Raw genomic sequence first — 57,671 nt, 5'->3', positions numbered from 1 at the left:
CCTTTTTGGTAAAATAGTATAAAGAGTTAAAGAATATGTTTTTTAGTTAACGGCATTTTTTTCTATGACAGCATATAAAATCATCTTACAAATAGTAATTAAAATTATATAACTATGACAAAATTATTAAAAAGAGTACTAATAGCCATGTTATTACTAGCTTTCATTGCACCTGTTCAAGCACAAAGAGGATTCATAAAACGTAAAATACGTAATGACATGAAAGAGAAGCACGCGGAACCACAAAGAGAAAAAGGACGTGAAGCTATAAAGGATATTACTTATGAAAATGACAAACGTTATCCTGTTCCGGAAAACCCGGTAAAAGCAACGATGGTTATAGAGACGCGTAGTTTTAAAAAAAATGGAAAGTTAAAAGAAACCATGAACACTAAAATAGTTTTTGGTGAAACTGGTGAATGTATGATAATGAATGAAGGGGATAAAAATGAAACCAGAATGCTTTTCGATTATAAAGGGGTTGCTACTTACATGATAAATCAAAAGGAAAAAACAGCAACTAAAATGCCGATGATAAACTTTAATAAAATGGCAGAAGGAATGGCCCGGAAATATGGGGATTTAGAAGAAGATCATGGCGAATGGGAAAGATCTACGGAAGAAAAAGAGATTAACGGTTTCCATTGTGTTAAATATATTTATTTTAATACAAAGGAAGAGACAAAGGCTCATGTTTGGGTCACCAAAGATATTTCAATAGATTTAAGCGGCAACCATCTTTTTGGAGGACAGGTTAAGGATTTTTCTAAAAAGTATGCGGCTATTAATCCGAAAGAAAAGGAAAATTATCCCGAAGGAATGATGGTGCGTAGTGTTCATTTTGAAAAAAACAAGGAAACACCAAGTATGCAAATGGACTTTACAACTTTAAAGAAAACATCCGACGCTAGCTATTTTGATTTAAGCTCTTATAAAGTTTATGATGTGCTGGATGGCCTGTAAATGGAGATTCCCTAATAATAATAATAATAATAATAATAATAATTTAGATTGGAAATTATGGTAAACCGATTTATAATTATTTAAATTCTTAATCAAGATTTTACTTAAAAAATAATAAACCCGTAACATTGCGCTTACGGGTTTATTTTGCAGAGAATACGGATTGTATTTTTTGTTTTGCACAAAATGCCAAAGTAAACTTCGCCTTTTTTATAAAACAAAAAAACCATGACTTTCGTTATGGTTTTCCTTTTGCGGAGAATGATGGACCAACCATAATTGCCGATTTATTAATGTTTATAGGTGTTTTGAGGACTTCCAAAATGTAGTGATCCCGAATTAGCCCCTTTTTAAGAATTATTTAACAACAATCAGCAGCTAAAGCAGGCCCTAATTTAAAACCAACATTAAGTATTGGGAAATTCCAAGCAAGGTATGCAACAGCAACACCTGCTGGTTTAGAAATCATTTTGTGAGTATGCGTATTCTCATAATCAGGAATTTGCTCTTATCGCAAGTTTTTTATAGCATTTGGATACCATTCTAAACCATTTACAATTCCTTCAATATCTTCTAGAACTCCTGAGTACGTTAACAAAAAGAGAAAACTATTTAATATAGATAAGGATAATAGCGAAAAAAATGATGTTAGTGCTACTCATCTTGAAGTTTTGAAAAAGCTAGTAGCTGCTGCTCAGGCTTGGAGCAAAACTCATATTCAACCAAAATGGTGGCACAATAAAAAAACAGGAGACATTTTAAAATGTGCATTCGATTTAGGAATAACACATTTCGATTTAGCCAATAATTACGGACCACCTTATGGTTCAGCAGAAAAGAATTTTGGCAAGATTTTTAAAAAAGATTTTAAAAGGTATAGAGATGAGTTGTTTATTTCTACAAAGGCAGGCTACGATATGTGGCTTGGGCCATACGGGAATTGTGGTTCTAGAAAATATTTAATATCAAGTTTAGACCAAAGTCTTAAACGTATGAAGTTGGATTATGTAGATGTGTTTTATCATCACAGACCAGATCCAAACACACCTTTAGAAGAAACAATGGGGGCTTTGGCAGATATTGTCAGGCAAGAGAAAGCGCTTTATGTAGGGATTTCTAATTATAAACCTGAAGAGACTAAAATAGCTTCAAAATTATTAAAAGATTTAAAAGTGCCTTTTATTGTAAATCAAGTACGTTCTTCTATTTTAGAAGGTTGGGTTGAAGACGGTTTATTAGAGACGTTAATACAAGAAGCATTAGGTTGTATTGCTTTTTCACCTTTGGCTCAAGGTATGCTTACAGATAAAAATATTAATGGTGTTCCTCCTAATTCTAGAGCAGCAAAAGAAAGCAGGCATTTAGACATTAATAAAGTAAATGCGACTATCGATAAAGTAAAAGCATTAAACACTATTGCAGAAGCAAGAGATCAAAAATTATCGCAAATGGCAATTTCATGGTTGTTAAATAAACCTGAGATTACCTCCGTTCTTATTAGAGCTAGCTCTACTAATCAGTTAAAAGAAAATGTAAAAGCATTAGATAATATTAATTTTTAGGTAGGAGAAATAAATAAGATTGAAGCTATTCGTAAAGGTTGATTTTTTTTGTTTTTATATTCTGAAATGAGCTCTTGTTATAAAAAAAACATGCAGTTATTGGTTGGTTTTATTAGTAGATTAGTTTTGTAATAGTTATTTTTAGCAATTAAGTTATTTTAATTATAAATAACTTTGTACTATTCTTGTAAATCTGGAAAAGTTATATGCTAAAAAAACATTGTTTATTATTTGTCTTGTTGATCTGCGTTGTTTTTGGTGTAACGTCTCAAAATCATGAGCTTAATTATCATCAAAAACTAACAATAACCGAAGGTTTGGCTCATAATGGAGTAACTTCAATGTTAGAAGATTCTAAAGGTTTTTTATGGTTTGGTACTTACGAGGGTATTAATAAGTATGATGGTTACGAGCTAAAAACAATTAAGAACACTGTAGATAATAATATTCTAACAAGTAATAGAGTAAGAGCATTAAATCAAGACGCACAAAATAATATTTGGATCGGAACAGATGAAGGCGTTACAATTTATGAATATGATCTAGATAATTATAGAAAACTTACATCTCACGCATTAAGTAAGGCTGGTTTTCAATCTTTAAAAATTAGAGATATAATCATTAATAAGACTAATGGTTTAAGTATTTGTGTAACAGAAAGTAATGGCTTGTTTGTTTTTAATAGCAAGGATTACACATTTATAGGTCATTATGTTCCAGAACAGAAAAGTGATTTTACTTTTTTTAAAGGCTTGCAAGTTGATAAATCTAATTATTTAATTAGTACTTCACAAGGTTTACTGGTTTTTGATTTTGAAGCCAAAACATTTAAAAATATTTTAGAGAAAGACATTACTTATAGTAATTCTATTACAAAACTTGATGATAATTCTTTTCTTATTACACTTTTTGATGGTGTCGCTATTATTGAAAAAAATAAGAATTCTAAAGATAAATCATTCCGTTTAAAACGTAAAGATTTAAGTGACTACCAGTTTAATAGTGCTGTTGTAGATACAAAAAACAACTTGTGGTTAGGTACTTTAAATAAAGGTTTAATTTCTATTGAAGATGTTGAGAATTTTAAATCTCAGGACAATTTTAATATAAAAACTTTTAATGACGGTTTACCTATTTTAAGAGCTAGTAGTCTAATGTCAACTTCAAATAATAATTGTTGGTTTTCAACTTTTAATGAAGGTGTATATAGGTTTGATACCAATAAAAATCCGTTTTGTAATTTTCGTACTAACTCTAGTTTTACTACTAGTTTAGGTTCAGCTAGCGTGACTCATATTACTTCAATCGATAAAAATAGAGTCTATTTAACTTCTTCTCTTGGAGGTTTAACGATATTAAACACCCAAAGTAATACGTTTGAAAGGCTCCCATTTCAAATTTCTAAAACCGATTTGTCTTTAATATCAGCAGTATATGTTGATTCTAAAGAAAATGTATGGTTAAGGTTTAGAGATGAAAATGGATTAAGACGAATTACTAATGGAAGCAAGACTATAGAAAAAGTAGAGGGTATTGTTTTTAGCAACAACACTAATTTTGCATTACGATCATTTACTGAAGATAAATTTGGAAATATATGGATTGCATCTAATACTAATGTCTATAAAATTGTTTTAAAGGCCAATAATGCATTAAAAACGTTTGAAAAATTAAGTGATAATAAATTTTTTAAAGGTGAAACAACTCTAATTACTAGACGTGTTTATGCAGATCCTGTTTATGATTTTGTTTGGGTAGGCTCACAGTCTAAAGGTTTAATTAAAATAGAAAATAATAAAGGCGTATCAGTAAAAGCGTCTAATATAGAGTCTTTTACACATAATAGATTAAATGAAAATTCTATTTCTAGTAACTTTGTAACTTCAATAATAAGATTACCTAATAACGACTTATGGATAGGTACAGAAGGCGGTGGGATTTGTAAAGTGTTAAATTCTAATACAACACCAACTTTTATTTCGTTTACAGAAAAAAATGGATTGTCTAATAATGTTGTAAAAAGCATACTTTACGACAATAATTATAACTTGTGGGTCGCTACAAATATTGGCTTAAACTTATTTAATACTCAAAAAAGAGAATTTAGAAAATTCAATAATTCTGACGGTTTAGCTTTCGAAGATTTTTGGTATGCTTCTAGTCGTCAAGAAAATAGTATGTTATTGTTGTCTGGTCTTGATGGGATTATTAGCTTTAATCCAAACGATGTTCCAAATGCAGAAGCACTTCCGAAGATAACATTCGAAAATTTTAAAATTTTCAATAAAAAAATTATACCGGGAGATACTATTAATAAAAGAGTGCTGCTCTCTAAAAGTATTTCTGAAGTTGATAAAATCACCCTAAAGCATAACGAAAATGTGTTTTCTGTAGATTTTACAAGTTTACATTTTTTAAATCCAAAAAACCATGGTATAAAGTACCGATTACTCCCTTTTAACGAGCAATGGATAGAGGTGCCATCAAACCAAAAAACAATCTCTTATAACGGTTTACAACCTGGTTCGTATAAATTAAGCGTCATGGCTTCTAATTCTTTAAACGATTGGACTGAACCCAAAACCTTAAATATTGAGATTAAACCATCAAAATGGAATACTAATTTAGCTTATTTGGTTTATGCTTTTTTAGGATTACTTGCGGCATATACTATTGTTCGCGTTATTGTTAAAATTCAAAGCTTAAATCATAAGGTAGAAATAGAACAATTTGAAAAAGATAAAGTAGAAGAAGTTAATGAAGCCAAATTAAGGTTTTTTGCAAATATTTCACACGAAATTAAAACACCATTAACGCTAATTTCAAGACCATTAGATGTACTTAAGAAATCTTTTAGAAATAATCCAGATGCAAATGAAAAGTTAGATTTAATAACAAGACAGTCTAAAAAAATACAACAATTAATAGAGCAGGTTCAAGATTTTAGAAAAGCAGATGCAAATATGCTTAAAATGCACTATTCGCGATTTAATTTTGATACTTTTATTAAAGATATAATTGTAGATTTTAAGTTTTTGGCAGATAATGATAGTAAACAAATAGAGTTTATTGGTGACGACTCTATAATTATCGTTTCGGCAGATAAAGAGAAGTTAGAGAAAGTGTTTAATAATCTACTTAATAATGCTTTCAAGTATACAAGTACAGACGATTTAATAAAAGTAGAGTACACTAAAGAAAACGACAAAGACTTAATTTTAAAAGTTACAGACACAGGTAAAGGAATAGATAGCGCAGATCTGGCACATATTTTCGAACGTTTTTATCAATCGCAAAATAAGGATAATACACATATTAGTGGTTCTGGAATTGGTTTAGCATTCTCAAAGCGATTAGTAGAAATGCATTACGGTTTTATTACTGCGGAGAGTATTAAAAACGAAGGAACAACTATCACTGTTCGATTACCAATTGTAAAAAAGCATTTACCTACAGATGTTCTAAATGAAATTGATTTACCAAAAGAAAAAGAGGTATCTGTAAGTTCTAAGCTTATTCAAAAAAATACAGCGTTAGATATTGTTACTTCTGGCGAATTTAAAAAGTCTGTTATTTTTTATGCTGAAGATAATTTAGAAATGAGAAACTTTGTTTCTAATTTACTCGCTAATTATTTTGAAGTAAAGTCTTTTAGAAACGGTAAAGAATGTTTTGAAGCCATGGAAGACGAGTGGCCAGATATTGTAATTAGCGATGTGCAAATGCCAGAAATGAACGGCTTAGACTTGTGTTTAAGAATTAAATCAGATTTAAAAACAAGTCATATTCCTGTTATTCTATTAACTGCGCTTACAAATATAGAAGACCATCTTCAAGGCATTAGAGATGGTGCAGATGCTTATATTAAAAAACCGTTTAATGTACAGCATTTAATTACTAATGTAGAAGCATTATTAACCATTAGAAAGCAACTTAGAGAGCGTTATCAAGTTGGTATTCCATTAACCAAAGAGAATAATAAGAACAACAGAAATGATAATGCGTTTTTAGAAAAACTCTATAGTTTAATTGAAGAAAACTTAGATAATCAAGAATTCGATTTAAATAATCTTGCTAGGGAATTATATCTTAATCGTACACACTTTTATCAAAAAGTAAAAGTGCTAACAAATCAAACACCTTTCGAGTTGTTAAAAATATATAGACTTAAAAAAGCCGCAGATCTTTTAGCTCAAAAAGGATTATCTGTAAACGAAGTATTTACAATGACGGGTTTTAAAAGCAGAACACATTTTACTAAAGTTTTTAAGGAGAAGTACGAAACATCTCCCGGAAAGTATGCCTCAGAGTCAAAGAAAAATTACTAATTAACTTTGCTTATAGTTGTATAAATTTACTCATAAAGACAAACAATTAACCATAAGGAACATGTTTTTTGTTATTCATAAATACATTTGATTTAATTAAAAACTATATTAAAACAAATATTATGAAAACAACTTTACTTAAAAAAACATTTATGGCATTAGCGCTTGTAGTTTGTACTACATCTTTTGCTCAAATTGATTACACATTCGATACTGACGATGAAGGTTTTTCAGTAAACGGTCCAGGTAGTTCATCAAGTCACTCGGCAACTACAGGTATTTTAACAGCAACAACAGGCAGTGGAGGAAGTAACTTGCAGCTTAGAAAAAGTGCTAATGATATTGGTAATCCAACTACTTTAACAACTGTTCTTCTTGATTTTAAAAACAACTCTAATGCTAACAGTTTAGTACTTCAAACGGTATCTGGAGGTGTAACTACTATAGAAACAATAGCTATTACTGCTGCAGACATAGCTGAACAATCTTACCAAATTGATGTTCCTGCAGGAAGCACAACATGGATTGGAAGTTTTCAATTAAGATTACGTTTTGTAAATACAGCTGGTAATCTAGATGGTGGATCAATAGAGGTTAACCGAATTCAGATTGTAGACCCTAGTACTTTAAGTATAGAAGAAAACACATTAAGTGCATTTAACTTGTACCCAAATCCAGTAAAAAACATATTAAACATTTCTACTAATAATACTATTAGCAATGTAGCTGTTTACGATTTACTTGGTAAAGAAGTAATATCTTCTAATACAGTTAAAAATACTTTAGATGTATCTACACTATCTAATGGTGTTTATGTTATTAAATTGACATCTAATAAAGGAGTTGCAACAAAGAGATTTGTTAAAGAGTAAATTTCTTTAAATATTATGTTTTATTAAAAAGACCGCTTATTAGCGGTCTTTTTGTTGTTTTTAGTCTAGAATTATTCACAAAGACATTATATTTATTTCAGCATACATTAATCGCAATTTGTAATAAGATATTTACAGTAATAAACCATATGTTCAATTCATAAATAATAACAACACGAATGATAAAATCCTGCAACATGAAAACATTAAAACATTTCTGTTTCATTGTAATTTCACTTACGCTAATTAATTGTTCTTCTGCACAAGATAGCAAGCAAATAGCAAAAAATCCAGAACAAGGTTTACTTAGCATTGAAACTGGTTTAACAATTACCAAAGTAAGAACTGCAGTAAACAAAAATCAAACCTATATAGCAGCAACTAGTTATGAAGGAACTATTGTAGCAGTAAGTTATAGTGGAAATATTTTATGGAAAAACAAACTATCTGGTTATATGAACCATGATATTTGGGCAGCAGATATTAATAATGATGGTAACGATGAAATTTTAGCAGCCAATGCAGATGGTTCTGTGTACTGCTTAGATAACAAAGGTGATTTACTTTGGCAATTTAAACAGAATGACGCACCAATGTATTCAGTATGTGTTGTTAATAAAGACAACAAAGCGTATGTGGTTTGTGGTGGTTTCGATAATAGTTTTTACTACGTATCTCCAAAAGGAGAATTGGTAAACGAAATAGCTTCAAAAACATATTCTATAGAAAAACCATTTGGTAATTCACATAAAGAATTACCTCCATCTGGTTTACATGTTGCCAATTTTTTAAGACCAGGAAAGCTTAATGGAAAAGACATTTTAATTGTTAATGGTGTTCAAAATAGTATGAATGGCGATGGATCAATCTATTTATTTAACCCTTTAGACAAGTTGCCTTTTGAAACTGTTAGTGTAAAAAAACGTGGACCTTATGGAGACTTAAGAGTTGTTGATGCTAATGCAGATGGTAGTAGTGAAATTTTATTAGGACGTACTGGAGCTAAAGCTAAAGGAATGACGTTCCGTATTATGGATATAAAAGCCCCTAATAATCAAAGCGTTCAAGATTTAAGTAAAGCTAAAGATAAAGAATCTTTGAAAAGAGGCATGTATCGTGTTATACAACCAGAAGTTATAGATAACAACGGTAAACCAGCTTATATGGCTTTATTTGGAAGTAATATAGTTCTCTCTAATATTGGAGAACCGCAAGGTAATGCGGAAGTAATACCAACACGATTTTCTTTTAATGATATGTTTAAAGATCCTAATGCTAACAAAGTAATATTGGCTAGTGCACAAAGTGGAGGTAGTGCTGTTCATATTATTGATTTTGATAATAACGATTGGAAAAGCGATTATAAAAAATTGAATCCACCAGGTAAAATACAGGAGATTCTATCTAATTCTGCAGATATCAAACAAAATTTAAAAAGCTTTAAAAAACCTTCATATCAAAAAGAATCTGCTCCAGTATATTTCATGTCAGAAAATAGAAAAAAGCAAGGTGTTGGAGCAAAAATTGATAAAATTGAGGCTAAATATAATAATCCAATTTTCTTAACGGGAGGAAACTTTGATAAAGAAAAATGGGATCGTTCTTCAATGACAAGTGAGAAATATAGAAATAAGCGTGACCGCAGAATGAAATATATTTTATCTCAAGATGAAGTGTTAGAGATTATTAAGAAAAAGCATCAAAAATCTAATGGTAAAGGTATTTCATATTGGGGAGGACACGGTAACGATCCATTTATGTATCAAGTAGAAACTACTAAAAAAGGTATGGATTTTGCCAATGGAAATAAAACAGTATTAATTTACCCAGAAGTTGTTGATGCTTCAGAGGAATTTAAATATGTTATGAATGAAATGTATTGGCCTTTAGCAAATCATGCTAAGACCAGAAATGGTAATTTGTACATGCGTAACAAGCATTTGTTTTGGCAAGCAGATGTTTACATGCCAATGTGGAAGCCTTTAGTTTCTGGTAAATATGCAAACGTATTTGTGCCAGCAATGGAGGAAACAACAGATAAGTCTATGGAGCTAAGTTTTACTTCAAGACTAGGACTTTGGGCTAGTGGATCTGTAGATAGTTGGGGTGTACGTGGAGCTAGAGATAATACTAGTTTTGATCGTTTACGTCAGCATTCTAACCAAACGTTGCCAAACCATTTTTTAAGAACCATGGTATATTCTATTGCCAGTGGTGCACAGTATATCGATAACTTTCCAGTAGATCAAGAGTATATGAGTTTACTTTGGGATTTAATAGCCGAAGGTGCATTATACGTTCCAGAACGTTCTGATATTTTAAGTTTTTCGCCTGTACATTTAAGTATTAATAATCCTAATGAAGAGTACGTAACAAGCTCAAGCAATGTAAAATGGTTAACGTTTTTTAAAAAGGAAGGAGATAATTTAGATGACTTTGCATTTAGTAGATTAAATGGGACTTGGCCAGGTGCACCTTTAACCGAATGGGATTTTTCAAGGTATGCTGCAGGAGCAAAGGAGAGACGCTTAAATTTTATTCCGAAGTATAATAATGGTATGGTATTAATAACACCACCTCAAAACGGCGTTTTTGCAGACAAAGAAGCAGTTAGAAAACCTTTAGTAGAAAATATACATCCTTGGTATAAAAATATTATGAAAGAATACCATACAGATGGTAAAAACTATATGTCACCAGATGGTAAAACCACTTACAAACCAAGTGAGTATTATAAGGTTATTGAAGAGGATATTATAAATAGCGCATCTAAACTACCATTATCAGTTTCTGGAAACGTAGGTTGGGTTGTAGCACAAACAGGACCTAAACATTTACGATTAACTATTGTAGAGAATGGATACATTAATCCTAATGCAGAGACAGCTACAGTTAAAATTAATAACATTAAAGTAGTAAAGATTAAAGATATTTTGAATAATGAAGAATTTAAAGTAAATACAGATTCTGAAATCAAAATTGAGATCCCTTTAGGTGGTTTTCGTTTTATTGATATTGAGCTTGAAAAGGAATTATAATGGATTCGTATGGATAGATACATTTTATGTATTAGTAAATACAAATGTCACCTAATGTTTTACTTAATTTATTGAACATTTTAAATACTAATGAATTAGTCTAAATAGATTCAGCATTAAAGCCGAAATAACATTACGCTATTCCGGCTTTTTATTTCATTAGAAATCTCTTAAAACAACCAAATGAAAACATATAGTTTCAAAATAATTCTACTTGCAATAATTATCAGTTTCAATAGCTGTGATACCAAGCAAAAGGAAGTAGCTGTAAATAACACGAACAATAGAGATCAACCAAACATTATCCTTTTTGTATCAGACGACCACGGGACGGATGCATTAGGAGCTTATGGAAATCCTATAATCAAAACACCAAACTTAGATAAGTTAGCTGCAGAAGGCACCAAATTTACAAACGCGTATTGCACCAGCGCAAGTTGTGCTGCTAGTCGTTCTGTTATTCTCTCTGGTCAGTTTGGTCATGCTACAGGTTCTTATGGGCATGTACACGATTATCATCATTTTAGTACTTATGATAGTATTAAATCACTTCCCGTATTACTTAGTAAAGCTGGTTATGAAACAGCTCGAATTGGAAAATATCATGTTGCACCAGAAAAAGTATATCATTTTAATCAAGTATTAGAGGCAGATCCAAGAAACACCGTTGAAATGGCAGAACAATGTGCAGATGTGCTAAACTCAGACAAACCATTCTTCCTATATTTCTGTACAGACGATCCACATAGAGGTCAGCCATTTACTCCCGATCCTTGGGATGCGCCAAACAGTTTTGGAAACAAAAAAGAAGGCTATAAAGATGTTGAAACTATTACTTATAAACCTGAAGATGTTTTAGTACCAGCATTTTTACCAGACACCAAACAAACACGAGAAGAAATTGCAGAATACTACCAAAGTGTATCGCGTATAGATCAAGGTTTTGGAAAATTAATGCAAATGTTAAAAGACACTGGTAAAGCAGAAAATACAATCGTATTTTATATTTCTGATAACGGAATGGCATTTCCTGGAGCAAAAACTACAGTGCACGAACCAGGAATTAAATTACCATGTATTATAAAAGACCCAACTAAAGATGCTAAGGGAATTACTAGTGACGCTATGATTTCTTGGGTAGATTTAACACCAACCATTCTAGATATGGCTAAGGTCGATTTTGAGCCAAATAAATTTCACGGAAATTCTTTTAACGATGTTATAGGAAAAGAAAAAGTTGAAGGTTGGGACGAAATTTATGCCTCACACACATTTCACGAAATTACCATGTATTATCCAATGCGTGCTGTAAGAAGTGATAATTATAAACTTATTTGGAACATAGCTTACCAACTAGAATACCCATTTGCATCAGATTTATGGGCATCGTCTACATGGCAAGCTATTTACAGAAATGACATCGAGTATTTTGGACCTAAAAAAGTAAAAGATTATTTATTCAGACCAGAGTTTGAGTTATACGATTTAAGTAAAGATCCAAACGAATCTAATAATCTAGCAACAAATGAAGCTTTTAAAGAGGTGTTAGAAACTATGCAAACCAAAATGAAAGCCTTTCAAACCAAAACTAAAGATCCTTGGATGATTATGTGGAGTCATGATGCATCCTTACAAGGAAGTGGAGTGAATTTATAAGTTTATTTTTCCTGACAGGTTTCCAAAACCTGTAAGGTATTTTAGAAAAAAAATAGTTTATCGTTAAAATATAATATGAAAAAAATTAAACATATCAGTCTACTTATCATTTTCAGTCTATTAATGTCATGTAATTCAAACGCTACGGAAATTATTGACATAGTTCATTCTGAAGGAGACATGACAATGACAATTCGAGAAGCTATTAAAAACGCCAAAGAAAAAGATATCAAACTTGTTTTCGAAAAAGGCACTTACACCTTCAAAACAGATTACGCTATTGGTAAGTACATGTATGTTACAAATCATAGTAATGGGTTCAAAAAAATAATTTTCAATTTTGATGGATTTAACTCTGTTGAAATTGAAGGAAATGGGTCAGAATTTATTTTTAATGGACAAGCCATGCCTTTCGATTTTGAGGAGTGTAATAAAATTAGAGTTAGCAATATTGTTATAGATTGGGATATTCCTTTCAGTTTTCAAGGTGATATTATTGAAATTAATAAAGCCGAAGAATGGTTCGATTTAAAACCATATACCGAAGGATTTTCTTGGGAACTAAAAAAAGGTAAAATTACATTTCCAAATATTAATGGTTTTAGCTATTCAGAATTAGGAAGCACATTATCACACAATAAAGAAACCAAAGCAGTCGATTATGGTGCTTGGGACATGTCTCTACATCCAGATTCTGTTGAAAAACAACCAAACGGATTATTGCGTTTTTACGTTAAAGGAATAAAACATTATCCTCGCGTAGGTTCTGTTTTACAATCTAAAGGTGATCATGATAATAATAGATACGCACCTGCATTTTTAACCAGAAATTCAAAAGACATTGTATTTGATAAAGTAATAATTCATCACGCTTTAGGAATGGGTTTTTTGTTTGAAAGATCGGAAAACATTAAAATCATAAACTCTGGAATTTATATAAGAGAAGGTTCAGACCGAATGATATCTGCAACTGCAGATGCTACACATTTTGCCAATTGTAAAGGTGATATTTTAATAGAAAATTGCCGAATAGAAGGTATGTACGACGATGGTACAAACGTCCATGGAACCTATGTAGCAGTAGATAAAATTATCGATAGTAAAACGGTGAGAGTTGCATTAAAGCACAAACAGCAAAAGGGATTTCAGTTTGCAGGAGTTAATGATGAGGTTTGGTTTATTAAACAACCAAATCCGCAACGAAGAGAAACCAATTCTGTAACAAAAGTTAAAGTTATTAATGATGATTATACAGATTTAACCTTTACTTCCAAAATCCCAACAGATTTGAAAGTAGGAGATATTTTAGAAAATAAAACATGGAATCCAAACTTTACAATGCGCGGAAATACCATTAGGGATCATAGGGCAAGAAATATTATTATTAAAACACCAAAGAAAATAATTATTGAAGACAATGATTTGTCATCAATGATGTCTTCAATTATGTTACGAGGAGAAACTTTTTTTTGGTACGAGTCTGGTAATGTCGAAGATGTGCTAATTAGAAATAATAGATTTATCCATTGCGCTTATGGTGGCGCAGAACATGCCATTTTAAAAGTGTCACCAAGACTAGGCAAAACCTTTGATGATTCTGTGCTTTACGATAGAAATATAATCTTTGAAAACAACACCATTGAAACTTTCGATAACCGAATTATTTGGGCAGATAGAGTAGATGGATTAATAGTGAGAAACAATACTATTAAACAAACCTTTACTGAAAAACAACAATATCCTGATGCGTTTATGTTCGATTTAATTAATTGTAATAATGTCGAAATTAGTAATAATACATACGAAGGTAATTCCAAAAATGTATTGAAAGCAGATGCGGTTTCACAAAAGACATTAAAGTTTAATAGCAATAAAGGATTAAAAAAATAAACGATGAAAAAATATATTTTCATTTTTGTAATGGTATTCATTTTTACAGGATGTAAAACAAAGAATGTTGAAACTAAAACTGAGGATAAAAAAGAGGTGCAAGTCGTTTTATTAGCAGGACAATCAAACATGCAAGGTGCAGGAGATTTTGATCAATTAGATCCTTCAGAAATTAAAAGAATTGAAAAGATTTCAAGTCGAGTTTCACTAAGTTTTAATGGTGGTAAGGCAAAACCATTATCTTATTATGATAATAAACCATCAGAAAAATATGAGTTTACAAAACGCTTTGGGCCAGAAATTTTTATAGGTTTAACCTTAGCTGAAAATAATCCTGACCAAGAATTCTTATTAATAAAATGTTCACAAGGCGGAACGGCTTTATATGGCGCTTGGAATCCTAATTGGACAGCCGAAAAAGCAAAAGCTGTTGAAAAACCAAAGAAACAAAATATTAAGCTTTATAATATGCATATTCAAGATGTTAGGGCCAATCTAAAAGCATTAGAAACTCAAAATAAAACCTATAAAATTATTGGTTTGGCTTGGATGCAAGGTGAAAACGATGCGGCTAAAGAGATTAGCGCAACAACCTATGAAGCAAATCTAAAACTATTAGCCCAAAGTTATAGAGATGAATTTGGTGTCGAAAATATGCCATTTGTTATCGGACAAATTAACTCTAGATATGGTAAGTTTAAAAAACTAGGGCCTGCAATGGTAAGAAAAGCAATGGAGGATGTTGTTAATTTAGATGCAAACGCAGACATTATTAAAACAACGACAGATGCTAATTGGAGCGATTATCCAAAACATACAGATAATGTGCATTACAATGCAGAAGGACAAAGACGCTTGGGAATCGCATTTGGAGAGAAATTAATTATTTTAAACAAATAGATAAAATGAAAAAGGGTTTACTACTTGTAATAATTATTGCTTTTTTCTCGTGTAAAACGGAAAAATCTTCTAATGTTGAAACTTTTAAAAAACCAAATATTGTTTTCGTTTTAGTAGACGATTTGGGTTATGCAGATGTCGGATTTAACGGTTCTAAATATTTTCAAACACCAAATTTGGATGCCCTTGCTAAAGAAAGTTTAGTTTTAGATAATGCCTACATGTATCCAACTTGTTCTCCATCTCGAACTGCAATTTTTACAGGAAAACAATCGTTTAGAACAGGCGTTTATACCGTTCCGGTTTTAGAAAAAGGAACAGCCGAAGAAAATATTTTTTCACGATGGACAGTCGGAAAAGAACATCCAATCTATGCAGAACCTTTAGCAGAAGCTGGTTATAAATCTATTCATATTGGAAAATATCATATCGTTGGCCCATATCCTGAAAAAGAATTAGCCATGCCGTTTCCGTTTCAACAAAAACTAACACAACCAGAACCAGGAGATTATTCTTGGGTAGAAACACATAAAAAACCGGAAATTGCTCAATATTATCCAGAAGGACGTGGTTTTATAAAAAATGTTGGAGGTACTTTTAGAGGTGATCCAGGTTTTGAGGAAGGTGGTTACAAAAGTGTTGCTGGTGGTTATTGGGCACCTTTTAGTAATCCATTTATAAGAGAAAAGGCAAATGATGATTGGTTAACAGACCGATTAACAGACGAGGCTATTGACTTTATGAAATCGCATAAAACCGAACCGTTTTTAATCAACTTAAATTATTACGCAGTCCACAGAGCCATTAGGTCTAGAAGTGACGCTTTGTACGAGAAATATAAAAACAAACCTGTCGATTCTGTTTTAGGTCAAGGTATTGGTAGAAATGCTAAACTAAGAGATTTAGCCATAAAATATGCTACAATGGTGGAGTCTGTTGATGATAATATAAAACGTGTATTAGATTTTTTAGATGAAAGTGGTCTAAGAGAAAATACTATTATCATTTTCACATCAGATAATGGTTACCACAGGATGGCAAGTGCAAACAAGCAATTAAGAGGTGCAAAAGGCGATATTTACGAAGGTGGAATAAAAGTACCTATGTTAGTGAACTGGCCTGAAAAAGTAACACCAAGACGAAGTGATGTTGCGGTAACTGCTTTAGATATTTTTCCAACGTTAATGGATTTATCTAAAACGGAAGATTACGATAGTTCTGAATTAGATGGAGCTTCAATAATACCATTATTTAAAAGTGATGATAAATCACTTAACGAAAGACCATTATTTTGGCATTTGGCAAGTCGTTATAAACACGGAACCTGTTCTGTAATACGAAAAGGAGATTATAAATTAATTCAATTTTTAACTGATGGAAAATTAGAATTATACAATTTGAAAAATGATGCTTCAGAAAGTAAAAACCTTTCAGAAATGGAGTTAGGAAAATCTAAAGTATTGCTGTCGGAATTAGTAGCATGGCGAAAAGCAAATAACGTGCCTTTACCACCAAATTCTGTTTTAGAGTTTTAAATTAAACCAATTTTAGAATTATAAGTCAAAAGAACATAATCTTGTGTAAAATTAGAATAATATGAATTCAAAGTTTTTAAAATTATCAGTTTTCGTTTGTTGTTTCATGGTATTGTCTTGTAATGCACAAAAAGGAAATAAAACAACCATAACAACAGAGAAAAATATTAAAAAGAAACCTAACATTATCATTATCCATACAGACGAGCATAATTTTAGAACCATAAGTGCGTATCAAAAATTATTATCAGAAGAGCAAGCTTTTGTTTGGGGAAAAGGGAATAATACCACGACACCAAATATTGATAAATTGGCAAGTCAAGGTGCTATAAGCACAAGCTATTATGCTGCTTCACCAGTATGTACACCTTCAAGAGCATCTTTGGTAACAGGTTTATATCCACAAGCAACTGGTGCTCCAAAAAACGGATTACATTTAAGTGAGGATGTTCCAACCTTTGCAACCATTTTAAGAGACCAAGGTTATGCCACTTCTTATGTTGGTAAATGGCATTTGGCAGGTCATGATAAATATAGTTTCGGAATAAAGTATAAAGCAGGATTTGAAGACAATCGTTTTATGATGCGTGGTGGTCATGCACCATATTTCAAACTTTCTAAAGACGGTTCCGTTATAACAGGAATTAATGAAAAAGTCGCGGCTAAATTACCTGAGGAAGAAATCATTCATGTAACGGACTTCTTTACAGATAAAACACTCGAAATTCTTGAGCGCGATAAAGACAAACCATTTGCTATCATGTTATCTATTCCAGATCCGCACACACCAGATGTTGCGCGTCCGCCTTACGATGTTATGTACAAGGATTTAAAGATTGAAGCACCAAAAACAATGTCGCCAGAATACACAGCCATTAAACCATCTTGGGCAACAGATAAAACCAAGAACGAAACTATTGGCAGTAAATCTTTTGAAAATAATAAAGAAAAAAATGCCTTAAAGCAATATTTTGGAATGGTGAGTCATATCGATGATAGTGTTGGACGTATTCTTAAATTTTTGGATGATAATAATTTAGTAGAGAACACCATAATTATTTTCACTTCCGATCATGGAGATATGTTTTTTGAACACAACCGAAGAAATAAAGGTGTGCCATATGAAGCGTCTTCTAGAATTCCATTTTTGATTCGTTATCCTAAAAAAATACCATCTGAAAAAGTGATTAACACCGCATATACAAATGTAGATTTTACACCAACAATATTAAGCCTGATGGATGTAAAAACAGATGTGGAATTTCATGGTTTAGATACTTCTAAAGATTTTACAAATTCAGAAAAAGTAGTAAATAGCGATAGAATTACATATTACGCCAAGTCAGGTGGTTGGTGGGTAACAGCTGTTAGTGATCGTTATAAATTGGTTATTGATAAAAATGAGAAACCGTATTTATTTGATTTAGAAAAAGATCCAGATGAGCTAATAAACTTTTACTACGATAAAGCGTATTCAGAAATAGCAAAAATGATGCAAACAGAATTGTTTAAACAATTAAACAAGTATGATGAGCCTGGATTAAAGGCGAAACAAGGGTACGTTACTGAATAAAAAACAAAATGTATTTATTCTAGGAGACATTGAATAAATCGAGAAGCACATTATTTATCTATTGTCATATTATCTTAGTTAAAAATTAGTTTTATTATGATTAAAAAGAAATTGAATTATCACGTTTTTGGTTTTAAAATATTATTTTTTTCTTTGTGTTTAAGTATATCATCTTGTTCTAAAGACGAAGTTGCTCCACAACAAGAAATTGTACAAGAAGAGGAAGAAGAGGTAGAACAAAACAATTTTCCCAGATTAACAGATAACGAAGATCGTTTCTATACAGATAACATTCCTAATAGCGAAACCACACTACAACTAAGTGGTATCCATAGCGCAGCAGATAGTAATTTGCTAAATCAAGAAATTTTAAATCTTTCAAATGCAGGTGGTGGAATAATTAAAATTACAGGAGGAACATATTACTTACTTGATGTAAAATTAAGATCGAATGTGCAACTTAAATTTGATGCAGATGTTATTATTCAACCAGATTTAAGCGGAAATACCTTAAATAAAAACTTAAATATTTTCGACATTGGAAACGAGTTTTTGGTTCAAAATTCAGCGATTACAAATAGCCAACAAAATAGCGTAGATTCAAGCACATGGTTTACAGTGGTTATTCCAACAGGAGATTATAGAGGTGTGCGAGTAGCTGAGTTTAGTTATGCTCATAATTTTCAAATGTCTGGTTTAAAAATTGAAGACACTAACTCTGTTTTTTCGAGTATTGTGTTAAATCTATCAGATAGTAATAGCAAAGATGAAATTTCTAACAATGGCATTATAAAAGATATTATAGCTACAGATAGTCATGTTGGATATGGGATTGTTCAAATTCAAGCAGGAATAACAATTTTGTTTAAAAATCTTGATGGTGAAGGTGGAAGTACATTAAGAGTAGAAACTGGTGTATCAACCATTAATATGGACAATCAATTAACTGTTGACGATGTTGTTGGTCGTAATATAATAGGTCGATTTGGTGATGGTGTGTTAACATTTTCTCCTCATAGAGTAGATCAAGGTCGTGTGGATGTAGAAAATATTGTGGCAATCAATTCAACTTATGCAGTACGTTTGGCTGCTGGTTTTTTAGATAATTCAGGAACATTAGATAATATTGGGACTTTTAACAATTTGTCTTACGTTGGGAATATTACGTGTACAGGTGGAAATGGAGCACAAATAAAATCTAAAGATTATCCGTTTTTTAACTGTGTGGATAGACAGATTATAATTGATAGTCCATGGAATGTAGATGAAGAAAGTAAATCAGGTAAATCCATTGGTGTTTTTAGAGACAATTCAAGCCAAGCAAGTGGATGTGAAGATGGGTGTTATGAGGTTAATATTGAAAATATTAATATAACTAACGATGATTTTGAAAATGGAGCAGATTACATAATTAACAGTATGAAAATAAATTGCTAGTACAACTGGATAAAAATAAAAAACGTAAATAATGAAAATTACATCATATAAATTAATTCTTTTTTTAGTTATTAATTCAATGCTTTTTTCGTGTAATACACAAAAAGAGAAAGTAAAGGAACAAAAGCAACCAAATATTCTTTGGATTTTTGCGGAAGATTTATCGCCTTTTATGGGATGTTATGGTGATTCAATTAATAAAAATGCAACACCTGCTATAGATAAACTAGCTTCAGAAGGTGTACTGTTTAATCGTGCGTACACAACAGCTCCTGTATGTTCTGCAGCACGTTCGGCATTAATTACTGGGGTTATGCAAACAACAACTGGAACACATAACCACAGGTCTAGTAGAGTGCCAGATGTGGTTGTGCCAGAAGCGTTACGTATAAATCTGCCTGATGGCATGAAAACAATACCTGAATTGATGCGAGAAGCAGGATATTTCACCTTTAATAATGGAAAAGACGATTATAATTTTCATTACAATAGAAGAGATTTATACACTGTAAGTACAAAAGACGATTATAAACCAGGAATGAATGGATGGCAAGGAAACTTTCCTAAGCATAAAATGTCTGCAACCCAAGATGCTTGGAGTTCAAGACCAGATAAAAACCAACCTTGGTTTGGACAAATTCAAATAGATGGAGGAAAAGCGCATGCTAAATACGTTAGAGAAGGAGAAGTTTTAGCTGATAATGCTGTTCCTGTTCCTCCATATTTTCCAAACATTCCATCACAGCAAAGTGCATGGACAGATCATTATAATGCCAATCGTGGTGCAGATGTTAATGTAGAAACCATTTTAAAACAATTAGAAGCAGATGGCGAATTAGAAAACACTATTATTTTCTTTTTCTCAGATCACGGAAGTCCAGTGTCATTGCGTCACAAGCAATTTTGTTACGAAGGTGGTATGTTAGTACCATTAATGATTAAAGGAAATCTTCCAACTTTAAAATCTGGAACAATTAGAAACGATTTAGTGTCGCTTTTAGATATTTCGGCAACTACTTTAGCTATGGGAAAAGCCAAAATGCCTGAGTATTTAGATGGTCAAGATTTATTTTCAGAAACGTTTAGCAACCAAGAATATGTAATTGGAGCAAGAGATCGTTGCGATTATACTATTGATAGAATTAGAACTGTAGTTTCTGAAGATTATCGATATATTAAAAACTTTTATCCTAACAGACCAATGATGCAAGCTGGTTACAGAGATAAAAAAGCAATTGTAAAAGATTTAAAAAAGGCTTTCAAAGAAGGAAAACTAACACCATATCAAGCAGAACATTGGTTTGGAGTAAGACCTATTGAAGAATTATACGATTTAAAAGCAGATCCACATCAAATAAACAATCTTGCTACTAATCTAGAATTTGCTACAATTCTTAAAGAACATAGAGATGTATTAGAAAACTGGATTAAAGAAACGGATGATAAAGGGCAATATCCTGAAGATGCAGCGCAATTAGAAGCAACTTATAATTTGTGGAAAGACAGACCTCGTTTTAAAAACGCGAAGGTTAACCCAGAGTATGATCAGTTTAAAAAATAAGTTAAGATTTTTTTACAGAGCCATTCAACTTGTAAGTATAGCTTAAAACAATATAGCGACCTAAACTTTGAGACGTAGTTTCTTCAAAGTAGTTTGTTGTACTGTTTCTGTATATATCCACATCTTTATTTAGTAAATCTATAAGTACTAATTTTACAATACTATTTCTTTGTTCTGAAAAGGAATAAGATATTGCTGCATTCCAAAGTGATAATTTTTGATTTGAAGAAAAGGCATCATCAGAAAACAGAATATAATCAAACTGTGAGTTAACATTCAACTGATTTGTGAAGTTGTAATCTATAGAAGTAAAATACTGTTGTTTGGAGTATTCTCTATTCAAATCTTGTTCTATAGAAAAAGAGGTGTTGTTAATACTATATTCGGTACCAACTTTAATATCTATTTTGTTTTTACGGGTATTTTCAATAAGTGTACTAAATCTATAATCTTGCGAGGTAACTTCATTAAGAGTTTGATTAATTAAAGAATTTGTCGTGCTATAACTCGTGTTGTTTTTAAGGGAGTAGCGCAACCCTAAAGTTTTAATTTTTTTACTAAATCTTATGTTGGCATTTAGCAATCTTCTATTACCTTCATTTTTGTAACCTCTTGTTCTTATAAAGTTATCATCTATAGATATGCTTTGTATAATAGCGTTTGTAGCATATTGATATTGAAATTTGGACCAAAAGCTAACACCAGATTTGTAATTATTTAGCACAGCAAGTAGTGCCAAATTATGCAGTTTTTCGGGTTTTAAATCTGGATTTCCAACTCTAATAAAATTAGGGTTTAAATCATTAATTACCGTAGAATTTTGCGAAGAATTAGGTGCTTTAACAGATTTACTATAATTTATCCTGTATTTATACCCTCTTTTTGGCTTGTATTGCGCAAATACAATAGGATTAAAATAATATTTGTTTTTTCGTATTGAGTTTTCCGTAACCACACCATAAGAGCGATTAAGATCTTGCATACCTAAAGCAGAATAAAAATTGAATTTTTTATTGTTATAACTATAGCCAAGCCTTGTTTGAGCACTTAACTCTTTAGTAGCATATTTAAAAGCAAGTGTATCTTCTGTACTAGTTGTGGTTTGAGTATGTCTTGTTTGATTAACGTCTTCTTTCTCAACTTTATTTGTAAAATACGTGTCTAATTTTAAGTAATGATTTTTGGCTATCGGTTCTGTATATTTAAAATTGAAATCTATAATAGAGGTATTAAAGGCTTCATTTCTTAAAGCAGAAATATTTCGTGTCGATTCATTAGTATTGCCAATGTTTCTAATGTTAAATGTATTCTGATTATTGTTCTTTGTTAAATCAGTTAATCTTGTATTTAAACCAACCTTAAAGCTTCGTCCTACTTTTGCTAAGCGTTGGTAATAGTCAATTTTTAAATTACCGTATGTTCTTTTAAAATCGTTATTAAATTTTTGATTATTTGTTGTTGCTAATGCTCCTAAATCGTTAATATAGGTTTCGTCTCTATTGGTGTCTGTAAATGTTTTGTCTGAAGTAATTCGACCTTTTATAGTTAGACTTTTTGTTTTAGACGCTTTATTAATGTAATTAAAATTAAGATTATGTTTGTTTATAGTTTTTACATTTTGATTAAGTGAGTTATAATCAAAATTATTATTATTATTATTGGAGAAAGAAATACGTTTAGAATTTGAAACACCATCATTGTCTGAAAAATTGAAGAAATAATCAGCATTAAAAGATTCTTTATCTTTAAATTCATGACCAATATGTATACCTGTAACTGCAGTAGTTAAGAAGCCATTTAAACTTTTACTTCGTTTAGCATTATTTTCATCCTCTCCAGAGTCGTCATCAATACCATCGGCATTTTCAAGAAAACTTTGAATATTAGAACCTGTAACGTTAATATTATTGAATTTGCCAATTATAGAAAATTGTGTTTTTGAAGAAAACTGATTGTAATTTAAATTACCAAAGTAGCGACTATCCAACCCTAGTCCTCCAGATAGCTTCCCGAAGCCACGATTCTTTTTAGATTTTTTTAAAGTGAAATTAATAACCACTTCCTTATTACCATCATCTACCCCAGTGAGTTCGGCTTCATCACTTTTCTTGTCAATAACTTCTACTTTAGAAATGGCATCTGCTGATAAATTTTTTAATACAATGGAAGGATCACCACCAAAAAACTCTTTTCCATCCACAAAAATTCTAGCTATAGGTTCTCCTTGCGCAAGTACTTTTCCGTCTGCATCTAACTCAATTCCGGGTAGTTTTTTTAATAATCCTTCAATATTATCACCGGGATTGACTTTAAAGGAATTAGCATTATAAGCTATAGTGTCGTTTTTAATTTGAATAGGAGCAGAAACAGTAATAACCACTTCGTCTAAATCATTATTATCTTCTTCTAGTGTAATAGTATTAAAATCTATAAGCTCATTATTATAAACGAAACTTTTAAAATAAGGCTTATAACTAATATAGTTTAGTTGAAGTAATAAGGAATCCTTAGGAAGGTCGTAAAGGCTAAAATCGCCATTAACATCTGTTGTTATAGAATTAACATAAGTAGAATCACTTTGTTGTAAAACAGCTACTGATACGTATTCTAATGGTTCTTGACCATAACCAAGAATTTTACCTTTTATAGCAATATTATCTTGAGCAAATGTAAATGTTATGCTTATTATAAAAGTAATAAGAGACAATAATATTTTAGATTTGGTTTGCTGCATTGGTTGGTTGAGTATACATGTAATTTACTTTGGACTAAGTCAAAGTAAAATGGTTTAAGCTAAACTGAAAAAGTCAAAACACAAACGGTTTTGACTTTTAGCAGACTAATTGTTTGAGGCTATTTTTTCTTCTTTCCTTTTTTCTTTCCTTTTGTAGCAAATTCAACTAAAGACAAAGCTCCATCTTCGTTAGCATCTTTTCTTTTCAAAATTTTTGCTGCATCAAATGCTTCACCTTTTTTATTTTCCTTTCCTTGATAAAAAGCAGTTAATTCTTCTAAACTAATAGACTTATCACTATTTGCGTCAGCCTTATTAAATTGCTTTTCTACTTTAGTGTCAATATCCTGTGCATAAGTTTGAGAAAAAGTAAATAATGCTGCTACTGCCAATGTTATTTTTAAGTATTTCATTTTTTTTAAGTGTATTAAAATTATAGTATAAATATATCTAAGATTGTACCAGAATATGTTTTTGTAGGTAAATAAAATGTACGCTTAGATAAATAAGAGCCATTTTTTAAGCCCATCAACAGTGGATTTATAAAATTTACTGCTAAAGACATTTTCTAAACCAATAACAACAATTTTTTAGTAGTTTCATTCGATATTTACATTAAACATTAATTGTTATAGCCACATGACCATCCAAAATGTATTTATAAAAAGTAGTATTGTGCTATTTACTATGATTTTGTTTTCTTGTAAAAGTCAGGAAGATAAACTAGTTGTAAGTCTTGATAAACCAAATATCATTTTGTTATTTATAGACGATTACGGTTGGTCGGATATTGGTTATCGTAATGATGTATTTCAAACACCAAATCTAGATCAGTTTAAAAAGGAGAGTTTAGATTTTAATCGTGCATATATACCAACACCAACTTGTAGTCCAAGCAGATTGTCTATTTTAACAGGAAAGGAAGCCATTAGGTTAGGTATGCCAAGACATATTGCAATTGATCCAGGAAATCCAGGTGCAGAATATAATTTATGGCCTAAAGATCCTGTGCAACGTCCATCTCGAAATTACTTACCATTAGAAGAGATTACGTATGCCGAACGTTTAAAAGAGCTTGGTTACTACAACATGTTTGTTGGTAAGTGGCACTTAGGCCATCAAGGTCGCTATCCGACAGACCAAGGTTTTGATGCAGATTTTGGCACAACGGATGCTGGGCATCCAAAAAGTTATTACTATCCGTTTTTTAAAGCTAAAGACGATCCAAAAGGATTTTTAAAATCTGGACTTAAAGAAGGTGACTACCTTACAGATATTTTGACGGATGGTGCAGTCAACTTTATAAAAGATTATGATAAAGACGAACCATTTATGTTGTCGTTTTGGTATTATTCTGTGCATGGACCATCTGTAGGTAGAAAAGATTTACTGAAAAAATATCAAGATGCAGGATTAAAAGGTAAATACGCACATCATGCTGCTATGGTAGAAGCGATGGATGAATCTGTTGGTCGTGTTAGAGAAGCAATAGAAGCTAAAGGAATAGCCGATAATACAGTAATTATAATAATGTCAGATCAAGGAGGTGCTTATACAAATGCGCCATTAAGTGGAGGTAAAAAAGGAGGGAACGCTTTAGGAGAAGGAGGCGCAAGAGTACCATTGTTAATAAACTATCCAGGTATAACAAAAGCAAACACAGAAACAAATATTCCTGTACAATCTATAGACTTATATCCAACGTTAATGGAAATAGCTTCAGGAGAAAAATATGATAATAAAGACATTCAAGGCGTGAGTCTAATGCCTATTTTAAAAGGTGAAACTATTAAAGACCGAAGTCTATACTTCTTCCGAAGTTATGAAGACCAATATGCAGCAGTTATTAATGGGAATTGGAAATTAATAAAATACCATAGCGGAAAGTTTCAACTTTTTAATGTTGCTGAAGATATTAGCGAACAAAACAATTTAATTGGAACAGGATTAAAAATTGAAGAAGAATTAAAAACGAATATTGCTGCATGGGAAGCTGAAGCAGTGCCGGAATACTAAATAATAACGAGATGAGATCATTTTTAAAAATCACTATAGGTCTATTGTTGGTTACAAATGTTTATTCGCAAACCTTACCTTTAGATAACACATTTTTTAATCCAACTATAGGAGCTGAAACACAAACTATTTCTGCATCTGGAGGAACGGGAGACGATTCGCAAACACTTCAAAACGCTATTAATACTGTAAATACTGCAGGTGGTGGAAAAGTAATTGTTAACGCAGGGATTTATAGAATTTTGGAAGTTAATTTACGGTCTAATGTGCATCTTGAAGTTAATTCGGGTGTTACGTTTTTACCATTTAATCCTTCAGCTTCGGCAAATAATGCTTTGTTTAATGCAGATTTAAATACCGGAATAAATAATTTTAGTCTTATTGGTATTGGAGGTAATTTTACTATAGATTTTACAGCATTAGCAGCTACCATCAGGATAAGAGCTATTTCTTTCAAATATTGTAGCAATTTTAAAGTCTCTAACTTTAATATAATAGATAATTATACTGAGTTTTCTTCATTAGCTTTTGGTAGTAATTACACGACCACATCTACAGCATCAGGCACAAGAATTAATAATATTAGAGGCATTCCTAATGGTGGGATTATCGAAAACATATCTATGACCAATGGACATTATGGCTTTGGATTAGTACAAACACAAGGTGGTAAAAATTTGTTGTTTAGAAATTTGTCAACGGTTGGTGGTGCTACACTCAGACTAGAAACAGGCTTCAACTTATTACAATACACAGAGCTTTATAATTTTAATGATATAAAATTAGATAATATTTGGGCTAGAAATATCGCATGTACCAATGGACAAAGTGCTTTGCAATTGTCTCCACACACCTTAAGTCAAGGATATTTTAATGCTGAAAATATTACTGCAACTAGCTGCGAAATGGCTGTGGTTTGGGCTGCTGGATTTGCTACAAATACACAAGAGACAGATGGTTTAATACCAGGTTCTTTTGATGAGACTTCTAAAATTAGAAATGTAACCGCAACTTTTGGACAAAATGCTCAAATGAGAGATTCTAGATTGCGTTATATTCCTTGTCAGTTAAGAGTGGAAAGATCTGGAAGTATTGGTGTAGCATCAGCCTTAAACACAGATGGAGAAAGCAGAACGGCGCCTTCTCCAGGTGCAGTACTTAGTGAAGAAGATAGATCAGGATACTACCCTTTAGATTTTCCAGATACAGAGGTCACTGCTATTGGTTATAATATTGCAGCACATTATTTGCCTCTAAATGCTATTTTTAAGAGTAGTATTGATGATTATGAGGTTTGTAATGAGTCTGTAAATGGAGTAAACTTTTTTATACCTAATGGCTATCAAAATACACCTAATCCTAGAAATCCATTAGAAAATGGAACACTATCAGTTACTAATCTTGCATTAGAAAGTATCGTTATTTATCCAAATCCAACAACTAATATTTTAAACATTATACTACTAAATAATATGGAAGGTGGAACTGTTCAGTTTTATAGTATTCATGGAAAACAGGTAGGTAATTACCAATTGCAAACACAAAATAAAATAGACGTTTCGCATTTAAGTAATGGAGTCTATATTTTAAAATTTGGTAAAACTGGTATGGTGAAGAAAGTTGTAATTAATTAATGCTTCAACCATAAAATTTAATTTTTGAACATAAGTTTTTAGTCTATGAAAATATATATAAAATACATCCTTTTTATTATAGTATTAAGTTTATTACTTACAGCGTGTGGAAAATCAAAATCCCAAACAGAAGACCCTATAGTAGAAAAAAAACAACCCAACATTATCTGGCTTATGGCAGAAGATATGAGCACAGATCTGGCATGCTACGGATTACCAAATGTAAAAACGCCTTACTTAGACAAGATGGCTGCGGAAGGTGTTAGGTTTGATAATGCATTTGTAACTAATCCTATTTGTTCGCCAAGTCGATCGGCAATGATAATTGGTACACACCAAGTTAAAACAAATACGCACCATCATCGTAGTAATAGAGATGTTCCTTTGGATTCTCAATTTACTCCGGTAACCCAAAAACTAAGAGAAGCGGGTTATACTACTATCTTAGGTAACCATGCAGTTATGAGTCAAGGACGAAAAATTGATGTCAATTTTAAACATAAAGCTATTGGTCAGTGGGACGGAAAAACGCAATTTGGTCTGTTTGATAAATACGATAATTTTGAGAAAGCTGATGAGCCATTTTTTGCTCAAATTCAGTTAAAAGTAACACATAGAGGAGATTGGTGGGATGATATTCGTAATAAATCAAAACATCCAGTAAATCCTGACACGGTTGAGATGCCACCATATATGGCAGATCATCCTGCTGTAAGATTAGATTGGGCTAAATACTTAGATCAAATCGAATATATGGATAATGAAGTCGGCATGATTTTTAAAGAACTTGAAGATAAAGGAATGGCAGAGAATACCATTGTTATTTTTATAGGCGATAATGGACGATGTAATATTCGTGGTAAAGGTTACTTACACGATCCAGGATTACGTATTCCTTTAATAGTCTATTATCCAAAACAATTTAATGGTGGTGAGGTTAGAAAAGATGTTGTGAGTGCTACGGATATAACAGCAAGTATTTTAGAATTTGCTAATATTGAAATTCCAGAATACATGACAGGTCAACCGATGTTTAATGAAAAATTTAATAGAGAATATGTCTATGGAGCACGAGATTTATGGGATGAAATTCCAGAAAAATCTCGAGGAATAACTTCTGGTAAGTGGAAATACATAAGAAATGATAAACCAGAAATTCCTTTTGATGCACATCAAGCGTATCTTGAGTTTTATAGACCTGCTGTTCATGTTATGCGTAAATTAAATAAAGAAGGAAAACTAACAAAAGCACAGGCTTTCTTCTTTCAAGATTCTAAACCAAAAGAAGAATTATATAATTTAATAACTGATCCTTTTGAATTAGTAAACTTAGCTAATAACCCTGGTAATAAAGATTTGTTAGTCGATTTAAGAATGAAAACCTTAGAATTTGACATCAAAATGAAACCTGTTAGTACTATTTATAATCCAAAAAATATGGACCAAACTATTGGTTTGGTTAAATGGATAAAAACAGAGCATCCAGAAATTCAGAAGCAAATGGAAGCAGGTAAAGAAGTAGGTTTTAAAAAATGGGGAGCTGCTTATAAAAACTATTTAAAGATTCAAAAATAAAAAAGCGGAGATGAAATATTTAAAAATAGTACTATTATTGGTAGTTGTTGTTATAACTTTTCAATTTTGTAAAGAAGTTAATGTTGTAGAAGAAGCAGCCATTAATGAAGATTGGAAATTTAGTAAAGTAGAGGAATCTAAAGATTTAGATAGTAAAATTCATACTGTAGATTTTAATGATTCAGCTTGGGAAACGGTTAGTTTACCACATACAGCTAATATAGAGCCTTTAACGGTAAACGACCAGTGGCAGGGTATATGTTGGTATCGTAAAACACTTTCAATTCCTGAAAGTAATATCGATAAAAAAATATTCTTAGAGCTGGAGGCTGCTATGAATTATTCTAAAATGTACATAAATGGTATTGAAGTAAATGAGCATCAAGGTGGTTATTTACCGGTTATTGTAGATATTTCAAAATACGTAAAAATTGGAGAAAAAAATGTAATTGCTATCCGTTTAGATAATACGGATAACCTTGTAACAGGACCAAAACCATTAAAACGTTTAGATTTTAATATGTATGGAGGTTTGTATAGAAAAGCTAATCTGTTTACAAAGGATAAAATCTATATTTCAAACCCTATTCTAGCAAATAAAGTTGCGGGAGGAGGCATTTTTATTACGTACCCAAAAGTATCAAAAAAGGAATCTGTAGTTAATATTAAAACACATTTAATTAATGAATATAAAGATTCAAAATCAATAGAATTGGTTCAAACCATTTTAAGAAATGGTAAAGTAGTTGAAGAGACTACATCTTCAGACTTAAATATTGAAGCAGAAAAAGATTTAGAATTATCAAAACAAATTACCATTGTTAATGCAGAGTTATGGTCGCCAAAACATCCTAATTTGTATAGTTTGGAAACTAAAGTAATGCATAACGGTAAAGTTATCGATCAACAAACTACACGATTTGGTATAAGAGAATTTACGTTTGATAACGAGCATAAACTTCACATTAATGGAGGGAAAACATTTTTAAGAGGTGTAAATCGTCACCAAGAATATCCATTTATAGGTTATGCTTTATCAGATAATGCACAGTATAGAGATGCAAAAAAAATAAAAGATGGTGGTTTTGATTATGTACGTTTATCACATTACCCACAATCGCCAGCATTTATGGATGCTTGTGATGAGTTAGGTTTGGTGGTTATGGATGCTATAATGGGATGGCAATTTTATAACGATACCGACGATTTTAGAAATTATTGTTATAAATCTGCAAGAAATTTAGTGCGTAGAGATAGAAATCATCCTTCTGTAATTGGTTGGGAAGTCTCATTAAACGAAACTAAAGAAATGCCTGTGTATTTTATGGAAGGTTTACATAACATTGCACATGAAGAATATCCTGGTAAAAACGTATATTCTTGTGGTTGGAAAGACGATGTTTATGATATTTATTTAGAAGCACGTCAACACAGAATCCTGAGACCACATCCTTATAAAGACATGCCAGTTACAGTGTCAGAGTACGGAGATTGGGAATACCACTCTAAAAATGCAGGTTTAAATCAAGATGAATTAGCAAACGATATGCGTGTGGAAATGAGTAGTCGTCAAGCTCGTGGTTTTGGTGAAGAACGAATGAATCGTCAAGCTTATAATGTACAAGAAGCTCACAATGATAATTTAAGTATAAACAGGCATTATTCAGATAGTTATTGGGTAATGTACGATTACAACCGTGGTTATCATGATGATATTGAACGTTCTGGGCTAATGGATTTATTTAGGTTACCAAAATTTGCATACTATTTTTATCAAAGTCAGCGTGATATTTCAGAAAATGGGGCCATGTTAGAATTGGCTACATATTGGAACGAGAAATCTTCAAATCAAATAAAAGTATATTCAAATGCAGAAGAAGTAGAATTGTATGTTAATGATAATTTGATTGCGACGCAAAAACCAGATACAGATATAAATTCAACAAACTTACAGCATCCACCATTTACATTTAATTTAAAACAATTTGTACCTGGCACTTTAAAAGCGATTGGTTTAGTTGATGGCAAAAAAGTAGTTGAGGATATTGTAAAAACTCCGAAAAAAGCTACAAAACTAAAAGTATGGTTAGACCAAAGTGGAAAAGCGCCAACTGCGGGTCAAAGCGATACTATGTTTCTATATGTTGCTGCTATTGATAATAACGATACGGTTAATCCAGAGTTTTCTGAAACGATTACTTTAAATATTGAAGGGAAAGCTAAAGTGATGAATTTAGGAAGTCTTAAAGCTGAAGCAGGTATTGCAACAGCAGTTTTAAAATTAGGAAATAAAAAGCAAAATATTAGTGTATCTGCAAGTTCAGGAGACTTAAAAGGACATTTAGAGTTTAGTATAGAATAGCCCGATAAAACCCTGGTATAGGATTTTTGAATGTTAATTTACTGTTAAGGACATATGATTTACCCATATAGACAAGGACTTTATATAATTAACTGAAATTTAACTATTGTTACAAACCAACTTTAAATATCCATGTCAAAAAATAGTATCATATTACTTTTTATAGCGGTTTCATTCCTAAATTTAGGATGTTTTAGTAAAGCAGTTCCGGTAGCTGAAGTTGTTGCATTTGGTTTAGGTATTAAAGAAGATGCAACACCAGCTTTGGTATCTAGAATTCTTCAGTATAAAAACAATCCTATTTCAGAAATTACATTCGAAAAAGGAACATATCACTTTTATCCAGATAAAGGTTTCGAGAAGTTTAGTTATATCTCTAACCATGGTGATTTGATGGTAAATACGCCTTTTCCATTATTAAATATAGAAAACTTGACAATAGATGGTCAAGGTTCAACTTTTATTTTTCATGGCGTTATGATTCCATTTTTAATTGAAGGAAGTAAAAATATAAGTATAAAAAATGTATCTATAGATTGGTTTCAGTCTTTTCATAGTGAAGGTTTAATTGTTGCAAATGATGCAGTAAATAAAACGTTTGATATGCAAATAGATGCTAAGTACCCTTATTATATAAAAAATGGTGAATTAGTATTTGTCAAAGAATACTACCAACATACTATTGGGCAATCTATTTTATACGATCCAGAAAGAAAGGCAATTGCTTTTAATACCGAAGCTTATACAAGTATTACCACAAAAAAGAAATCGGATGTAAAGCGAAATCTGGATAAGGTTAACTATAAGTATGAATACGATAGACGCGATGTTGGTTATAAAGATATAGGTATCGAAAATCGGGTAACTGCCGAAGAATTAAAACCGGGTTTAATAAGAATCCACGGTCATACTAAAAAAATGCCACCAATTGGTTTTATCTTATCTATGAAAGGAGAACAAGGTTTAAATAGAGTCTCTCCAGCATTTAGAGTAACGCAAACAGATGGTTTTAATGCTTTAAATGTAAACGTACACCATGCTGGAGGTATGGGGATTATAGCAGAAAACTCTTCAGATTTAATTCTTGATAATTTTAATGTTACACCTTCTCAAGGTCGTATGGTTTCAACAACTGCAGATGCTACTCACTTTGTTGGTTGCAGAGGTCAGGTAATCTTAAAAAATTGCACATTCGAAAATCAATTAGACGATGCTTCAAATATTCATGGCACGTATCAAAAAATTGTAGATGTTTTAGACGATTATAGAATAGGAGTAAGAATGGGGCATCATCAACAAAAGGCCTTTGTTATTGGTGAGCCAAACGATAATTTAGGATTTGTAAGGCTGAGTAAGTCCTTTTTCGCTTATAAAAAATCTACAATAAAAAGTATAGAATATATTAATAATAGATATCAAATTATTACGCTAAACGAAAAATTACCTGAAGATGTACAACCAGGAGATTTAGTAGAAAACTTAGATGGTTATCCAGATTTGCTAGTTCAGAATTGTAAAATTCAGAATAATAGAGCTAGAGGTTTATTAATTTCTAATCCTGTAAATACGGTTATTGAAAATAATTTTTTTAGTACTGAAATGGAAGCCCTTTTAATACCTGTAGAAAGTGGTCATTGGTACGAATCTGGTAACGGAGCCAATGTTGTAATAAGAGGAAATATATTTCAAGATTGCCAACATGGCGGAAAAGATAGAGGTGTTATTCGTTTTGATACAGATGATGATAATAAGAATATTGCTTTTAAGAATATTGAAATTGCAAACAATACTTTTAATCAATTTGATAATTTGATTTTGGAAGTTACAAATGCAGATGGATTGGTGTTTAAAGATAATACAATAAACAATTCTGGTACATTTTCTCAACTTCACCCTAAAAACCCAGCGATACGCATAGTAGCTTCAAAAAATATTAAACTAGAAAATAACACCTATAAAGGAAAAGCTACTGTTGTATTAAAAACAGATGAATCATTGCCAAATTTAATATTTAAATAAAAACTAATAAACTAAATAAAAACAACTAATAATAATCGTATGAAACACAAACTAACAATTAAAAAAGAGAGTTCCGCAATGCGCTTGGTTCTTTTAGTTTTACTAATTTTTTGTGTATCCAATAGTGGATTCGCTCAAAATGTTACAGAAGTAAAAGGAACAGTAACTAGTGCTGAAGACGGATTCCCAATACCTGGAGTATCTGTTATAATCAAAGGTACCTCTACTGGTGCTGCTACTGATTTTGATGGAAATTACTCCATTAAAGCTAAAACGGGCGATATCCTAGAATTTAGTTATATTGGATTAAAGTCTAAAACTATAAAAGTAACTAGTAGTACTTTAGATGTGTCTATGGAGGAAAGCGCAGAAAGCTTAGAAGAAGTTGTAGTAGTAGGATATGGAACGGTAAAAAAGAAAGAAGTAACAGGTGCTGTAAATAGAGTGAAAGCCGATGATATAGAAAAGTTTGTAGCTTCAGATATTGCATCTAGATTACAAGGGCAAATAGCCGGTGTGAGTGTTTCTGCAAGTTCTGGAGAACCCGGAGAAGCATCAAATATTCAAATACGTGGGATTACTTCTTTAAGTGGAAGTAATACACCATTGTTTGTTGTTAATGGAATTCCACAAATTGGAGATCCAGGATTGGCAGCTAACGAAATAGAGACAATAGATGTACTTAAAGATGCTGCATCTACTGCAGTATATGGTTCTAGAGGTGCAGCTGGTGTAATATTAATAACAACAAAGTCTGGTAGAGATGGCGTAATGAGTGTAGATTTCGACTATAATTATGGTCAACAATTTCTTGGCGCTGGTACACCATTAATGAATACAACAGATCAACTGTTTTATGAAATTAATACTGCCAACTATTTTGGAGGTATAGATCCAGCTACAGTTAATAACCCAGAGTGGTTAGGTAACGATAATAATTTTGAAGATTATGTTTTAGTCGATGCTGCCGAAGTAAAAACGTATAATTTAAATTTATCTGGAGGAACAGAGAAATTCTCTTATAATGCTTCGGGAAGTTTGTATGATCAAGATGGTTCATTAGTCAATTCAAATTTTAAACGCTATAATGGACGTATTTCAGCACAGTACAATACCGATAAATGGAAAATTAATGGAAGTATAGCTACTACCAACGAAAATAGAAGAAGAGCAAGTGAAGGATTGATAGTAACTGCTAGTAGATACAGGCCCTATTTTCCTGAAATTGATCCAGATTCTGATGTTGCAGTTGTAAATAGCTCTGGAGGAACTAGAACACCAGCAATAGCGTTAGGACAAGCGCTTAAAAGAAAAGATGATAGCAATAGAGATAGAACGAATGTTAGTTTAGGAATTAGACGTAAACTAGTGGAGAATTTAGATTTTATAACCAATGTTGGTTCCTCAATTACAAATGATAGTAGAAGTGTTTTTCGTCCAAAATTCGATTTATTTAATATTGACGATGGTACAACCGAATCTGATCCTACTTTAAATGGAGTAACAGAAACGGCAACAAGAACCACAAAGTTTAGTTGGGATGCTGGTCTAGATTTTAAGAAAGAATTTGGGAAGCACAGTGTTTCGGCTCAAGCCGTAGTTACATTAGAAGAAGATAATAATAAGACGTTTTTCGCCTCTATAAATGGTGTGTCAAATAACGCAATTACCGTTTTAAATGGCGGTACTTTGAATGAGAATGTAGGAAGTGGGTTTGATTATACAACTAAAAGAGTTGGTACTTTAGGAAGGATACAATACAATTACGATGGTAAATATATTATATCTGCATTAGCGAGACGTGATGGTTCATCAAGATTTGGTAGAGACTTTAGATGGGGAACATTCCCATCTGTAGCTGCTGCATGGAATGTGTCTAGCGAACCATTTTGGGAACCTTTAAAGAAAGTGGTTAATAAATTTAAACTACGATTAAGTCACGGTCAAGTAGGTAACGATAGTTTTAGTGATTATGAATTTGCAAGTACTATTGCACCATTTGCAGATTATATTTTTAGTGAAAATGATAGTTCTGTAGATTTTGGATCAGCAATACGTTCTTATGCTAATAGAGATGTTAAATGGGAAACTTCAATATCAAATAATATAGGAGTTGATATTTCATTCTTTAGAAATAAGGTGACCTTAACTGCAGATTACTATATAACTAAAAAAGAAGACATGTTATTTCCAGTAACACTACCAGGTTCTTCAGGAGCCATTTATGATCCAAGTCTAACATTAAATGTTGGTAATATGACTAACAAAGGTTTAGAGTTAGCAGCTAATTATAGAGCATCTATAGGAAAAAGTAAGTTTAGAATAGGTGCAACTTTTACTACTAACGATAATGAAATAACTAAAGTAGCTGGTGATGGTATAATTTATAATAGTAATTCATCATTAATTAGTGGTGATAGCGATTTATATGCAACAACTGTTATTGCGGAAGGTTATGAAGCAGGTGCATTTTTCTTACATGAAACATCTGGGACAATTAAAAATATAGCAGAAAGAGATCTCTATAGACAATTTCCTTCAAGAGCCAATGCAGAAGTTGGAGATTTAAGATATGTAGATTCTAATGGTGATGGAAATATTACTAGTGAAGATAGAACATACCATGGTAGTGGATTAGCCGATTTTGAATATGGAATTAATTTTAATTGGGATATCGGTCGTTTCGATTTTTCAATGAATTGGTTTGGTACATCAGGAGCCGAGATTTTAAATGGTAATAAAGCCGCAATGTACGGTTGGCAACGTCATCAAGACCTAGTAAATCAATGGACACCAGACAATCCTATGTCTAATATTCCTTCGTTTCAAGGTCGAGGTAGAGAACATCCAAACTATGCAGGAACAACAGATTACTGGTTAGAAGATGGAGATTATTTAAGATTGAAACAAGTCACTTTAGGTTTCTCTCTTCCTGAAGAAGCATGCGATAAAATAGGATTGAATAAATTAAAAGTCTATTTAAGCGCACAAAACCCAATCACTATTACTGGTTACGATGGTTATGATCCAGAAGTAGGAGGTAACAACGTCGCAAGAAGAGGTATCGACCAATCAAGATATCCAATTTCGTCAACCTATAGTTTAGGTGTCAAACTTTCTTTTTAATCAAAAAAAACTTAGAAAAATGAAAACATATTTAATAAAAATAGCAGCATTTGTTTTTTGCCTAGCAATGGTACAATCATGCGAAGATTATCTTGAAGAGACGAACCCAAATGAAATTTCGGCAGACACCTTTTTTCAAAATTTAGACGAGTCAGAAACAGTATTAACTTCAGTTTATGGAGCCATGTTAAATACTTGGATTGTATCTGCTAGAGAAGAATCTTGGCGATCAGATATGGCCTTTCCAGGGATTAGATCTGGAAATATTAGAGCTGATGCATTAAATATTTATGAGCACGTTATTAATGAAGATAATGATTTTATAAATCAACGATGGGATGCGTTGTATCAAGTAATATGGAGAGCCAATCAAGTTATGGATGGTTTAAATAGTATGGATGCAGATTTACAAGCAGCAGACCGTTGGACAGAACAAATGGCTCAAGCCAGATTTTTTAGAGGCTTAGCTCACTTTTATTTACACGCTTTATATAACGAAGGAAGTATAGTAATAAGAGACGTTATACCAGCAACACAAGCAGATTTTTCTAAACCATTAAGTACTTCAGAAGAAGTAATGACATTTTTTAGAGACGATTTAGTATTTGCTTACCAAAATTTACCAAATACATTTCCTCAGAAAACAAGAGTAACAGCAGGTACAGCAGCTACTATTTTGGGAACAAGTTATTTATATTCGGCTTCAAATAACCCAGCAGATTATCAAATAGCAAAAACGTATTTCGATGATGTAATTAATGGGCCTTATGGTTATGCTTTGGTTCAAGATGCTAGTCTTATGTTCACAGAAGCTGGAGATTTTAATTCTGAATCTATTTTAGAAATTAATTATTCTCTCGATCAACAATTGGAAGAATCGCAGTTTGATGAAGAAAGTTTTAATATGAGAAATGGTAGATTCTCCTCGCCACAAGATGCTGGAGGTTCTAGTTTTAATCAGCAATTTACAGCAGCAGCATGGTTGATTCATGCGTATGCTAACGAGCCATTAAACATGGCTGATCCAAGAAATACAGTAATAGATAGAGAGACAGGGTTAGCTAGAACTAGAGGTGTATCACTTAGATCTTCTGCTATGATAGCAGTAGTTAACGATCAAGACACAGAGTATTATCAACAACCATCTGCAGCCATAGCGCAAAACTTTGGTAGCTCGCAAAGAAAATATGGTTATTTTAAAAAATACACTAATCATGATATTGCTACTAACGAAAATGACACGGGAGGTACAAGTTGGAAGTCTGGTAAAAATGTAATCATGAATCGTTTAGCAGATGTCTATTTAATGTATGCAGAAGCTGTCCTAAAAGGAGACAATAATATAAGTGGAGCAATAGATTTAATAAACCCTATTCGCCAACGTTGGGGTTTACAATTGCTAGATGCTAATGTAAGTTTAGCAGATGGTACAGCATACACAGAAGATTCTCTTATGGATCATTTAATGTATGTAGAGCGCCCATTAGAGTTATCTGTTGAAGGTGTTTCAACTAGAATTGTAGATTTAAGACGTTGGAATGTTGCTAGTGATAGATTTAACAATTTATCTACACAATCCTTTTACGTAATAGGTTATGATTATTATGACGACGAAACATCTAGTACGTTATCAAGAAATAGTTCTTTAGTACAAGCAGGTGTGAGTCCAGATTCAACAGAAGATCCACAATTAGTACAAGAATATACAGGAGCTGCACAGTTTTATTCTAATGGCTATTTTCCAATACCAACAAGTGAAACATTAAGTAACAATTCAGTTTCAAACTAATTTTAAAAAGAAGAAAGATGAAAAAAATATTTATTATTTCAGCATTGATACTGGCGTTTATAGTTAGTTGTGAAAAAGATGATTATGAAGCACCTTATGGCGATTTTTCAAGTCTATTATGGACTACAACTGAAGGTTTTGAAGAATCTGATTACGTCTCAGCTTTAAACAATTATATAGGTTTTAGAGATGTCTCTGAAAATGCATTAACACATAGTTGGCATATACCTTCTACAACTAATTTGCTTAATGGAGATTTTAACGCAGAGCAGGATACGGTTTATACAAATTTTATATCTTCTGCAGGACCATTAGCATCTAGTCAAAATCATATTAATGTTATTTTTAGACAACCAGGAGTTAAAGAAATAGAGCTAAGAAATACCTTTAGAGATTCTGTTGCAGAATCTGTTTTTAGTGATGGAGTTTGGAAAGTAAACAAAATCTTTACAGTGACTGTTTTTGATGACATTAAACCTATGTTTAAAGTTATGAAAGGGACAGAAGAAATACTATCTGTAAGTGAAGCAGATATGCCTAGTGAAGCAAATGCTGCGTCATGGCCAACCATAACGTTAGAAGCTGGAGAGCAGTTAACTTATATAGACCTAACAATAACAGGAGATCCTGATGGAAGAACTTGGAGCTTTAATGGAGGATCCATGGATACTAGTGGTGGAGAGTCTGTAAACTTATCATACAATGGATTAGGTAACTATACTGCAGGTAGCATAACTTCAAAAAGAAATGATGCAGCTAAGCCTGATGGTGAAGCTACTAAAATTATTCCTCTTAAAATAGAAGTTATACCTTCTACACAACCTTTTATATTAAATGGTATGATAATAGAAAATGCTTCTGATGTTATTTCTTTTAATGTAACAGGAGAAATAGAAACACTAATAGGTGAGGAAGGTAATTTTACTGTACATGTTGTTAATGCAGCTGCAACTCCTATGTTCGATCAAAATATTGCAGTACAATCTGCAACAGTAAACCCTTCAGACGCTACACAAATAGATTTAGTGTTGTCTGCACCAATTTATAATTCAGATGTTATTACAATAGAATATACAGCAGGAAACATTGGATCTGTTGATTTTAGGGTATTAGAGAGTTTTGGTACAACAAACGTATTAATGCAAAGAGGTGAAAATGTAATTACAGGATCAGGAATGGGAACAGGATTGGACTATACAGGTTTCGAAGTAGAAGCAAGTACAGGTAATTTACTTAGAAAAGGATACGCAGAAGGTTATTGGGTTGGTAACACTAATAATACATTTCTTAATCTTTCTAGAACAACAGATCTTTCAAATAGTGGGTCTGCTTCAATGAAATATGAAAGTCCATCAGGTATTACAGATGTAAGATTGCAAGGGACTTGGTTTACTAATGGAGCAAAATCAACATATGCAATAGCTACATTACCAGCAGGAGTTTATGATGTATCTTACATGGTTTATTTAGAACCAGGAAATACAATGCTAGGTTTTGAGACAGAAGTACAAGGAGGCGCAATTACTGCTTGGGATATTTCTACTTTACCAAGAGGAGAATGGGTAGAAGTAAGAAATACAATTTCTGTAGACGCTTTAACTAATAAAAAGTTTGATTTAAAAATAAATGCATCAGACAATGTTGGTGTAACTGGAGAACAGATTATGTATTTCGATGATTTAAGTTGGAGAGCATTAGAAATCAGATAATAGATACGGACTTTTTAGTCAGGTTTTAAAAAAAAAACGGCCTCATTGTAGGTAGTTCTTTTTTACTTTATTTGAAATAATTATAATAATTTAAAAGCTAATTATGTTAAGAAAAAACTATCTAAATTTAGTCGTTTTATTAACCTTTTCAATTTTATTAGGTTGTAAATCTGATAAAAACAAAGAAGAAGTAAAGCAGGTTGGAAAAGTAAGCGCTATTAATAAACCAAACATTATTGTCATCTATTTAGACGATTTAGGTTATGGAGATTTAAGCGCTTATGGCGCAACAGAATTGCAAACTCCAAATATAGATGCAATAGCTTCTGGAGGTGTAAAGTTTACTAATGGTTATGCATCTTCAGCAACATGTACGCCAAGTAGATATGCTATACTTACAGGAATGTATCCTTGGAGAAATAAGAAAGCAAAAATCCTTCCGGGAACCGCTCCTTTGTTAATTAGTACAGAGCAGCAAACGCTACCAAAAATGTTGAAAAGCCAAGGTTATGATACTGCAATTGTTGGTAAGTGGCATTTAGGTTTAGGAACCGGAGTTGTAAACTGGAACGAGCGTGTTTCTCCAGGACCTAATGAGGTCGGTTTTGATGAATCTTACATTTTAGCAGCAACACAAGATCGTGTGCCAACAGTTTATATAGATAATGGAAGCGTAGTTGGTTTAGATAAAAACGATCCAATTTCTGTGAGTTACAAAGAGAACTTTGAAGGAGAACCAACTGCGGTTTCTAATCCTGAAATGGTAGATATGAAATGGCATCATGGACATAATAACAGTATTGTAAACGGTATTGGAAGAATTGGTTATATGAAAGGTGGAGAAGCTGCTAAATGGACAGATACAGATATGGCTGACCATTTTTTAGTAAAGGCTCAAGATTATGTAAAGACACATAAGGATAAGCCATTCTTTTTATACTATGCAATGCAACAACCACACGTACCAAGAACACCGCATCCAAGATTTGCTGGTAAATCTGGTTTAGGACCAAGAGGTGATGTGATTTTAGAAGCAGATTGGTGTATTGGTGAATTTATGAAAACCTTAAAAGATGAAGGTGTTTTAGAAAACACATTAATTGTCTTTTCTAGTGATAATGGACCTGTACTTAATGATGGTTATTATGATGATGCAGTAGAAAAAACAGGAAAACACGATCCTAATGGTGGATTAAGAGGAGGTAAGTACAGTATTTTTGAAGCGGGAACACGAGTACCATTTATAACGTATTGGAAAGGGAAAATTAATCCAGGTGTGTCTGACGCTGTTGTTTGCCAGATGGATTTATTAGCATCTTTAGCTAATTTAGTTGGTACAGAAGATACTACAACAGATAGTAAAGATTTTCTAAGTGTTTTAATGGGAGAATCTAAAGTAGGAAGAGAAAACCTAATTATTGAAGCCACAGGAAAAACAGCATTACGTCATGGAGATTGGTTAATGATTCCACCTTATAAAGGTAAAAATTTTAGAGAAAAAGTAGGAATAGAAGTAGGCAATTTACCAGAGTTTCAACTTTATAATTTAAAAGAAGATGCAGGCCAACAAAATAATTTGGCAAAATCTAATCCTGAAAAATTAGAAGAATTACTTCAAATATTTGAATCCTTAAGAGGTGAAGGATATGATAGAAATGTAAAAGAAGTTATCTTTAGATAAAAACAAAAAAAAACACTCAATTCTAATTATAGAATTGAGTGTTTTTAATTAAAAGAATTTTAAGCTATTGCTATTAAGGTATTCGTTCTATTATTTTTTAGATAACATATCTACTGTCGCTACAGTTCTAAAACCTGTATGATCAGCCCCAGAATCGGCACTCATTCTCATTTTTGCTGAAATTCTAAAACTTGCACAATAAGAAGCATTACATAAAAAAGAACCGCCTTTAATAACATATTCTGTAGCAAAAGGATTAGTTGCTGTATATGTTTTTGAAGCTCCTTTAGGATTATCTAAAATTTCATTATCTGTTAAGGTTTTGTAATAATTAGTATTGAAAAAATCACTGGTTAATTCCTAAACATTTCCAGACATATCATATAAACCAATCGAATTAGAATCATAAGATTTTACTGGAGATATATATTTAAATCCGTCAATAGGATTATTTATAGATGGAAATGTACCTTGCCAAGTATTTGCTTTTTTATTAAGTAACTGTGGGGCGTCTCCCCAAGTAAAAATAGCATTTGTGTTTTTTCCTTGCGCTGCAGATTCCCATTCCGCTTCTGTAGGTAGACGTCTATTTGCCCATTTGCAATACGCTAGTGCATCTTCGTAGGCTACATGTACTACTTAATTATCTTGTCCTTTTATAGAAGAATCGGGACCTTGTGGGTGTTTCCAATTGGCTCCAATTTTCCATGTCCACCATTGTCCATAGTTTTGCATGTTTACTAAAGCGTTTACATCTTTATTAAAAATAAGACTACCAGGTTGTAATATAGAATCATGCGGTTTTGGAGTGTTTTCTGGTAATTGTGTTTTCATTTACTCCCAATCAATTTCACGCTCGGCAACAGTAAGATAATCTGTAGCATCAACAAAAGCTTTAAATTGTTTGTTGGTTACTGTGCTAACATCAATAAAAAAACCATCCCCTTTTACATTATGAGATGGTTTTTCTCTTAACATTGCATATTGATCACCATTTTTTCCGCCTTGCAAGAATATTTTTTCTGGCACCCATAGCATTCCCACTGGAGTTTTAACTGTAACTTCTAATTCTTGTTTTAAATTGCTCTTTAAAACGCTGTTTTACCTCCTTAACTGATTTCTTATTCATTATTTCGCAAAATATATATAGATTCCTAAAACAATTGTACAAATTACCACAGACATTGGTTTTAAAAACTTCCAAGGTGTAATGTCAACTTCTTCTGAATATTGTAGTATAAACTCTTCTTTTCTGGGTGAAAGTTTACCAATTATTAGCATTATCATAATATTTAGCACAAATAGAATTGCCATAATATGAAGAAAGTGTGGGTATGTGTTACCTATTACTGTTTCAACGCCATCAACCATTTCTACAACATTAAAAGTAGGTTTTATTAAAAACTGACTTATGGAGTACAGAATAACACCGGAAAATAAACCAACTTTGGCAGCTATAGCAGGCACGAATTTTGTAGTATAACCAACAACAACTATTGTTAAAATTGGAATAGAGTAAGTACCATTAATTTCTTGTAAATATTCAAAAACACTTCCAGCATTAGCAATAAAAGGTGCTACCATCATAGCTAATATTGCTAGAAAAATACCAAAAGATTTACCTGCCTTTACTATTTGTTTTTCTGTAGCTTCTTTATTTATATATTCATTATAAATATCTATACCAAATAAAGTAACACAACTGTTTAATGCAGAGTTAAAAGAACTTAAAATAGCTCCAAATAAAACAGCTGCAAAAAAACCAACTAATGGTTTAGGTAGCACTTCTGCCACTAAAGCAGCATAAGCTAAATCTGGTTTTTCTAGGCTTCCATTAAAAATATAAAATGCAATAACACCTGGTAGTACTAAAATTAAAGGTCCAAGAATTTTTAAAAAAGCACCATATACTAGTCCTTTTTGTCCTTCGGCTAAATTTTTAGCACCAAGTGCACGTTGAATAATAGCTTGATTCGTTCCCCAATAAAATAAGTTAACTAATAACATACCTGTAAATAGAGTACTTAATGGGACATAAGAATCTTCTGACCCAGTAGAATCAAATTTTTCTGGATGCGCATTAACCAAAGTATCTATACCAAGAAACATATCTCCATCTCCAATATAGCACAATCCAAAATATGGAATCATTAAACCACCAATAATTAAACCTACTGCGTTAATGGAGTCTGAAATTGCAACTGCTTTTAGTCCTCCAAAAACAGCATAGATAGAACCTATAACACCAATAGCTATAACTGTTAACCATAACGATGCACCTTTGGATATACCAAATACCTCAGGGACATCAAACATTGTGTTTATTGCTAGTGCTCCTGTATATAAAACTACAGGTAAAAAGATGGTAACATAACCAGATAAGAAAAGTCCAGAAACAATTGCTTTTGTAGTTTTATCATATCTGCTTGCAAGAAACTGCGGTATTGTTGTAATTCCTCCTTTGAGATAACGTGGTAATAAAAACATAGCAATAATTACCATGGTAATTGCTGCTATAGTTTCCCACGCCATTACTAATATTCCTTGTTCATATGCCTGACCATTTAAACCTATAATTTGCTCTGTAGATAAATTAGTTAAAAGTAACGAGCCAGCTATTACGATACCTGTGAGGCTTCGTCCTCCTAAGAAATATCCATCAGACGAGCTTTCGTCAGTATTTCTAGTTTTTAAGTAAGATATTACAGCTACTAGAACTGTAAATCCAAAAAATGTTAAGAATTGCATAATTTATTAGTTTAGTTAGTATTATGTTATATTTTTTTTGTGGTTTCCATGGTTAACTAAAGCAAAAAAACTTTTTTATTTATGATAGGTAATAATCAGTGTAGACCTTATGATATGGCTAATAAGTTAGCTTGCATGGGTGTTAAAAATAATTTTTGAATGTTTTTATGTTTAATTGTCACTTAATTGGATATAAAACAATGCACCTCCATAGTTTTCTTTACTAGAATCATTTTTAGCAGTTGTTATATATAAGTTAGATTTATTATCGAAGCAACATGATGTAACATTGTCACATGGTAATTTCATGGAGTCTATCTTTTCTCCAGTTATTGGATTCCATTTAGATATACATCCACCTCCCCATTCTGCAATCCATAGCATACCATCTTTATTAATACACATGCCATCAGGAAACCCGTCACCTTTCAATTCTACAACGTACGCTATAAATTTGACGTTGCCAGTTTCTAAATCATAAGCATATTTTGCTACTTTTTTTGTTGGTGTATCAATAAAGTAAAGAAACTTATTGTTTTCTGAAAAAGCTAATCCGTTAGAAATAGTAGTGTTTTTGATAATGGTTTTATATTCACCTTTATAATATGAGTAAACATTTCCTACACCATCTTTAACTTCAGGATATCCCATCGTTCCAATGATAATTCTTCCGATTGCATCTTGGATGCCATCATTGTATCTTACCAAGTTATCTATATCAATTTGAAAAGCGAACTTTTTTTGTAATGTATTAAAATCAATTTCAAAAAAACCATTTTTAGAAGACACTAGAATTACTTTTTTTGCTTTGAAAAAAATACAACTAACGGGCGAATCCAGTTTTACGCTTAGAATCTCTTTAGTTATTGGGTTATAACAATAAACTAAACAATCTAATATGGATACAAAATAAAGAAGATTGTTTTCGTTATCATAAACAGGGCCTTCCAAAAGCTCTGAATTAGAATGAAAAATTAAAGTAGGAACCATAAAAAAAAGTTAGTTATATATATTGACCTGCTGTTATTCTTATTTTAGAACCTGTTGTCATTGCAGAATCATCAGAAATTAAGTACATTACTGCTGGTACGGGGTCTTTAGGACTTAACATACGTCCCATTGGTATAACATCTGCAGCTTCCTTTTTTAATTCTTCTGCACTTATTCCTTCTCCTTTTCTTAATTCTAATTCTCCTTCAGTATGTGTCCAACCCATTACAACATAATTCGATCGAATTCCATATTCTGCATAATGATGTGCAATATGTCTTGAAAGCGTGTAAAGCGTTCCTTTGGTAAGTGCATAAGCAGTTCTGTCTTTTTCACCATAATCCATATGAGCAGAACCAAAAAATATAATAGAACCTGTTTTAAGTTCTACCATAGATTTTAAAACGTGTTTAATTAAAAAATATGGTGCTTTAAGGTTGATGTTAAAAACACTGTCATAAACATCTTCTTTAGTTTCTAATAAAGAAGCTTGGGGTGTTATTCCAGAATATAAAACTAATGCGTCTATACTTCCAAATCTTTTTTTAGTTTGAATTACAAAATTTTCTAATTCATTAGTAGAATTCAAATCTACTTTATGAAAATAGAGTTTATCTTCCGCTTCTAAAGATTGAATAAGTTTATTAGCTTCATCTGGATTTCTGCTACAAAAAGCAACATTGTAGCCTTTTTTTAAACAGGCTTTAAGGATCTCTTTTCCTACTCCTCTGTTTCCTCCAAGTATCATTACTGTTTTCATAAATATGAATAATTTTAGTTATGTAAACTTCTGAATATTCTATTGTCACTTTGTATTTTAGAGTCATTTAAATGTTTTTCTCAGTAAAAAATATACATATATTGGAATTCTTTACCGTTCATTATAGAAAACAATAATTCTTAGATAATAAATTTAAAAACCATTAATTTACTCATAGCTACAAATAGATTACTCTAAGAAACTTATTTTTGTTTATGATATTTAACCTTTGACCTAATAGGATAAATGAAGAAAATTTACTTTTAAAAATAAAATCAAATGAGCGATTTAAAAATTGTAAAAATAGAATTATTCAAAGTACCACCACGTTGGTTATTTCTTAAAATAACGACTCAATCTGGTATTATAGGTTGGGGAGAACCAGTTGTTGAAGGAAAAGCAGATTCAGTAGCCGCTTGTGTAAAAGAATTAGAAAAATTCTTAATTGGTCGTGATGCAAGTAAAATAGAAGATATCTGGCAAGTTTTATATCGTGGCGGATTTTATAGAGGTGGTGCCATTTTAATGAGTGCTATTTCAGGTATTGACCAAGCTTTATGGGACATAAAAGGGAAACATTTAAATGTGCCTGTTCATGAACTTTTAGGAGGAGCTGTTCGCAATAAAATGAAAATGTATTGTTGGATTGGTGGAGATAATCCAGACGTCGTTTTAGAACAAGCACATCAAAAAGTAAAAGATGGTTTTAAAGCAGTAAAAATGAATGCTACAGGGGCCATGGAATGGGTGTCTTCTATAAAAGATGTTAAAAAAGTTGCGCACAACATAAAACTATTACGAGAAGAATTTGGTTACGATTTAGATATCGGTTTAGACTTTCATGGTAGAGTTCATAAACCAATGGTAAAACGATTGATAGACGAGTTAGCACCTTACGAGCCTATGTTTATTGAAGAGCCTGTTTTAACTGAAAACAATGATGCTTTAAAACACATATATGGCTACACTAGCATACCTATTGCTACAGGAGAACGTATGTTTTCAAGATGGGATTTCAAAGACATATTACACCAAGGCGTTGTAGATATTATTCAACCAGACTTAAGTCATGCAGGTGGTATTTCAGAAGTTAGACGTATTGCTACTATGGCGGAAGCTTATGATATTACTTTGGCACCACATTGTCCTCTTGGTCCAGTTGCATTAGCGTCTTGCTTACATGTGGATTTTGTATCTGCAAATGCAATTATTCAAGAAAGCAGTATTGGTATTCACTATAACAAAGGCTATGATATCTTAGATTATATGTCTAATCCAGAAGTGTTTGACGTTAAAGACGGTTATATAGAATTGTTAAAAAAACCAGGTTTAGGTGTAGAAATAGATGAAGCTAAGTTACGTGAAGCTCAAAAAATAGGACACGATTGGTCTAACCCAATTTGGAGGCACGAAGACGGAAGTTTTGCGGAATGGTAATATTATACCAAATGTATTTCCGATTATAAAAAAAACGAAACACAACACCTGTTTCCTTACAAAGAAAGTAAACATCATTAAATTTGCCTAGAATATTAAATAATGAACGTACCAAAATATTTTATTAGTTGCGATTGGGGAACAAGTAATTTTAGATTAACTTTAGTTAAAGGGGAGTCTTTAGAGATTATTCAAGAACATGGTACAGAAAAAGGTATTAAGTTTTTACACAAAGAATTTTTAAAACAAGATGAACTTAGTCAAAAAGATTTTTTTTCAGATTATCTTTTAAGTCAAATTCAAGTATTTCCAAAACAATATCAAAACTGTTTAATAGTTTCTGCCGGTATGGTAACTTCTAATATAGGATTATATGCTATGGATTATGCCGAGATTCCTTTTGGTGGTAATGGAGAAAAATTTGTATCAAAAAAACTGCAATTAAATTATGGCTTAGAGATTTTACTCATTTCAGGAGTTAAAAATAATCAAGGCATGATGCGTGGAGAAGAAACCCAGGCCATTGGATTAGAAGAGCATATTAAACCATATAAAGAAGCTATTTTAGTTTTACCTGGAACGCACAGTAAACACATAACTTACAGTAAAGGTTATTTTACAGCACTTAAAAACTATATGACTGGCGAGCTTTTTGAAATTCTTTCTCAAAAAAGTATTTTATTAAATTCTATTATTAAAGTAGATAAAGGCGAAATTATGGAAACCACTTTTTTGGAAGGTGTTAAACTTGGTTCGCAAGGAAAATTAACAGAGCGTTTATTTTCTATTAGAGCTAAAGATTTATTTAACACTATAACCAAGGAGGAAAATTACTATTTTTTAAGTGGATTACTCATTGGAGACGAACTTTCATATTTAAAAAATGAATCAAAAAAAGTATTGGTTGCTTGTCATTTTCCATTGGCTAACTTGTATAGATTAGCCTTAAATGAAATAATAGGTGAAAACAAATATGTGCTTTTCGAAAATGAAATTGTAAACAAAGCCATGTTAATTGGACAACAAAAAATATTAAAACAATATGATTAATACTTCTTTTTCTTGGGAATTATATAACAAAGCACCAATTGTTGGAATAGTTAGAGGACTACCAACTGAAATGGTTAAAAAAATAGTTGAAGCTTATTTAGCTGCAGGATTACACACCATAGAAATTACAATGAATACCAAAGGTGTATCAGAAATAATTGAATATTTGACAACAGAATATCCAAATCTTAATGTAGGTGCGGGAACGGTTTGTAATATGGACGATTTAAATAAGGCTTTATGCGCAGGTTCTCAATTTATTGTCACGCCAATTATTAACGAAGAAGTTATAAAAGCATGTGTTTCCAAGGGGATTCCTGTTTTTCCTGGTGCTTATTCACCTACTGAAATTTATAGAGCATGGGCATTAGGAGCTTCTGCAGTGAAAATTTTCCCAGCCACACAATTAGGTACTCAATACGTAAAAGATGTTTTAGCGCCTTTAAATTCAATAAAATTATTGCCAACAGGAGGAGTTTCAAAAGAGAATATAAAAGCCTTCTTTGAGGCTGGTGTGGTTGGAGTAGGAATGGGGAGTTCATTATTAAATAAAAAATGTATTCAAGAAAATGATTTTATTGGGCTAAAAAATCATTTTATCTCTATTAAAAATGAGATAAAAGACTTTGTGAAAGATTAATACATCTGTTCTTTATTGTTAAATTTTAGGACTACAGTTTTTAATTTTATTTCTATAACCGTAAGATTATGGGCGTTTTTCTTTAATAAATATTAAGTGTTTCTAATATATTCTAAAATCTAAATTAAAAGATTTTTTTATAAATATTAAACAAACTCCTATAGTTTTATATGTCCACTTTACTTAATAATACCTTTTAATACATTAGCAGGTAACGAGACAAACAAAGCGATACAAAAACATGTAATTGTTAATGTAAAAGGCTCAGACTTCAGCAAAATAGATACTTTGCAGGGAAGAGTGAAACGAAAAACAATTACACAGTCTATGATGATTAATTGAATTGAGTTAGCAAAAGAAAATGAAACGCTAGATTTAGAAAAAGCTTTTTAGAATACCTAACATTGCCAACCAAAGATAAATACAGCAGAAGGCAAATTATATGACAAATACTGTGAAAATAGATTTTGCATGTTGTGTTGTCGTATTCGCAAAACGGAAATAATAAATCACTAGTATCCAATTATTAAAACATGGGAATCACCCCATTTTTTAACAAAGTCTATACTATTTCGTTATGGAGATGAAAAGGATAAAGAGTTTTTTGATATAAAATACCTCAATCATAATTTTTCGGTAAAAAAGTGACTTCTGATACCTATATGGACGCCTAAAAAAAAGCCCTATAAACAATGCGTTTATAGGACTTTTTGCAGTGAATGAGGATTGCATATCCCATAATGGTTATCCAATACAAGCATAGAAAACCAAATCAAAAAAAACTTGATTTGTATTTTTTGTTTTACACAAAATACCAAAGTAAAAGTCACATTTTTCATAAAACAAAAAAACCATAACTTTCGTTATGGTTTTCCTTTTGCGGAGAATGAGGGATTCGAACCCCCGGAGGTGTGACCCTCAACAGTTTTCAAGACTGCCGCATTCGACCACTCTGCCAATTCTCCTTGAGTGCCTCATTGGATATTCTCCAAATGCGAGTGCAAATATATAATCCTTTTTAGTAGTTACCAATTAAAATACGAGTTTTTATTACTTTTTTTTTATTCTTCTTCCAATAAGTTTTTGCAGAACTTGGTTATTAAGTCATTACAAATAGTATTTTTGCCAAAATATGTTATTAGAATGAATATAATTGATCATTTATCTTGGCGATATGCTACAAAATCCTTCAATCAAGAGCTGCTCGTTAATAAAGAAGCGTTACAAATACTCTGTGATGCCTTTAATCTAACAGCAACATCTTATGGCTTACAACCAATAAAGTTGGTGGTTATTCAAGATAAAAAATTGCAGGCAGATTTGGTAGAACATTCTATGCATCAGCAGCAAGTAGCACAAGCATCACAAATATTGGTGTTTTGTATCGAAACGAATATTGATAAAGAATTCATATTAAATTATTTTAATAGAATTAAGACAATACGCGATACGCCAGACGCTATTTTAAATCCGTTTCGTGATTTTTTAATCGATGACTTTTCTAAAAAAGAACAAGAAGCTATTGAAGAATGGGCAACCAAACAAGCATATCTTGCTATGGGAAACATGCTAACCGTTTGTGCAACCCAAGGAATAGATTCTTGTCCGATGGAAGGTTTTAATCCTGAAAAGTATGATGAGGTTCTTGATTTAAAAACGAAAAACTTGAAATCGGTATTAATAATGCCAATTGGTTATAGAGCTAAAGACGATATGTTTGCGGCGTTTAAAAAGGTAAGGAAAGACGTTTCAGAAACTGTAATTATGCATTAATAATAAACTGGCAGGATTGTTGTTCTATTAAAAAAATATTTACATTTGTAAAACCCGCAATACATTTCAAAAAATGAAACACCTAGTTTTAGTACTCGCTTTCACTTTAATAAGTAGCGTTTTTGCTCAAGAAGAAGAAGTTTCTAACCTTAATTGGTTAACAGATATTAATCAAGCAAAATCTATTTCGACAAAAGAAAAGAAACCAATTTTAGTCTATTTTACCGGTAGTGACTGGTGTCCTCCATGTAAAATGCTAAAACAAGATTTTTTCAATACCCCAGAGTTTGAAGAAAAAGCAAAAAACATGGTTTTATTAATGGTAGATATGCCAAGAAGAATAGATATTATTTCTCCAGAACAAAAGGAAAAAAATATAGCACTTGTACATAAATATAATAAAAACGGTGGTTATCCAAATATTGTTGCCCTTAATGGAAAAGGTAGTGTTATTGGTGAACTTTCAGGGTATACCTTTTTACGTGAAACCGATAGACACGATGCTTTTGTGGATTCTGTTTTAGAGAATTATTAAAGAAATTACATTTTAAAAAAGGCGTCATAATTAAAGGTTTTGACGCCTTTTTTATTGCGTATATTAAACGTAAATTTGTAACAACAATTATATTAAATTATGCCTGGATTTGAACTTTTTGGAGATAAAGAACGTAAAGAAGTAAATGATGTACTAGAAAACGGAGTGCTTATGCGCTATGGTTTTGATGGTATGCGAAATGGACATTGGAAAGCTAAAGCTTTAGAAAAGGAATTAGAAAAAACATTAGAGTGTGATTATGTTCAATTAGTATCTAATGGTACTTCAGCAGTTTCTGTGGCATTAGCAAGCGCTGGTGTTGGAGCAGGAGATGAGGTTATTATGCCAACATTTACCTTTGTTGCTAGTTTTGAAGCTATATTATTACTTGGTGCAATTCCTGTTTTAGTAGATATTGATGATACTTTAGGTTTAGACGCTAAAGCGGTGGAAGCTGCAATTACACCAAAAACGAAAGCGGTTATGGTTGTGCAAATGTGCGGTAGTATGGCTAATATGAACGACTTAGTACAGGTTTGTAATAAACATAATTTACTTTTAGTGGAAGATGCTTGTCAAGCAATTGGCGGACGATATAATAATAAACCATTAGGAAGTATTGGTGATTTAGGTTGCTTTTCTTTCGATTTTGTTAAAACAGTTACCTGTGGAGAAGGTGGAGCTCTAATTACAAATAATAAAGATTACTATACTAATGCAGACCGTTTTAGCGATCATGGTCACGATCATATTGGTAGTGATAGAGGCGCAGAATCACATCCTTTTTTAGGTTATAATTTTAGGATTTCAGAATTGCATGCAGCAGTAGGATTAGCGCAAATACAACGTTTACCTGAGTTTTTAGAAGTTCAGGAGAAGCACTATACTATTTTAAGAGATGCCTTATCTCAAATACCGGAAGTAACATTTAGAACGGTGCCAGAAGGAGGAAAGGAGAGTTACGCTTTTTTAAATTTCTTTCTGCCAGATTTGGAAACGGCAAGAAAAACAATAGATGGCTTTAAAGAAAGTGGAGTGGATGTATGTTGGAATTATTTCGATAACAATTGGCACTATGTTAGAAAATGGAACCATTTAAAAGATGCTAAATCTTTGTTTCCTTTATCTCAAGAAATTAAAGATTCTTTAGCGGTATTAAGTAAAAAAACATTCCCACAAAGTGACCATTATATAGGAAGAAATATTTCTTGTCTCATAAAATTATCATGGACAGAAGAAGAAGTAAAACTACGGGCAGAAAAAATGGTTTCGTCTATAAAAAAAGCGTTAGTTTAAAAGATACTAAACATTGGATTATATAAAGATCGTTAAATTATTTTAACGGTCTTTTTTTATGCGGATTAGTAATACCATACCATAATTTTCTCCCACCGATTTACGTGCTTTATACAAAATGTTAACCTTTCTAAAATTGGAAACATAAAAAGGAAAACATTTAAATCGTATTAATCATGAAATTATTAAAAAAAAATAATCTATCCCTTTTACTTCTAACGATACTTACCATGGTGTCTGTGTCCTGTAGTATCGATTCTATTGAAAACAATGATGACGATCCACAACAGCAATCCACTTCATTAGATGCCTTGCAAGGCAATTGGGTGCGAGTTGGTGGTAATAATCCAACTAATAATGGATTAAAAGTTAATGTTCAAAACAATATAGGGAAAGTAACCGATCCACAACAATCTGGCTTTTTAGCAGGAGATGTGAAATGGAAAGACATGTTCGGGCTAGGCTCTGGAGAGTATACACATCAAGAATTAGGAAGTGATTATAACTACTATCCGGCAACCATAAAATATGGTGTAGATGATACACTGCGTATAGATGTAAATCATTCTGGTGCAGGAAACATTCAAAAATGGGTTCGCGAAGCTAATTTTACACCACAAAGTGTTTTTCTAGCGGAATTACAAGGCAGTTGGATTCGCGTAGGAGGTAATAATCCAACAAATAACGGCGTTGTGGTAGATGTCGTCGAAGATACAGGAACCATTACGGATGCTTCTTTATCGGAATTTAATCTAGGAGATATCAAATGGAAAGAAGTATATGCTTTAGACGCAAATAGTTTTATATATGAAGAACTTGGTAGCGATTATAATTATTATCCAGCTTCTATGGAGCTAGGTGTAGCAGATACCTTAAGGATTTCTGTGAACTATAGTGGTTCTGGTAATATTCAGAAATGGGTAAGACAGTAAACCAACAGCTTAAAATATTAATAAATAAGATATTAAAAGGCTATTAATCAATATGGATAGGGGAACTGTTTTAGCTTACGCTAGAATAGTTCCCCTATTCTTTTACTTAAAATATATGTTGTAATTAATATGCTTAATACCCTACATATTCTACAATCTCTAATCCGTAACCAATCATACCAACACGTTTGGTTTGCTGGGTGTTCGAGATTAATTTTAGTTTATGAATATTTAAATCGTGTAGAATTTGTGCGCCAATACCGAAATCTTTAGAATCCATTTCAATACTAGGAGCTTTTATTACTTGACCTTCTGTTTGTGTTTCTTTTAAAATACTTAATCTTTTTAAAAGATTCATCGATTGGGATTGCTGATTGATGAAAATAACGGCACCTTTTCCAGCATCGCTAATCACTTTGAACATGTCGTCTAATTTTTTATCTGCATTATTGGTTAATGTACCAAGAATGTCATTGTTAACAAGTGTAGAGTTTACACGTGTTAAAACCGTTTCGTTTGCAGACCATGTACCTTTGGTTAGTGCAATATGAATCTGATCATTTGTCGTTTGATGATATGCTCTTAAACGGAAATTTCCAAATCGTGTTTCAATATTAAAATCTTCTTTTTTCTCTATTAACGAATCGTGCTCCATGCGGTAAGCAACAAGGTCTTCAATAGAAATAATTTTTAAGTCGAATTTCTTAGCAACTTTTAGCAGTTGTGGTAAACGTGCCATGGTTCCGTCTTCATTTAAAATTTCCACTAAAATTCCAGCAGGTTTTAAACCAGCTAAACGTGCTAAATCTACAGAAGCTTCGGTGTGTCCAGTTCTGCGTAAAACACCTCCGTTTTTGGCACGTAAAGGGAAAATATGTCCTGGACGGCCTAAATCTTGCGGTTTGGTGTCTTCTTTTACTAAGAACTCAATTGTTTTAGATCTGTCGTGTACTGAAATTCCAGTAGTACAACCATGTCCTATTAAATCTACAGATACTGTAAATGGTGTATGGTGTAAAACTGTATTGTTTTGTACCATCAAATCCAAATGTAATTCTTCACAGCGATCTTCGGTTAGTGGTGCGCAAATTAATCCACGACCATGCGTAGCCATAAAATTGATCATCTCTGGAGTTACTTTCTCTGCGGCAGCTATAAAATCGCCTTCGTTTTCTCTGTCTTCATCATCCACAACAATAATAACTTTACCGTTTTTAATATCGGCTATGGCTGCTTCAATAGTATCTAGAGTGTACTCTTTCTTATTGCTTTCTTTTGTTGGTGTTATCATGTTACAAAGGTATTCTTATTTTAATGTATTAGAAAAGTCTTCACTAATTTTATTTCGTCTTAAAAAATGAGTCAACGGATAAATAACATAACCCAAAAGAAGTGTTATTGGATTCTTTGCGTTTGTTTTTTCCTTTATTAAGGCATACATCGCATGCATGTTTAAAAACAATTTTATATAGTAAATAAGTAATATTACAAAAGAAACAATACTTAGTTGTAAAGCTGCTGAAGCAAAATTAGGAAGTTTATTGTTTTTAAATACAAGGAATAATATAATTAAGAGGAATCCTGAGATATAGAATGTTAATGCCGTTTTAGAATGAAAACGATAATCTTTAAAAATAGATTTTAAGGTATCGGTGTCTTCTGGTGTAATTAAGCTATCTTCTGTAGTGGTAATTTCTTCTTCTTGAGAAGCGGATTTAATTTTAAAGAGTTTTTTTATTGGTTCAATAATATGGTCAAACTCAAATAAACCTCTATCTGCTGTTGCTCTTCTAGTTAGGAAGACTCCTAAAGGAAACATGATAATTGTAGAAATCCAAGGTGCTAATACAGGGTTTATGCTACCATCATTTGCACTGTTTTTTGCAAAAATACCAATAAAATGGTAGGTTAAAAATAATAGAATTGCAATTACCATAGGTAAACCAATTCCTCCTTTTCTAATTAATGCACCAAGTGGAGCACCAACAAAAAATAGGATAATACAAGCAAATCCTAGGGCAAATTTTTCATGAAAAGCTACTATATGTTTGTTGTAATTTGTTTTTTTTCCCTTTAAAAAATTTTCTTTGGAGATGATTATTTGTTTGGTGCTATTCGTCGTATTTAATGCTAAATCTACTAGTTGCAATTTCTTTTTAGTATCATACAAGCTTAAAATATCGCCATTAAAGGTAGAATCTTGTTTGATATTTAAACCATTATCTAAGGATGCAATTTGTGATCTTAGGTATAGGTTGTCGGAAAAAGCATCGTATTCTTTTTTGTTTTCAATAGTAAGGGAGTCTATAGTGTAGTTTAGATCCCTTATATTAAGCATGCTGTATTTATCTGAAATATTTTTTTCATCTAAATCCTGACTGTTTTCTTGAGATAAGTCAATGTTGACCGTGTATTTTTTAAAAGAAGTCTTTACTAAAGGATTTTTTTCTCTTTCCTTAAAGCTTTTTGGGGGTGTGTCATCATAAAAATAACCATCGTGTAATATTAATTGTAAAACACTAGACTTGTCGTTACCTATAAGCTCTCCTGTTTTAGAAATAATAGTGATATGATTTTTATTACCTCCTGAAGTGCTACTTTTTTTATGTATAACAACACCTTTAAGATCTTTTCCGTTGATACCGCTTTTTTCTTCAACCTTAATATTAATATCTCCAACATCATTAAATTGTCCTTCGGCAATAGCCATTGCAGGTTTTAATTTCTTAATGTTATTACGTAAGTTATAAGAGTTGTATTCTCCCCAAGGTATCACACTATTACTAAAAAAGAAAGTGGTAATACCAAGTATGCCAATAAATATACCTAAACCAGTCATGGCGCGTTGTAATGAAATACCAGTAGATTTCATAGCGGCAAACTCATAGTTTTCGGCAAAATTACCAAATACCATAATGGAAGCTAGTAGAATGGTTAGTGGTAATACTAACGGAATTAACTTAGGTGAGTAGTACAATAGGAACTTTAAAACTATAATTAAGTCTAGATCCTTACCTGCTAATTCTTTAATAAAGAGCCAGATGGTTTGTAAAACAAAAATCAGCATGAGTATTAAAAACACGCTGATAAAGGTTTTGAGATAAGTGCTTAAAATGTATCGATCTAATATTTTCACACTTTAAATGTATTGCTATTCTTTTAGTTAACTTAATCTAATTGTTCTATGTAGTAGTTTTCAAACTTACTTTCGTCAAAGGTAAATAAGGTTTTCGAAATAGTCTCATTAGTTTTAAAAGAATTAACGGTTAAAGTGGTTTTTGTTCCATTTTTACCTGTTTCAATTAAATTGTATATGTGTTTTGTTTGCGCATCTATTCCTAAAAGTACCGATTTTATTTCAGAATTAGAATCTATAGGAATTAATTTTACATACTGTATTTTTCTTCCTTGTACATTTTGAACAATGTCCATTTTATATGTAAAACCATCTTCGTAAAAAGATAACATTTTACTAGGTGTTATGCTACCTTCGTCATCCATCGCTTCTTTAGAAATGGTTACTTGTTCGTCTTCTGGACTAATGCTGTAA

General features: G+C 31.9%; 39 protein-coding genes, 1 tRNA gene and 1 pseudogene (1 of these 41 only partly in view). 28 read left to right on the top strand and 13 right to left on the bottom strand.

Annotation, left to right across the window (positions count from 1 at the left end; genetic code table 11):
* The first annotated feature begins 114 nt into the window (after positions 1–114).
* Positions 115–963 (top strand): hypothetical protein, encoded by an 849-nt coding sequence (locus ACVCXO_RS08365; RefSeq protein WP_452229133.1) that lies wholly within the window; start codon positions 115–117, stop codon positions 961–963.
* Positions 964–1,324: 361 nt separating this feature from the next.
* Here ACVCXO_RS08365 and ACVCXO_RS08360 read toward each other — a convergent pair whose 3' ends face one another.
* The gene (locus tag ACVCXO_RS08360) at positions 1,325–1,465 is read right to left on the bottom strand and encodes an aldehyde dehydrogenase family protein (protein WP_452229198.1); all 141 of its coding nucleotides are present in this window, start codon (positions 1,463–1,465) and stop codon (positions 1,325–1,327) included.
* A gap of 169 nt (positions 1,466–1,634) precedes the next feature.
* Here ACVCXO_RS08360 and ACVCXO_RS08355 point away from each other — a divergent pair, with 169 nt between their 5' ends.
* The 11 genes from ACVCXO_RS08355 (at position 1,635) to ACVCXO_RS08305 (ending at position 21,315) form a co-directional block, all read left to right on the top strand.
* Positions 1,635–2,525: an aldo/keto reductase gene (locus ACVCXO_RS08355; RefSeq protein ID WP_452229132.1), complete on the top strand. Its 891-nt coding sequence runs from the start codon at positions 1,635–1,637 to the stop codon at positions 2,523–2,525.
* A gap of 206 nt (positions 2,526–2,731) precedes the next feature.
* On the top strand, positions 2,732–6,853 hold the full coding sequence (locus ACVCXO_RS08350) for a hybrid sensor histidine kinase/response regulator transcription factor (protein ID WP_452229131.1): 4,122 nt from the start codon (positions 2,732–2,734) through the stop codon (positions 6,851–6,853).
* A 122-nt stretch (positions 6,854–6,975) separates the two neighbouring features.
* Complete coding sequence (locus tag ACVCXO_RS08345; RefSeq protein WP_452229130.1) at positions 6,976–7,725, top strand: T9SS type A sorting domain-containing protein; 750 nt, start codon at positions 6,976–6,978, stop codon at positions 7,723–7,725.
* A 197-nt stretch (positions 7,726–7,922) separates the two neighbouring features.
* Entirely contained in the window at positions 7,923–10,763 is a 2,841-nt protein-coding gene (locus tag ACVCXO_RS08340) for a PQQ-binding-like beta-propeller repeat protein (RefSeq protein ID WP_203458113.1), read from the top strand.
* 183 nt (positions 10,764–10,946) lie between these two features.
* Positions 10,947–12,419 carry a sulfatase family protein gene (locus tag ACVCXO_RS08335; protein ID WP_452229129.1) on the top strand — a complete coding sequence of 491 codons (1,473 nt, stop codon included), beginning with the start codon at positions 10,947–10,949 and terminating at the stop codon, positions 12,417–12,419.
* 75 nt (positions 12,420–12,494) lie between these two features.
* Positions 12,495–14,309 carry an alpha-1,3-galactosidase-related protein gene (locus ACVCXO_RS08330; protein ID WP_452229128.1) on the top strand — a complete coding sequence of 605 codons (1,815 nt, stop codon included), beginning with the start codon at positions 12,495–12,497 and terminating at the stop codon, positions 14,307–14,309.
* 3 nt (positions 14,310–14,312) lie between these two features.
* Positions 14,313–15,209 carry a sialate O-acetylesterase gene (locus tag ACVCXO_RS08325; RefSeq protein WP_055445667.1) on the top strand — a complete coding sequence of 299 codons (897 nt, stop codon included), beginning with the start codon at positions 14,313–14,315 and terminating at the stop codon, positions 15,207–15,209.
* Positions 15,210–15,214: 5 nt separating this feature from the next.
* A complete protein-coding gene (locus tag ACVCXO_RS08320; RefSeq protein WP_055445668.1) occupies positions 15,215–16,744 on the top strand; it encodes a sulfatase in 1,530 nt (509 codons plus the stop codon).
* A 61-nt stretch (positions 16,745–16,805) separates the two neighbouring features.
* Positions 16,806–18,317: a sulfatase family protein gene (locus ACVCXO_RS08315; RefSeq protein WP_452229127.1), complete on the top strand. Its 1,512-nt coding sequence runs from the start codon at positions 16,806–16,808 to the stop codon at positions 18,315–18,317.
* Between the two features lie 96 nt (positions 18,318–18,413).
* Positions 18,414–19,754 (top strand): hypothetical protein, encoded by a 1,341-nt coding sequence (locus ACVCXO_RS08310; RefSeq protein WP_055445670.1) that lies wholly within the window; start codon positions 18,414–18,416, stop codon positions 19,752–19,754.
* A gap of 31 nt (positions 19,755–19,785) precedes the next feature.
* A complete protein-coding gene (locus ACVCXO_RS08305; RefSeq protein WP_452229126.1) occupies positions 19,786–21,315 on the top strand; it encodes a sulfatase family protein in 1,530 nt (509 codons plus the stop codon).
* A 1-nt stretch (position 21,316) separates the two neighbouring features.
* Here ACVCXO_RS08305 and ACVCXO_RS08300 read toward each other — a convergent pair whose 3' ends face one another.
* Together ACVCXO_RS08300 and ACVCXO_RS08295 are read right to left on the bottom strand one after the other, a co-directional pair.
* Complete coding sequence (locus ACVCXO_RS08300; RefSeq protein ID WP_055445672.1) at positions 21,317–24,049, bottom strand: outer membrane beta-barrel protein; 2,733 nt, start codon at positions 24,047–24,049, stop codon at positions 21,317–21,319.
* Between the two features lie 119 nt (positions 24,050–24,168).
* Entirely contained in the window at positions 24,169–24,462 is a 294-nt protein-coding gene (locus ACVCXO_RS08295; RefSeq protein WP_055445673.1) for a CREC-EF hand family protein, read from the bottom strand.
* A gap of 226 nt (positions 24,463–24,688) precedes the next feature.
* On the opposite strand from ACVCXO_RS08295, the gene ACVCXO_RS08290 reads away from it, so the two are divergent.
* The 9 genes from ACVCXO_RS08290 to ACVCXO_RS08250 all read left to right on the top strand — a co-directional run bounded on the left by ACVCXO_RS08290 (position 24,689) and on the right by ACVCXO_RS08250 (position 41,960).
* Entirely contained in the window at positions 24,689–26,065 is a 1,377-nt protein-coding gene (locus tag ACVCXO_RS08290) for a sulfatase (RefSeq protein WP_239004367.1), read from the top strand.
* 11 nt (positions 26,066–26,076) lie between these two features.
* On the top strand, positions 26,077–27,699 hold the full coding sequence (locus ACVCXO_RS08285) for a T9SS type A sorting domain-containing protein (protein WP_203458117.1): 1,623 nt from the start codon (positions 26,077–26,079) through the stop codon (positions 27,697–27,699).
* A gap of 45 nt (positions 27,700–27,744) precedes the next feature.
* Complete coding sequence (locus ACVCXO_RS08280; RefSeq protein WP_452229125.1) at positions 27,745–29,274, top strand: sulfatase family protein; 1,530 nt, start codon at positions 27,745–27,747, stop codon at positions 29,272–29,274.
* 10 nt (positions 29,275–29,284) lie between these two features.
* Entirely contained in the window at positions 29,285–31,636 is a 2,352-nt protein-coding gene (locus ACVCXO_RS08275; RefSeq protein WP_203458119.1) for a glycoside hydrolase family 2 protein, read from the top strand.
* Between the two features lie 132 nt (positions 31,637–31,768).
* Positions 31,769–33,655, top strand: a complete 1,887-nt coding sequence (locus ACVCXO_RS08270; RefSeq protein WP_203458120.1) for a right-handed parallel beta-helix repeat-containing protein — start codon at positions 31,769–31,771, stop codon at positions 33,653–33,655.
* A 39-nt stretch (positions 33,656–33,694) separates the two neighbouring features.
* Positions 33,695–36,781 (top strand): SusC/RagA family TonB-linked outer membrane protein, encoded by a 3,087-nt coding sequence (locus tag ACVCXO_RS08265; RefSeq protein WP_452229124.1) that lies wholly within the window; start codon positions 33,695–33,697, stop codon positions 36,779–36,781.
* A 19-nt stretch (positions 36,782–36,800) separates the two neighbouring features.
* Positions 36,801–38,570, top strand: a complete 1,770-nt coding sequence (locus ACVCXO_RS08260) for a RagB/SusD family nutrient uptake outer membrane protein (RefSeq protein ID WP_452229123.1) — start codon at positions 36,801–36,803, stop codon at positions 38,568–38,570.
* Positions 38,571–38,587: 17 nt separating this feature from the next.
* Positions 38,588–40,279, top strand: coding sequence for a hypothetical protein (locus tag ACVCXO_RS08255; protein WP_452229122.1), 1,692 nt, complete (start codon positions 38,588–38,590; stop codon positions 40,277–40,279).
* A gap of 103 nt (positions 40,280–40,382) precedes the next feature.
* A complete protein-coding gene (locus ACVCXO_RS08250; protein WP_452229121.1) occupies positions 40,383–41,960 on the top strand; it encodes a sulfatase family protein in 1,578 nt (525 codons plus the stop codon).
* Between the two features lie 90 nt (positions 41,961–42,050).
* Here ACVCXO_RS08250 and ACVCXO_RS08245 read toward each other — a convergent pair.
* From ACVCXO_RS08245 to ACVCXO_RS08220, 6 genes and pseudogenes are all read right to left on the bottom strand, one after another.
* A pseudogene (locus ACVCXO_RS08245) lies at positions 42,051–42,587 on the bottom strand (formylglycine-generating enzyme family protein); the annotation flags it as partial.
* A gap of 12 nt (positions 42,588–42,599) precedes the next feature.
* Positions 42,600–42,794 (bottom strand): hypothetical protein, encoded by a 195-nt coding sequence (locus ACVCXO_RS08240; RefSeq protein WP_452229120.1) that lies wholly within the window; start codon positions 42,792–42,794, stop codon positions 42,600–42,602.
* Positions 42,795–42,998 carry an SUMF1/EgtB/PvdO family nonheme iron enzyme gene (locus ACVCXO_RS08235; protein WP_452229197.1) on the bottom strand — a complete coding sequence of 68 codons (204 nt, stop codon included), beginning with the start codon at positions 42,996–42,998 and terminating at the stop codon, positions 42,795–42,797.
* 90 nt (positions 42,999–43,088) lie between these two features.
* Positions 43,089–44,708 (bottom strand): solute:sodium symporter family transporter, encoded by a 1,620-nt coding sequence (locus ACVCXO_RS08230; protein ID WP_452229119.1) that lies wholly within the window; start codon positions 44,706–44,708, stop codon positions 43,089–43,091.
* A gap of 171 nt (positions 44,709–44,879) precedes the next feature.
* A complete protein-coding gene (locus ACVCXO_RS08225; RefSeq protein WP_452229118.1) occupies positions 44,880–45,698 on the bottom strand; it encodes an SMP-30/gluconolactonase/LRE family protein in 819 nt (272 codons plus the stop codon).
* A 13-nt stretch (positions 45,699–45,711) separates the two neighbouring features.
* Entirely contained in the window at positions 45,712–46,458 is a 747-nt protein-coding gene (locus ACVCXO_RS08220) for an SDR family NAD(P)-dependent oxidoreductase (protein WP_452229117.1), read from the bottom strand.
* A 279-nt stretch (positions 46,459–46,737) separates the two neighbouring features.
* Here ACVCXO_RS08220 and dgoD point away from each other — a divergent pair, with 279 nt between their 5' ends.
* The 3 genes from dgoD to ACVCXO_RS08205 all read left to right on the top strand — a co-directional run bounded on the left by dgoD (position 46,738) and on the right by ACVCXO_RS08205 (position 49,585).
* The gene (dgoD, locus tag ACVCXO_RS08215) at positions 46,738–47,895 is read left to right on the top strand and encodes a galactonate dehydratase (RefSeq protein WP_452229116.1); all 1,158 of its coding nucleotides are present in this window, start codon (positions 46,738–46,740) and stop codon (positions 47,893–47,895) included.
* 102 nt (positions 47,896–47,997) lie between these two features.
* On the top strand, positions 47,998–48,945 hold the full coding sequence (locus ACVCXO_RS08210) for a 2-dehydro-3-deoxygalactonokinase (RefSeq protein WP_452229115.1): 948 nt from the start codon (positions 47,998–48,000) through the stop codon (positions 48,943–48,945).
* Positions 48,938–49,585, top strand: coding sequence for a bifunctional 4-hydroxy-2-oxoglutarate aldolase/2-dehydro-3-deoxy-phosphogluconate aldolase (locus ACVCXO_RS08205; RefSeq protein WP_452229114.1), 648 nt, complete (start codon positions 48,938–48,940; stop codon positions 49,583–49,585). Before ACVCXO_RS08210 ends, ACVCXO_RS08205 begins: the two co-directional genes overlap by 8 nt.
* A gap of 880 nt (positions 49,586–50,465) precedes the next feature.
* Here the strand turns inward: ACVCXO_RS08205 and ACVCXO_RS08200 are convergent.
* Positions 50,466–50,550 (bottom strand) — tRNA-Ser (locus ACVCXO_RS08200).
* 178 nt (positions 50,551–50,728) lie between these two features.
* Between ACVCXO_RS08200 and ACVCXO_RS08195 the strand changes: the two genes are divergently transcribed.
* The 4 genes from ACVCXO_RS08195 (at position 50,729) to ACVCXO_RS08180 (ending at position 54,121) form a co-directional block, all read left to right on the top strand.
* Entirely contained in the window at positions 50,729–51,358 is a 630-nt protein-coding gene (locus ACVCXO_RS08195; RefSeq protein ID WP_452229113.1) for a nitroreductase family protein, read from the top strand.
* Between the two features lie 73 nt (positions 51,359–51,431).
* The gene (locus ACVCXO_RS08190) at positions 51,432–51,893 is read left to right on the top strand and encodes a thioredoxin family protein (protein WP_452229112.1); all 462 of its coding nucleotides are present in this window, start codon (positions 51,432–51,434) and stop codon (positions 51,891–51,893) included.
* Between the two features lie 99 nt (positions 51,894–51,992).
* On the top strand, positions 51,993–53,189 hold the full coding sequence (locus ACVCXO_RS08185) for a DegT/DnrJ/EryC1/StrS family aminotransferase (RefSeq protein WP_452229111.1): 1,197 nt from the start codon (positions 51,993–51,995) through the stop codon (positions 53,187–53,189).
* A gap of 176 nt (positions 53,190–53,365) precedes the next feature.
* The gene (locus ACVCXO_RS08180; protein ID WP_452229110.1) at positions 53,366–54,121 is read left to right on the top strand and encodes a hypothetical protein; all 756 of its coding nucleotides are present in this window, start codon (positions 53,366–53,368) and stop codon (positions 54,119–54,121) included.
* A 133-nt stretch (positions 54,122–54,254) separates the two neighbouring features.
* Here ACVCXO_RS08180 and ribB read toward each other — a convergent pair whose 3' ends face one another.
* The 3 genes in view from ribB to ACVCXO_RS08165 are tightly spaced (at most 32 nt apart) and all read right to left on the bottom strand, a layout consistent with a single transcriptional unit that may run on beyond the window.
* The gene (gene ribB / locus ACVCXO_RS08175) at positions 54,255–55,412 is read right to left on the bottom strand and encodes a 3,4-dihydroxy-2-butanone-4-phosphate synthase (RefSeq protein ID WP_452229109.1); all 1,158 of its coding nucleotides are present in this window, start codon (positions 55,410–55,412) and stop codon (positions 54,255–54,257) included.
* A 15-nt stretch (positions 55,413–55,427) separates the two neighbouring features.
* Entirely contained in the window at positions 55,428–57,257 is a 1,830-nt protein-coding gene (locus ACVCXO_RS08170; protein ID WP_452229108.1) for an LptF/LptG family permease, read from the bottom strand.
* Between the two features lie 32 nt (positions 57,258–57,289).
* Positions 57,290–57,671, bottom strand: partial view of a LolA family protein gene (locus ACVCXO_RS08165; RefSeq protein ID WP_452229107.1) — the 3' portion only. 254 nt of this gene lie beyond the right edge of the window; the window shows 382 of its 636 coding nt (coding positions 255–636); its start codon lies beyond the right edge, outside the window — the gene reads right to left on this strand; its stop codon occupies positions 57,290–57,292.

This window comes from Lacinutrix sp. MEBiC02404 (genome assembly GCF_053601575.1).
Note: the sequence above shows the minus strand (reverse complement) of the source record. Positions and strands in the feature narration are given on the sequence as shown.

What these genes read in the sequence shown, in the direction of transcription:
- ACVCXO_RS08185 (WP_452229111.1), top strand. Translation starts at nt 51,993, where the DNA reads ATGCCTGGATTTGAACTTTTTGGAGATAAAGAACGTAAAGAAGTAAAT.
- ACVCXO_RS08285 (WP_203458117.1), top strand. Translation starts at nt 26,077, where the DNA reads ATGAGATCATTTTTAAAAATCACTATAGGTCTATTGTTGGTTACAAAT.
- ACVCXO_RS08300 (WP_055445672.1), bottom strand. Translation starts at nt 24,049, where the DNA reads ATGCAGCAAACCAAATCTAAAATATTATTGTCTCTTATTACTTTTATA.
- ACVCXO_RS08250 (WP_452229121.1), top strand. Translation starts at nt 40,383, where the DNA reads ATGTTAAGAAAAAACTATCTAAATTTAGTCGTTTTATTAACCTTTTCA.
- ACVCXO_RS08180 (WP_452229110.1), top strand. Translation starts at nt 53,366, where the DNA reads ATGAAATTATTAAAAAAAAATAATCTATCCCTTTTACTTCTAACGATA.
- ACVCXO_RS08270 (WP_203458120.1), top strand. Translation starts at nt 31,769, where the DNA reads ATGTCAAAAAATAGTATCATATTACTTTTTATAGCGGTTTCATTCCTA.
- ACVCXO_RS08335 (WP_452229129.1), top strand. Translation starts at nt 10,947, where the DNA reads ATGAAAACATATAGTTTCAAAATAATTCTACTTGCAATAATTATCAGT.
- ACVCXO_RS08240 (WP_452229120.1), bottom strand. Translation starts at nt 42,794, where the DNA reads ATGAAAACACAATTACCAGAAAACACTCCAAAACCGCATGATTCTATA.
- ACVCXO_RS08255 (WP_452229122.1), top strand. Translation starts at nt 38,588, where the DNA reads ATGAAAAAAATATTTATTATTTCAGCATTGATACTGGCGTTTATAGTT.
- ACVCXO_RS08265 (WP_452229124.1), top strand. Translation starts at nt 33,695, where the DNA reads ATGAAACACAAACTAACAATTAAAAAAGAGAGTTCCGCAATGCGCTTG.
- ACVCXO_RS08345 (WP_452229130.1), top strand. Translation starts at nt 6,976, where the DNA reads ATGAAAACAACTTTACTTAAAAAAACATTTATGGCATTAGCGCTTGTA.
- ACVCXO_RS08220 (WP_452229117.1), bottom strand. Translation starts at nt 46,458, where the DNA reads ATGAAAACAGTAATGATACTTGGAGGAAACAGAGGAGTAGGAAAAGAG.
- dgoD (WP_452229116.1), top strand. Translation starts at nt 46,738, where the DNA reads ATGAGCGATTTAAAAATTGTAAAAATAGAATTATTCAAAGTACCACCA.
- ACVCXO_RS08210 (WP_452229115.1), top strand. Translation starts at nt 47,998, where the DNA reads ATGAACGTACCAAAATATTTTATTAGTTGCGATTGGGGAACAAGTAAT.
- ACVCXO_RS08350 (WP_452229131.1), top strand. Translation starts at nt 2,732, where the DNA reads ATGCTAAAAAAACATTGTTTATTATTTGTCTTGTTGATCTGCGTTGTT.
- ACVCXO_RS08305 (WP_452229126.1), top strand. Translation starts at nt 19,786, where the DNA reads ATGAAAATTACATCATATAAATTAATTCTTTTTTTAGTTATTAATTCA.
- ACVCXO_RS08190 (WP_452229112.1), top strand. Translation starts at nt 51,432, where the DNA reads ATGAAACACCTAGTTTTAGTACTCGCTTTCACTTTAATAAGTAGCGTT.
- ACVCXO_RS08195 (WP_452229113.1), top strand. Translation starts at nt 50,729, where the DNA reads ATGAATATAATTGATCATTTATCTTGGCGATATGCTACAAAATCCTTC.
- ACVCXO_RS08295 (WP_055445673.1), bottom strand. Translation starts at nt 24,462, where the DNA reads ATGAAATACTTAAAAATAACATTGGCAGTAGCAGCATTATTTACTTTT.
- ACVCXO_RS08260 (WP_452229123.1), top strand. Translation starts at nt 36,801, where the DNA reads ATGAAAACATATTTAATAAAAATAGCAGCATTTGTTTTTTGCCTAGCA.
- ACVCXO_RS08225 (WP_452229118.1), bottom strand. Translation starts at nt 45,698, where the DNA reads ATGGTTCCTACTTTAATTTTTCATTCTAATTCAGAGCTTTTGGAAGGC.
- ACVCXO_RS08290 (WP_239004367.1), top strand. Translation starts at nt 24,689, where the DNA reads ATGACCATCCAAAATGTATTTATAAAAAGTAGTATTGTGCTATTTACT.
- ACVCXO_RS08230 (WP_452229119.1), bottom strand. Translation starts at nt 44,708, where the DNA reads ATGCAATTCTTAACATTTTTTGGATTTACAGTTCTAGTAGCTGTAATA.
- ACVCXO_RS08275 (WP_203458119.1), top strand. Translation starts at nt 29,285, where the DNA reads ATGAAATATTTAAAAATAGTACTATTATTGGTAGTTGTTGTTATAACT.
- ACVCXO_RS08320 (WP_055445668.1), top strand. Translation starts at nt 15,215, where the DNA reads ATGAAAAAGGGTTTACTACTTGTAATAATTATTGCTTTTTTCTCGTGT.
- ribB (WP_452229109.1), bottom strand. Translation starts at nt 55,412, where the DNA reads ATGATAACACCAACAAAAGAAAGCAATAAGAAAGAGTACACTCTAGAT.
- ACVCXO_RS08365 (WP_452229133.1), top strand. Translation starts at nt 115, where the DNA reads ATGACAAAATTATTAAAAAGAGTACTAATAGCCATGTTATTACTAGCT.
- ACVCXO_RS08280 (WP_452229125.1), top strand. Translation starts at nt 27,745, where the DNA reads ATGAAAATATATATAAAATACATCCTTTTTATTATAGTATTAAGTTTA.
- ACVCXO_RS08235 (WP_452229197.1), bottom strand. Translation starts at nt 42,998, where the DNA reads ATGCTATGGGTGCCAGAAAAAATATTCTTGCAAGGCGGAAAAAATGGT.
- ACVCXO_RS08325 (WP_055445667.1), top strand. Translation starts at nt 14,313, where the DNA reads ATGAAAAAATATATTTTCATTTTTGTAATGGTATTCATTTTTACAGGA.
- ACVCXO_RS08315 (WP_452229127.1), top strand. Translation starts at nt 16,806, where the DNA reads ATGAATTCAAAGTTTTTAAAATTATCAGTTTTCGTTTGTTGTTTCATG.
- ACVCXO_RS08330 (WP_452229128.1), top strand. Translation starts at nt 12,495, where the DNA reads ATGAAAAAAATTAAACATATCAGTCTACTTATCATTTTCAGTCTATTA.
- ACVCXO_RS08205 (WP_452229114.1), top strand. Translation starts at nt 48,938, where the DNA reads ATGATTAATACTTCTTTTTCTTGGGAATTATATAACAAAGCACCAATT.
- ACVCXO_RS08340 (WP_203458113.1), top strand. Translation starts at nt 7,923, where the DNA reads ATGAAAACATTAAAACATTTCTGTTTCATTGTAATTTCACTTACGCTA.
- ACVCXO_RS08310 (WP_055445670.1), top strand. Translation starts at nt 18,414, where the DNA reads ATGATTAAAAAGAAATTGAATTATCACGTTTTTGGTTTTAAAATATTA.